This is a genomic window from Bradyrhizobium sp. S3.2.6 (genome assembly GCF_040546885.1).
Taxonomy (GTDB): Bacteria; Pseudomonadota; Alphaproteobacteria; order Rhizobiales; family Xanthobacteraceae; genus Bradyrhizobium; species Bradyrhizobium cytisi.
Genome location: NZ_JBEPOS010000019.1, coordinates 1 through 57,671 on the forward strand (window position 1 = coordinate 1; position 57,671 = coordinate 57,671).

Consider the following 57,671-nt stretch of genomic DNA (forward strand, 5'->3'; position numbering starts at 1 on the left):
CTCCCGCCAAGGCATCGGCTGATCCTCCCAGCCGACAGAGAACTGTCACCCATCCATCCGGTCTACTGTGTTACCTCTCTATCCGGTCTGGACAGCCTCTTCCCTTCTCCCCTTGTGGGAGAAGGTGGCGCGAAGCGCCGGATGAGGGGTTCTCTCTGCTCGCAAGACTGTTCGTGAGGATAGATACCCCTCACCCGGCTTCGCTGTCGCGAAGCCACCCTCTCCCACAAGGGGCCCACAAGGGGAGAGGGTGCACCGTTAGCGCAGCCGCTTGCGCGCCTCAATGCATCCCCAGCACCCGCGGCAGCCACAGCGTTAGATCGGGCCAGTAGGTCACGATGACGAGGAAGCCGAGCATGGTGAGAAGCCACGGCATCACCGCTCCCGCCAGATCGGTGATGCGCATTCGCGCGATCATCGATGCGACGTAGAGGTTCAAGCCGACCGGCGGATGGCAGAGGCCGACCTCCATGTTGACGTCCATGACGATGCCGAAATGGACGAGGTCGATGCCGAGCTTCTTGGCCGCCGGCGCCAGGATCGGCGCCATGATCAGGATGATCGAGTTCGGCTCCATGAAGTTGCCGGCGAGCAGCAGCAGCACGTTGACGACCAGCAGGAAGCCGACCCAGCCGAGGTTCTGCGCCGCGATCCAATCGGCCAAGGTCGCCGGCAGGTTCTCGTTGGAGAGCACGAAGGAGAACAGCACCGCGTTGGTGACGATGTAGAGCAGCATCGCGCTGGTGTTGGCGGCGCGCAACAGCACCCGCGGCACGTCCACTATCTTGATGGCCTTGTAGACGAACACGGCGATGATGAAGGAATAGACCGCGGCCATCGCGGCGGCTTCGGTGGCGGTGAACAGGCCGCTATAGATGCCGCCGATGATGATGACGACCAGCATCAGGCCCCAGATGCTCTCGCGAAAGGCGTGGAGCGTCTCGCCCCAGGTCGCCTTCTGCATCCGGGGATAGTCGCGTTTGCGCGCGAGCCACCAAGTGACGATGCAGAGCATCGTCGTCAGCAGCATGCCTGGCAGCAGACCGGCAACGAACAGCGCGCCGATCGAGGTGTTGGTCGAGACCGCATAGACGATCTTCGGGATCGACGGCAGCATCAATATGCCGAGCGAGCCGGCGACCGTGATGATGCCGGCGCCGAAGCGCATGGGATAGCCGTGGCGGACCATCTCGGGCAGCACGATGGCGCCGATCGCGGCGACCGTCGCCACGCTCGAGCCGCACACCAATGCGAACATCGCGCAGGCGACGATGCCGGCGAGCCCCAGGCCGCCATGCCAGTGCCCGATCAGCGAGGTCGCGAAATTGATCATGCGGCGCGCGACGCCGCCATGGGTCAGGAAATTTCCGGCGAGGATGAAGAACGGGATCGCCATGATCTCGAAGCCCTCGATGCCCGTGAAGAGCTTCATCGAGACGGCTTCGATCGGCACTGTCGTCAGCGTGAACAGGAACGTCATCACGGTGAGGCCGAGCGCGATCGAGACCGGAATGCCGGTCAGCATCAGCGCGATCAGCAGCGCGAACACCGTGAAGGCGCGCAGCCAATGCGGCAGCACGATGAAGCCGGTCTTCTCGCCAAGGCAGAGCGCGAAGATCAGGATCGGCGCCATGATCAGGATCACGCCGAGCGGCGAGACTTTGCGGGAAGCCGCCTTCGTAGCAGTGCCGGCGGGCTGCGGATGCAGCGCCGGCGAAACAGCGGCCTCCACGCCTTCGACATGGGTCTCGTCATGATGCGGCAGATCGCCGGTCCAGTAATAGAACCAGGAGACCTGAAGAAAGCGGAAGCACATCAACCCGGAGCCGAGCGGGATCGCCAGATAGACGAACCACATCGGCGCTTCCAGGTCGTTGGACTGCTGCCCGGTGTGGAACATCTCGCGCACGAAGGAGGCGCCGAAAGCGGCGATCATGCCGGTGAACAGCGCGCCGCACAGCAGCGAGAACAGGATCACATGCTTGCGCGAATGCTCGGGCAGGCGGTTGACGAGCAGATCGACGCCGACATGGATGCCGGTGCGCACGCCATAGGCCGCGCCGAACTTCGCCATCCAGATGAACATGTAGATGCAGAGTTCCTGCGCCCAGGACAGATCGAGCTCGGACAGGAAGGTGAATACCGCCATCGACAGCGACGCGAGCCAGGTCATCCCGTGCGCGGCCGCCCATCGCGAGAACACGATCGATTCGCCGGCACCATACCGGTGCACCACCGCGATGAAGATCAGGCCGGTTGCAGCCGCAATGAGCGTCGCGATCAACCATTCTTCGAGATGATTGAGCCCCTGGTTCAGCACGCGAAGCAAATCAAAGTCCCCCTATCGATACGAAACGGTCGGGAGTGCATACACTCCCGACCGTTGGTATTGTTCTCCCGGAAAACGCGTCAGTTCATCTTGACGTCGAGCTCCTTGGCGACGAGATCGAGCACTTCCTGCCCGACCCGGCCTTTAGCCCATTTGTAGGTCGGCTGCATCGCCTCCTGCCACGCCTTGCGATCGGCGTCGGTGAGATAATGCAGCGTGGTCTTGCCCGTCTTCTTGATCTCGGCCAGCGCGTCCTCGTTCTCCTGGTGCGCGATCTGGTTGGTATATTCGGTCGCGTCCGCCATCGCCTTCTCGAGCTGGGCGCGAATGTCAGGCGGCAGGCCGGACCAGAATTTCGAGTTGACGATCACGGCGTATTGCAGATGTGCGTGATAGGACACGGTGATGTCCTTCTGCACTTCGTAGAACTTCTGCGTCAGATAGTTGGACGCCGTGTTCTCGCAGCCGTCGACCACGCCGGTCTGCAGCGCCTGGTAGACCTCCGAGAACGCCATGATCTGCGGGATCGAGCCCATCAGGCGAAAATACTGGTCGGCGATCTTCGATCCGGAGATGCGGAATTTCAGGCCCTTGAAATCTTCCGGCTTCGTCAGCGGACGGCTCGACGACACCATGTGGAAGCCGTTGTCCCAATAGGCGAGACCGGTGATGCCCTTGGCTTCCAGCTTCTGGAACAGCCATTTGCCGAGGGTGCCCTTCATCGCATTGGAATAGGTCGCGTCGTCCTTGAACAGCCAGGGCAGGTCGAGCGCCTCGAATTCCTTGATGCCGAGCGGCGCGAATTTCGCGGTCGATGGTGCGAGCATCTGCACCGAGCCGAGCTGGAGCGCCTCGATCTCCTCCTTGTCCTTGTAGAGCGAGGAGTTCGGATAGATTTCGATCTTGACCTTGCCGTCGGTGTACTTCTCGGCGAGCTCCTTGAACTTCAGCGCGCCCTTGCCCTTCGGGGTATCGTTGGCGACGACGTGGCTGAACTTGATGATGATCGGGCTCTGCGCCTGCGCAACAGCAGGGGCCAGAGCGAACGCGGCTGCGGCGACCGCAAAGAGCAGTTTGCGCATGAAGGACCTCCCCAACAACCTCGGAAACCGGGTGCTTTTTGTTTTACGGTTCCAGTAGTGGCAGCAATCCGGACCCCGAACAACTAGACCTAAGCCCAATTTGCCGCAGCGAAGCTATGCCGCAGCGAAGCTATCTTGATGGCGGCCGCATGCGCAACCCGACGCCCGCTCCGGCCGCTCCCAGCGAGCGCTTATGTCGCATCGCCGAAGGACATTAACCCTTGCGCTGGGCAACCATGAACAGCCGACGGAACGGGAATAGTGTCTGCCCCGCGGCGTTCTTCGGATAGGCCTTCGCCACTCGCATCCCGTAGGCCGCTTCGAACGCGGCCTTCTCGTCGCCCTCGAGCACGTCGAGATAGCGCGTCAGCCAGGTGCCCTTGGTCCATTCCTTCACGGGATTGTCGCCTTCGAGAACCTGAAGATATTCGGTCTCCCAGATGTCGATGTTCTGCGCCAGCGGCGCGAGCAAATCGTGATAGAAGGCCGGCCCCTCGACCGGCGGCGGCGTCACGAGGTGCTCGACCTTGGACCGCCAGGGCCCGCTCAGGGCGGTCTCGCCGATCAGCACGTGCGATGGCGCCAGGAAGTTGCGCGGCATTTGCACCGCAAGCATGCCGCCGGGCGCGACCTTCTCCATCACCGACGGAAAGAGTGCCGTATGATCGGGCAGCCAGTGCAGTGCGGCATTGGAATAGACGACGTCATATTGCTTAGCGGGGCGCCAATGGCCGAGATCCTCATGTGACCATTCCACATCAGGCGCGGCTTTGCGCCCCGCAGCAACCATCTCGGCCGAGCCCTCGACGCCGGTCACCGCGGCGGACGGCCAGCGCTCCATAATCAGCTTGGTGACATTGCCGGCGCCGGCACCGAGGTCGGCGACCTCGCGAGGACCGAGATCGGGAATCCGCATCAGCAGGTCCAGCGCGGGCCGGAGCCGGTGGCCGGAAAATTTCAGATATTGCTGCGGATCCCACACCATAACCTGCGCCTTTTCTTTTTCGTATTTCCTTCGTCGTCACCCTTGGTTACCACTGCTCGTCCCGCTCGGGCAAATCGCCGCACCCGGGACAGGGCAGGAAACCAACGGCCAACGAACGAAAAAAGCAAACAAGAGAGCTGTGACCATGGACCTCGGGCTGAAATCGAAAACCGCTGTCGTCACCGGCGCGAGCATCGGCATCGGCCGCGCCATCGCCAAGGGCCTCGCGGCCGAAGGCGTGCGCGTCGTCGGCGTGGCGCGGCGAACCGACCTGCTTGCCGAACTTGTGAAGGAGGTCGGCGGCGGGCTGATCACGCCATGCGCGCAGGACGTGATGGCCAAGGACGCGGCGGAGAAGATTTCAGCCTTCGCGCTGAGGGAATTCGGGCATGTCGACATCCTCATCAACAATGCCGGTGGCAGCCGCCCCCTGCCGGTCGATGCGCCCGACAGCCAATGGGACGAGGCAATCGCGCTGAACTTCACCAGCTACCGCCGCATCGCGCATGCGCTGCTGCCGCAGATGATCGAACGCAAATGGGGCCGCATCGTCAACATCACCGGCAAGTCCGAGCCGGAGGGCCTCAACGCGGCCTTCGCGGCGAAGGCCGCCGTGCACGCCTGGGCCAAGGGCCTGTCGCGCGAGATCGGCGAGCACGGCATCACCATCAACTGCATCCCGCCCGGCCGCATCATGAGCGAGCAGATCCGCCGCAACTATCCGCCGGACTATCGCGAGCGCTTTGCCGAGGAAGAGATTCCGGTCGGCTATTGGGGCGAGCCGGAAGACCTCGCGGCGCTCGCGGTGTTTCTGGCTTCACCGGTGGCGCGCTACATCACGGGAACGGTGATCCCGGTGGATGGGGGCTTGAGACGGTATCAATTCTGAGTTTCGCCTTCGCCACGCCTATGGTGCGCCCCTAGCCTCGCAGCATCCGCATCGTCATTGCGAGCGCAGCGAAGCAATCCAGAATCCCGCCGCAGTGACAGTCTGGATTGCTTCGCTGCGCTCGCAATGACGGAGTGCATCCGACGCAGATCATGCGTCGCGGCTTGCCGTTCCCAGCGCATCGCGCCGCCATGCACCCGGGCTGACCCCTGTCGTCGCCGAGAAGACTCGTGTGAAGTGGCTCTGGTTGGCAAAGCCGGCCGAAATCGCAACCTCGGACAGCGACAGGCCGCGCACGCTCATCAAGCGCTTGGCGGTTCGCACGCGCTGATGCAGAAGCCAGCGATGCGGCGGCAGCCCTGTCGAGGCGCGAAACGCGCGCGAGAAATGACTGACCGAGAGGCCGAGTTCGGCCGCGATGGCCTGCAACGGCAGTTTGCCATTGAGGTCCGACTCGAGCTTGTCGCAGGCCCGCGCCAGCTGCCATGGGGCAAGTGCGCCCCGGCCGGTCTCGGCCTTGTGCCTGTAGCCTCCATAAGCCTGAGCGACGTGCGCGGTCAGCGCCAGCATCATGTGATCGATGAAGAGCTGGTTGGCCTCATCAGGCCGGCGCAGCCCCGCGCGCAGGGACGCGCCGATATGTCGGATGATTGCGTCATCGTGCCCGACAAGCCCGCAATCCAGCGCATCGATGCGTCGGGCCCCCGATTGATCGGCGAGACCGTCGAGGGCCGAACGCGGCACGTAGAAATGGAGAGAATGAAGCGGTTTGTCGATCACGTAACGCGGGTCGGCCTTGAGATCGTAGAGATAGGTCGTCCCGGCGTGAACATCCGCTTTCTTGATGTGACGGCCCTGCTCCCAGAGCTCGCAGTCCGGATAGTCGCGCAGCTTGAGGCTGACGAGATAGGCATCTTCAGCAGCGAACGAGCCGGAAAGACCCGGCACAGGATTGTCGTTGCGTGTTTCGGTGACCGCAATCTCGGTGCTGCGCAGCGAGCGGGTCACCAGCGAGGGCGGCGCTTCCGCGAGGCGAAGGAAGTCTCCGAGCCGTTCGCCGTAAGCGCCTGTCCTGGTCATCGGATGTCTCTTCTGTGAAGGTCCAAAGAAAGGACCAAGAGCAGGCCACAGCGTCCTGCCATTTCGAGAACAGTATATCGGCTATCCACCCATTGCTGTCCACGACCGACGACGTCGCACCCGGCAAGGCCTGCGCGCTCGCCCCAGCGCGACCGGTATCAAAATTTTCCAATCATTTCATAACGATCCGGTTCGCGCCTTGACGACCTGAGGGTGTCGTCGACCGAAACGCGGCGATCACGACTTTTCACAAACGCACGCAAGCTGCACGCGTGAGGCATCCTGGGAGCAGGATCAGGCAACGCAGGGCAGCATCAGGAAAGACGCGGGCCTTCGTGCCGCCTAGAACCCGCAAATCAACGGTGCCTGAGCTGCAACGGATCGCCTTCGGCCCCCCGCCCATTCGTTGAGCAGGGATCGCCAGACCGGCCCGTTCGGCTCCGCCATGCGGCGGCCGACGCCATGATCGCGACGTCGCGCACCCAGCGACGCGCCCCCAATACGAGCAAAGTCCATGAGCAAGATTGTGTTGCGTGAATCTTCGAATGAAATTCCCGCCGTGTCTCAGGTACGGCGCGACGCCCCGTCGGCCGGCGACCGGCCCCCTGCCGAAGTCGAGATGGCCCGCGTGCTCGGAACGGTGCCTTTTCGCATGGCATTGGATTCGTCCGGCGCCGGGATTGCGCACTGGAAGCACGAGCCGTTGCACGACGTCGTCGCGCCCATGGGCCACCACGTCATCATGGCTTACAACTGCTCGGTCCAGCGGATGGAGCGGCGGTCCGGACGATCCGTCGCGATCGGGACGTTTCGCCCCGGCGTGGTGACCATCATTCCCGAAGGATCGAGCTCGCGGTGGGACATTCCAAAGCCCGTCGACGTCGTCCAGCTCTATCTTCCACAGGCAACGCTGACGCGTGTTGCGGACGAAGCCAAAGCCGGAGCGCCGGCCGATCTTCTGGAGCGGACCGCCCATCCCGATCCCGTGACGTCCCGATTGCTCCTGAGTGCGGCGGATGTGCTGGAAGGCAACGAGGCGCTGGATACGCTGTTCAGGCAGCAACTGATGGATTTGCTGGCGACGCGCCTTCTCGCTGCGCACAGCGGCTCGCCGAACATGGTCGCGCCGGTCAGGGGTGGGCTGGCGCCGAAGACGCTGCTTCGCGCGATCGAGCGCCTGCGCTCGGACAGCGATGACGACGTCTCGCTCGGGGCGCTTGCTGCGGAGGCCGGCCTGTCGCGCTTTCACTTCTGCCGCGCATTCAAGGACAGCACCGGGCTTTCGCCTCATGCCTGGCTGCGCCAGCACCGGCTTGAGCAGGCCATGAACATGCTGCGCGACACCGAATTGTCCGTCGTCTCGGTCGCGGCGACGCTCGGCTACGCCTCGCAGACCGCCTTTGCCGCCGCGTTTCGAAAGTTGACCGGGGAATCGCCGAGCGATTGGCGGCGGCGGGCGCGTTAGCAGCAATCGCGCTGCAATCGCGTCAATCGCGCTGGGGCATCGGCCATGCGGTTCGCTAGGAATCATGGTGTCCACAAACTCCAGAAATGGAAACTGAAAATGGCCTTGATCAATTCCGTCAGCCGGCTCGCGAGCACCTCGCGGCGGAAAATCCTCGCGACAACGCTCATGTACGCGGCATCGATGACTGTCCGCTCCACCTCGGCAGCGGGCAGCGAAACGAAAACAGCGACCCTCTCGACCGGAACGAACGACGTTGCGACCTCGATTACCACCAACGACGGCGTGAAGCTCTTCTACAAGGACTGGGGACCGAAGTCCGCGCAGCCGATCGTGTTTCATCATGGCTGGCCGCTCAGCGCCGACGACTGGGATGCCCAGATGCTCTTTTTTGTCGGCAAGGGCTTTCGCGTGATCGCGCATGATCGCCGCGGTCATGGCCGCTCGAGCCAGGTCAGCGACGGCCACGACATGGATCATTATGCGGCCGACGTTGCAACCCTCGTCGAGCATCTCGATCTTCGCAACGCCATTCACGTCGGCCACTCCACAGGCGGCGGCGAGGCCACGCGCTACGTCGCACGTCATGGCCGCGATCGTGTCGCCAGGATGGTGCTGATCGGCGCCGTGCCGCCCCTGATGCTGAAGACCGAGTCCAATCCCGGCGGATTGCCGCTTGAGGTGTTCGACGGCTTGCGCCGGCAGCTCGCCGCCAACAGGTCGCAATTCTATCTCGAATTCGCGGGCGGACCTTTCTATGGCTACAACCGTCCGGGCGCCGAGCCGTCGCAGGCCGCGATCTGGAACTGGTGGCGTCAAGGCATGATGGGCAGCAGCAAGGCCCACTACGACGGCATCAAGGCCTTCTCCGAGACCGACTTCACCGAAGATCTGAAAGCCATCGCCGTGCCGACGCTGGTCCTGCACGGCGGCGATGACCAGATCGTCCCCGTTGCCGACTCGGCAGCGCTGTCGGCCCGCCTTTTGAAGCACAGCACCCTGAAGATCTACGACCTGCTGCCGCACGGCCTGTGCACGACACATCCCGACATCGTCAACGCCGACCTGCTCAAATTCGTGACGGCGTAACCACGCGCTTCCATCGCAATACCTCAACCAAGGAACAACCAACATGCGCATCGTCATCATTGGCGCCGGCTTCGCCGGCATGTACGCCGCTCTTTCTGCTGCCCGGCTACGCGACATCCAGGGTGTCTCGCCGGAAAAGCTCGAGATCGCGCTGGTTTCGCCCGAGCCGACACTGGTGGTTCGCCCGCGGCTCTACGAACCGAAACCCGAAACCCTGACGGCCCCGTTGCAGCACGTGCTGAACGCGATCGACGTTGTCTATGTCCAGGGCCGTGCCGAGGCGATCGATACCGGGGCGAAGCTCGTCGAGATCGTTGCCGCACAAGGCACCAGGAAGAAGCTGTCGTATGACCGGCTGATCGTCGCCACCGGCAGCCGCTTGTTCCGCCCGAACGTTCCGGGCCTTGCCGAGCACGGCTTCAGCGTCGACCAGCTCGATGACGCCATCGCGCTCGATCGCCATTTGCACCAACTCTCCAGCCGCCCGGCCTCGAAGGCGCGCAATACCGTCGTCGTGGCTGGCGGCGGCTTCACCGGGATCGAGGCCGCAACCGAGGTGCCATCGCGCCTGCGCGCAATTCTCGGCAAGGATGCGGAATTGCGCGTGGTCATTGTCGATCGCAACGAGGCGATCGCCCCGGACATGGGCGCGGGCCCCCGCCCCATCATCCAGGAGGCGCTACGCAAGCTCGGCGTCGAAACCAGGCTCGGTGTCGGCGTCGGCTCGCTCGATAAATCCGGCGTCACGCTCTCCAGCGGCGAGCACATCGAATGCGAAACCGTGATCTGGGCCGCCGGCATGCGCGCTGCTCCGTTGACGGCGCAGATTCCCGCCGAGCGCGACCAATTCGGCCGGCTGCTGGTCGACCGTGATCTTCGCGTACCATCCGTGAACGGTGTCTTTGCGACCGGCGATGCCGCACGGGCCGCGTGTGACGACAACGGCAATTACGCGCTGATGTCGTGTCAGCACGCGACCCGGATGGGCGCCTTCGCCGGCAACAACGCCGCCGCCGAGCTGCTCGGCGTTTCGACCAGGCCTTATCACCAGAAAGCCTACGTCACCTGCCTCGACCTCGGCGAAGCCGGCGCGCTGTTCACCCGCGGCTGGGAACGCGCGGTCGAGATGGTCGGCGACGTCGCCAAGAAGACCAAGCAGGAAATCAACACGGTCTGGATCTATCCGCCCAAAGCCGAGCGCGCCGCAGCGCTGGCCTCGGCCGATCCGGAGCGCGTCACCTCTCTCTAGACATTCCACGATCCACAACGCTCAACAGGAGACTAAAATGAATCTGCACAACACATCCTCCCCCGCGACATCGAAACCCGAAGAGCTCGTCCCGTCGCGCTATGCGGTGCGGATCGGTGAGATCGACGTGCTGGTCGTCAGCGACGGCGTGCTGCCGCTGCCGACCACCATGCTGGCGCACAACGCCGACCCCGCCGTCCGGGCAGCCTGGCTGGATGGCATGTTCCTGCCGCCGGACGCTTTCGACTGGGCACTGAATGCGGTGATGGTGCGAAGCGGCGACAAGACCATCCTGATCGACGCCGGACTGGGCTCCGATCCGGACCTGCACCTGCCCAGGGCTGGGCAGTTGATCAAGCGACTGGAGGCCGCTGGGATCGATCTTGCGTCCGTGACCGACCTGGTGCTGACCCACATGCACATGGACCATGTCGGCGGGCTGCTCGTCGACGGCGTGAAGCAGCGGCTGCGCAAGGATCTGCGCATCCACGTGGCGGCGGCCGAGCTCAAGTTCTGGGAGGCGCCCGATTTCACCCACACCAACATGCCGCAGGGATTCCCGGATGCGCTTCGCGCCGCCGCCAAGCGGTTCGCGAAGGAGTACGGCAGCCAAATCCGGCCGTTCGTCGACGAGCACGAGGTCGCACCGGGCGTCGTCGTCCGTCGCACCGGCGGTCACACCCCCGGACACAGCGTGGTTCGCGTGGCGTCCGGCGGCGACGCCCTGACATTCGCCGGCGACGCCGTGTTTGCTGTCGGGTTTGAGCAGCCCGAGTGGCACAACGGCTTCGAGCACGATCCCGAAGAGGCGGCGCGCGTTCGTATCCGCCTCCTGCGCGAGATTGCCAAGACCGGCGAGCTGCTGGTGGCCACGCATATGCCGTTCCCATCCGTCGGCCATGTCGCAGTCGCCGGCGATGCCTTCCGTTGGATGCCGGTGTTCTGGGACTACTGATTGCAACTCAGCGAGACCGAGCCGGGGCACGTGCTCATGAGTGGGTGCGCGCTCCGGTTCAAGACCCTCACAACTGCCGGTCACCGAGAACCGTAACGGAGCGCGGTGACCGACAAGCTCGCCTTCAATCCAACCAGGCGGTGCGGCCGCTGCACCGGAGAGTGGAACATGCAAGATCAAAAAGTCGTCGTCGTGACAGGCGGCAGTTCAGGTATCGGTCGGGCAGCGGCGTTGCGCTTCGCGAAACAGGGCTACCACGTGCTCGTCACCGGCCGCCGCGCGAGCCTGATCCAGGAGACGATGCTGCAACACGCGAATATCGCGGGGATGGCGGCCGACGCGGCTTCCGCCGAAGATGCCAAGCGTACGATTGCCAAGGCGGTCGACACATGGGGGCGCCTCGATGCGCTGGTCAACAATGCCGGCGCAGGCGCCATTCTGTCGCTGGCCAACGTGACCGCCGATCGCATCGCGGATATTTTCTCCGTCAACGTGGTCGGTCCAAGCCTGCTCGCATCGGCCGCGCTTCCTCATCTCAAGGCCACAGGCGGCACGATCGTCAACGTCTCCAGCACCTTTGGGCACAAGGCGGCGGCCGGACTGTCTCACTACGCAGCCAGCAAGGCCGCCGTGGAGCATTTGACGCGGTGCTGGGCACTGGAGCTGGCGCCATTCGGCATCAGGGTGAACGCCGTCGCGCCAGGGCCAACTGAGACGGGTGCGCTGACCGGCATGATGGGATTGTCGGCCCAACAAGCCGCGGCGGTCGAAGAACAGGAGCGCGCCAGCATACCGCTCGGCCGCCGCGGGGTACCCGACGATATCGCCGAGTGGATCGTCCAGCTCGCCGGGCCTGCCTCGGGTTGGATAACCGGCCAGGTGATCAGCATCGATGGCGGACTGGGGTTGGCCTGATCCGGCGGACCCAATAACGTTGCCTACCTGACGCTTCATGCGGGCACCACCGGCAGCTTGCGCGGCTCGTGGATGACATGAGTGTGCTCTTATCCGGCAAACGGCCGGGCATCTGCCGCAATGAGCTTGATCAAGTCCGCCTGACGGCGCACGCCGGTCTTTCCAAAGATATTCTGGAGATGAGTTTTCACGGTGGCCTCGCTGATGCCAAGCGTCTCCGCTATCTTAGGTACTCCGCTGACCTTGAGCACCGCATCAAGTACCCGCACTTCGCTCGGCGTGAGTCGGAATTGTCGCACCGCCACTTCGATCGGATAGGGCGCCGCCATTGTTACCTTTCGGACGAAGACGGCAGCGACCGCAGAGTGTCGGCCCCCGATTTGACGCCGCGCGCCCGACGTCAGCGGCAGTATATCGGCGACCCAATTCTGGCCAAGCTTACTAGACAGCGGAATGGCAACACCATCCACGCCGACAGCGCCATCGCCACCGCTCGCGGCGGCGAGAACATTGCGCAATAGCTGCGCCGCATGTGGGTCCACAGCACTCAAATTATTGTTGACGGTTCGCAAGATCGTCGCATCGTCGAGCAGCGCCTGCGCGGCTATGTTGGAGAATGCGATATGACCGTGCTTGTCCAACAGAAAAACGCCGGCATCGAGCCCGTTGAGCGCATCTGACAGACTTCCGGCCTTTTCCTTTTGAAGGTCGATGACATTGCCGATCGACACCGCGCGGCGCATGTGGGGAACCAATAGATGCATGCGCTGCCGCATATCGTCGTCGGCAAGCCCTTGGCGCTCGTTTCGGAAGACTCCGAACTGAGCGAAGCTCGTTGCGGACTTGTCGAGCGTGGCAGCCAAATGATCGGTCCACCCATTCGGCTTGACCCACTCCTTGTAGAAGGTCGTCTCGACGAACTCATCATAAGGCAAAACGTTGGTCGTGTTGTAGATCTCCCCAACTTTGAAAAAGAATTGGGCCGTCAAACTCGGATCGAAGCGGATATATTTCTTGAAGTACGCGTCCACGCTGGACGGTTCAACATTGTATACGTAGTGAAGTTCACCCTGAACGGTGATGTCCTTCCAGTAGATTCCAGCCGCAGTTCCGCCGATGAATTGCGTCGCCTGCTCGAGAACGCCTACCCATAAGCTGGAGTCGAGTGCTGCGTCGTAGATATCGCCGATCAACTGCGACAAAAATTCCGGATCGACCATTCCCGACACCGCTCGTTGGACTGACTGCGATATTGATGCGGGCAATCGCATCAACCGACCTGTGGGACACCCATATGCTCTGAGACCTGATGGCTTTGAGCGTGTGTATGGCGCGAGTCGATTGCCTCCCGCCTTGGTTGAGCTTTGTACAGGCGTGGAATATCGCAGGCCAGCCCAGATTTGGTGCGCCAGTATCGTGGCAACTTGCCAGACGGCACAGCGAACAGGCACTTTGTCGAGTGGAACGGCAGTGGCGGCGATCAAGGCTGGCTTGGTGACAGGAGTGCGCCTCGCCCGCCTGGATCCTAACGCAGGAAACGTCACACTGCACACCTTGAGGCACACGGCGGCGACGCGACTCCTGGCCTGGCGCTTGAACGCTTGGCAGTCGCCGACATCGGAAGACTATCGCTTGCGGCGTGGGCAGCCCTATAAGTCGCTTCCGCGGGGCGGCGGCAGCCTTGGTTGCTCGGTTGCGGCTAGTGCCGTCGCTTCGTTGCGGTCTGGAGCCGTGTTCACGTCGATCTCCTGGGGCACGCGCATGGCGGGCGGTCCGGCAACGCGCAGGCGATCATTCGCTGCAGGCGAGCCCACGTAACTTCAATCGTCAAGATTTTGGCCAGTCATCGCGTCGATGCGCCCGATGGCAGCATCATGGGTGGTTTTAAGATGCGCGACGATGCAACAGCTCTGCTGAGTTTTCCCGACGTGGCAAAACATTTTTCCGGAGTGCCGAGCTCAGAACCAGATCATGCAGGAAAAACTGCTGCATGCCCGAAAGCGAGCCTTCAATATCGCCCGCGAAGATTCGACAGCCGGTGTCTCCGCTGACGCGCCAGCGGCGAAGTTCGCGACGTGCTGAACTCGATCGGTGATACCTCTTCGGAATGCCCTCCTGATTAGAAGGACGGCGCCGGACCTCGAGGCCGACCCGGCTCTCCGATCAGCTGCCCAGTCGTTTCTAAACGCGCTTGCGCGCGTTTGTTTTGTTCAGCGAAACTGGCGTCGCGGCCGAAGATGCAATTCGGCAACACTTAATCCAGAAAGCGGTAGCTAAAGACCGGTATTGCATCGGCTTCAACCGAACGGCTGATGCGCGGGTACGCGATCCCGCGCCACGTTCGCTTCGCGGATGCACGCGCATGGGTTCTGTTTCGCGCGGGTCTAGCCGGTTACCAAATCTGATCAGATCTCGCCCACGTGCTGATCGGATACCGATCAGGGCAGCTCAAGTAACCATGATAGCGCTCCCCCTGGCAGTATTTAGGCTGATCAGTACTGCGTCGGCGGCGAGCCCAGCCGGCAGGCGCCGGCGTCAGGCCGCCGCGGCGCTGCTTGCCGGGATGTGTCTCGCTGCGAGCAACGCGCGAGCACAGGACGCCACCTGGCTGTCCAATCCGGGCTCGGGCAGCTTCAATACCGCGGCGAACTGGACCCCGGCCGCCGTGCCAACGGGCACGGCTTTCTTCGGGGCTACGAGTACCCCCTCAATATCTTTCGTGGGCGACAACACGGTAGGTGGCTTCACCTTCAATGGGGGCGCCTCGAACTACAACTTCAGTGGCGGCGGTCTGCTGACATTCAATGGCGCCGGCATCGTTATCAACGGGGGCAGCGCTACATTCGCAAATGCCATCGACTTCATTGGTGCGGGCACCACGGCCGGTAGCGCCACGCTGAACGGTGGTATTACGGGTATTACGGTGACAGTGCATTCAATTCGATAAGAGTTAAGAGTTAAGTGCAGTCCAGCACTGTCACCGTAATACCAGGATTGAATGCTCCACCAAGAGGGCGGCAATGCCGAGGCAGCCGGGACATCGTCAGAGAGCGATTGTTTCCTCGACTACATGTTTCAGCGGCGTCCCCTCAGCGGACAAGGTCATTCGCAGTTTGAGCTTGCCATCTTTCACCGTCCCGCTACGCACCAGGTTCTCAATTTCACGCTGCGATGTAACTCCGACATGCTTCAGAAATTTACGGATAGCCATATTGAAGCGGTCTTCATCGAACTCGGCGGTCATGGCTGTTCTCCCTGGTCGGGCAGGCGAAGTCTAACACGAGGCGAGCAAAAACCAAACATCGAGGCCCAACTCGCGTCGCCGCCGACTTCCTCCTCAACCTGATTGCCTACAACGTCGGCCCAGAGCTGAAGACTACACCTGAGGCTGCGAGGTCGGCCGTTTGACGTAGACCGGACACGGCTGGCGCTGTCCCCGACCGCCGCTTGTGACCCATTGCCGTAGTCCGGGTTCGATAACTTTGAGCTAAGGCATTAACTCCGCTAGAGAGGCTTTTCTGCCATCAAGTCGGTCCTTTGACTGTCGAAGGCTCCATGATGAAGGTTGCCCTGATACTCGCAATTGCCGCCGCGGCTGCATCTCTCTTGTTTGACGTGAATGCTTTTGCTGCGACTCCCTGCTCTCTTTCTGATCATCCGTCGCAGGACGGCCGTTGTATCGGTGACCATGGCATCGGCGACACTGATCGGTCGGAGAAAGCCTGTCTGGAACAGGTTGGTGAGCTGGCCCGGCGCGTCGGCCCTGGTTTGCAATTGAACTTAAGGAACGGGAAGACGAGAATTTATCTCAACGAGGAAGCAAAGTGTCAGAGCAAGGAGGCCGAGGGCTGCGTCAAATATCAGCTGACGGGGTATTTTCCCGAGCACGACCTTGTCTTGATCGAGGTCGATTATTGGGAAGGTGCGAGCTGGCTCCTCGTGAGAGCCAACACGGGTGACGCCACGGAAATCGTTGCGCACCCGCACTACTCGCCGGACAGGCGCTGGCTCGCTTCGGTCGCCTCGTCGATCGGGCCCGCTGGCCCTCCCGACGGAATGGATGTCATTCCAAGCACGCCCGATCCATCTCTCAAGGAATGGCACTATCGCACCCCGGACGATGGGGATTGGCCCTATGAGTTTACCGGCTGGGACGGAAACACGCGCGTCAAACTTCTTGCATCGTCTCTCAGAGCCCCCCAACGAAGTGTATCGACTTCTATCGAGCACCGGAATGGTGGCTGGCATCTGAGAGAGCCACGATAGCTACGGGGCAACTTCCGCTAATGTGCCGTCGCGACATTTGCTGCCACTGCACAAAACGGTCGGTATCGGGGCGAACCGGACATCGAATGCGCGCTATGCTCTGCACTCCCCTTCAATCCAATCAGACGATGCGCTCTCGCCGCAGTGACAGACTATCTCAGAGGTAATATCAGGTCAGGAAGCAGCCGGCGCGGCCAGAACCTTCAACCACGACAGGCGCCTGATTTTCAGTATCTGGCTTTGCGTCAGGCCGGTCTCGAGCTTGATTGAGTGCTCTCCTCCGGAAACTATCACCATATTACGGTGCATTCAATTCGACAATAATTAAGTGCACTGTCACCGTAATACCTGTCACCGTAATACCCAGATGCAGCTGGTAGCGCCGCACGTCCTCGAAGGTTGCCGTATCCGGTGATCGCCCGAGAAACGCCGCGAAGTTCTTGACCCTCTGCACGTAGTCATGGTGGGTCTTCGGCGCGAACTTGCGGATCGTCATGTCTTCGATCATGCGCCGCCGCAATGGGCTCATGGCCTCGTCGGTCATGGGGATGCTCCTGTCTTGAGTGAGGTTGTCGAAACCCCTCGATCTCAAGACAGGACGCCCTGTTGCGCTATCCTTTTGGCTGTGCCGCCGGCCCCGGTGTCCTACCGCGCGAGCGGTTTAGTCCAATGACCCAAACCGGTCATTCCGGCGCCCCTAGACAGACAGTATCGCCGGGGGGAATATGTTGCGATATGCGAACCAGGGGCGCTGTCATGGACGTCGGAGGTTGGCTGCGGAGGCTTGGCCTCGAACGATATGAGGCTGCATTCCGAGAGAATAAGATCGACGACACGGTCCTGCCGAGCTTGACGGCGGAGGATTTGAAGGACCTTGGTGTCGCATCTGTCGGGCACCGCCGCAAGCTCCTCGACGCCATCAATGGCTTGCGCGCTGAAGCGTGCGCGCCAACGGCGCTATCCGGCGCTCCTCCGAGGATCGACCAAGTCCCGACCGACACCGCTGAGCGCCGCCACGTGACCGTGATGTTCGCCGATCTTGTCGGTTCGACCGCCCTCTCAGCACGTATGGACCCTGAGGACTTGCGCGAGGTCATTACGACCTATCAGACGTGCGTGGCCAATACTGTGTGCCGCTTCGGGGGCTATGTCGCCAGATATATGGGCGATGGCGTTCTCATCTATTTCGGCTATCCGGCGGCCCACGAGGATGACGCCGAGCGTGCAGTTCAGGCCGGCGTCGCGCTGATCGATGCGGTCGATACCCTTTCGGCGCCTGAGCCGCTGCAGGTGCGGGTTGGGGTTGCCACAGGACTGGTTGTCGTCGGCGATTTGATCGGGTCCGGCGAAGCGCAGCAGCGCGGCATTGTCGGCGAGACCCCAAATCTCGCGGCACGCCTGCAGTCCCTTGCCGAGCCAAACACGGTGGTCATTGCCGAGGACACGCGCAGGCTGCTCGGCAATCTCTTTGAGCTACGGGACCTCGGGCCAAAGGACCTTAAGGGGATTGCAAGGCCGGTGAGAGCTTTCGCGGCGCTGCAGTCAAGTTATGTCGCGAGCCGGTTTGAGGCAATGCATCCCGGCGGGCTAACAGCACTGGTCGGACGAGAAGAAGAGCTTGAGCTGATTTTGCAACGCTGGAGCAGAGCAAGAGCCGGAGATGGCCAGGTGGTGTTAGTATCGGGCGAAGCCGGCATCGGCAAATCGCGACTCGCTGCGGCGCTGCTGGAACGCATCGCCGCCGAGCCGCACACGCGCATGCGCTACTTCTGTTCTGCGCAGCATGCCGACAGCGCGCTCTATCCGATCATCCAACAGATGGAGCATGCTGCCGGACTGGCGCGCGATGACAAACCCGCAAGTCGGCTCGACAAGCTCGATGCGGTGCTCGCGCAGACCGCAACGTTGATCGAGGATGCTGCGCTCTTTGCCGCGATGCTGTCGCTACCAAACGATGGTCGCTATCCCGCGCTCGAACTGACCCCGCAGCAGCGTCGTGAGAGAACTCTGGAGGCTCTCGTTTCACACGTTGAGGCGCTGACACGTCAAAATCCGGTGTTGATGATCTTCGAGGATGCTCACTGGGCCGACCCGACGAGCTTGGAAGTGCTCGGTCGGGTCATAGACCAAATTCGCACCCTTCGCGTTATGCTGCTTGTGACGTTCCGGCCGGAATTCGAGCCGTCGTGGTTCGCTCAGCCGTACGTAACGGCTCTCATCATTAATCGACTGGCAGAGTGCGATGCCAGCGCGATGATCGACCACATCGCCGCCAGCAAACTGCTGCCGGAAAGCATTCGGCAGGACATCATCGAGCGCACCGACGGCGTTCCTCTGTTCGTGGAGGAGATGACCAAGGCGGTGCTGGACGCCGGAGGCGAGGACGCAGAGCAGCGGACGGTCGTCGCAGCTCCGTTGCCGGACCTCGCGGTGCCAGCGAGCTTGCATGCGTCCTTGATGGCGCGGCTTGACCGGCTCGGTGCCGCCAAGGAGGCTGCCCAGATCGGAGCGGTTATCGGGCGGGAGTTCTCATATGAGCTTCTAGCCGCTGTTTCAGGAGACGCTGTTTCAGGAGACAGAGACGATGAACTCCAAGTGGCCCTGGAACGGCTGCTCCATTCTGGGCTGATACTCCGTCGTGGAACAACTTCGCGACCAACTTTCCTGTTCAAGCATGCTCTGGTTCAAGACGCGGCGTACAGTAGCTTGCTACGCAGCAAGCGCTCAATATTGCACGGCCAAGTTGCTCACGTTTTGGAGAATCGATTTCCTGAACGTGCACAAGCAGAGCCGGAGCTTGTAGCCTATCACTTCACGGAAGCCGGACAACTAGAGCCCGGCATTTCGTACTGGTTGAAAGCTGGCCGACATGCCGCGGAACGCTCCGCGAACGCTGAGGCATTGCGACACCTCAACCGTGGTTTGGCTTTGCTGCTAAAACTGCCCGACTCGATCGGGCGGTATCAGAGCGAGCTCGAATTCCAGGTCGCTTTAGGAACGCCTTTGGTAGCCGCACACGGCTGGGCCAGCCCAGAGGTGGCTACTGCCCGTGCGAGGGCGGCTGAGTTATGTGAGAAATTGGGCGACCCAGAGCACCTTCTACCGGTTCTATTTGGACAGGCCATCTATTGCATCAACCGCGGGAAGACCTTGGATGGACTGGGCATGGCCAATCGCTGTTGGTCGGTGGCCAAAAACAGGGGTGACCGGACTGCGCTGCTAGTAGCGCACCGCGCAATGGGCAGTGCACTCCTTCAGCTCGGAAGATTTGCGGAGGCCAAAGCCCATCTTGAGCCGATCCTTCCGCTACATGATCCAGAGCGGGATCGCGCCCTAGCTTCCCAGTACATAGTCGATCCGGGTGTTTCGGGCGGCTCGTTTCTTGCGTTGGCGCTTTGGATTTTGGGATACCCAGAGCAAGCATTGGCAGTTCGCGACAAAATATTCAGTTTAGCGCCAAGACTGAACCACGCGAACAGCAGTGCATTTGCTTGTTTCTTTGCGGGAGCCCAATTGAGCGAGTTAATTGGTGACCTTGAGAGCCTCAACAATTTCGTCGAAACGGCCATCGAGCTCTCGCAAAGGCATCAACTACCAACTTGGAACGCGCATGCAACCGTTTTGGCAGGCTGGGGGCTGGCTCAGAGTGGTCAACTTGAACGGGGAATTATGCTGTGCGGCGAGGGAATAGCCAAGCTGCGGAAGATCGGGACCGAATATCATCTCTCGCATTATTTTTGCCTACTCGCGACAATGTACGCAAGGATGGGCAACAATGAAGCAAGCTTGCAGGCCCTGCGCGAGTCAAAGGATCATGTGACAGCGACTGGAGAATATTTCTGGGGAGCGGAGCTACATCGAAGGGAGGGAGAAATAGGCCTGTTGCGAGGTGAGCCTATCAACATGTGCGAGGAGTGTTTCTTGCAGGCAATGGACTTGGCCCGTAAGCAACAGGCAAAATCCTTTGAACTCCGGGCTGCCATCAGTCTTGCTCGGCTCTGGAAAAAACGGAATCGGATTCAGGATGCCCGCGATCTTCTCGCCCCGCTCTACGGCTGGTTCACGGAAGGCTTCGACACGTGCGACCTGAAGGAAGCTAGGGCGCTGCTCGATGAGCTCCCGCGATGAAGCAATCGAAATAACCAGTGAGTTCCGCTATTGGTCCATCGCGACATTTGCTCCGATTGCACAAAGGTGGTCGGTATCGGGCGAACCGGACATCGACGAAGGTTTATGAGTGCGCGCTCCAAATGCTCTGCGCTCATCTTCAATCCAATCAAACGATGCGCTCTCGCCGCAGCGACAGACTATCTCACAGATCAGATCAGGAGGCAGCCGGCGCGGCCAGAACCTTCAACCACGACAGGCGCCTGATTTTCTGAATTTGGCTAAGCGTCAGGCCAGTCTCGAGCCTGATTGAGTGTTCGCCTCCGGCAACGATAACCGTCAATTCCCCGAGCAGATTGGTTTTGACGGTCGCCTTCCGGTATTTGACGTCGACGTCCTCGTCCACAGCGCCGAGATCTATCCCACTACACTCGATCTTTTTCACGCGCATCGTATGGGGCGTTTTCCACCATTTGCCGGGCTCGGTTGCGGCGCTGGAGAGCGAATAGTCGTAGTTGCAGAAGATCCCGTCGGTAAGGCCGATCGTTCGGGCATAGTCCCGATCCTGCGCCGGAGCTGAAGCGATCGGCATTGCAGCCAGAGCACATCCGAGCTGTGCGATCCGTGAAAGCATCATCCAGTCCTCCCCGTTTGCCCGGGCAATGATGTTCTGGAAGGACCTCACATCAAGCATCTATGCCGCGAAGCAGAAAGCCACCGAGTCGTATCAGTTCGCACGTGGCCTGATCGTCAACCCGATCGCCGCCATGATGACATCGTGCCGGTGTTTTGCCCGACGTGTCAACGTAGCCGACTCGCCGAAGGTCGGTCCGGAGCCGAACGAAAAACCCGTTGTCCGTCAAGGGACCTTCTACTGTGCATGGGGTTGTTTTCGAGCTGTTCGGTTCGAGCCCGAAAGAAAAAGCAGAAAACGCGTGCTCATCCAGCCGCATATTGAGCTGGAGGCGCTCAGACGCCGCGCGCAGCACAGCGCGCAGGCTCATCGCCTGACCTTCGCGCATACAATGCATGCAAGCATATGCCTGTGGCAGCAGCCTCGGGCGTAGTACATGCCGGAAAGACCATTCGAGCCCCGCTGTCGGAGAACGCGCAAGGCAATGACAATCACGTTACCTGCCGCTGCGCGCGCGCCCGATCATCCCGTTGCCGATGGCCTGCCGGCCGCGCAGCGCCGCTGGGCGATTGCCGCGATCTTCACCGCGCTGGCGATGGCCTCGCTCGACACCGCGATCGCCAACATCGCGCTGCCCGCCATTGCCGCGGATCTGCATGTCAGCCCGGAGCAGTCGGTCTGGGTGGTCAACGTCTACCAGATCGCGCTGGTGGCGACGCTGCTGCCGCTCGGTGCGCTCGGCGAGATCGTCGGGCACCAGCGCATCTATCTCGGCGGCCTCGTGCTGTTCACCATCGCCTCGCTGTTCTGCGCCGTCGCCTGGTCGCTGGACAGCTTGCTGGTCGCGCGCACCCTGCAGGGCCTGGGTGCGAGCGGCATCATGAGCGTCAACACCGCGCTGGTGCGCTTCGTCTATCCCGGCCGGATGCAGGGGCGCGGCTTCGGCCACAACGCGCTGGTGGTCGCCACCGCCTTCACCTTCGGGCCCTCGATCGCCTCCGCCATCCTCGCGGTCGGTCCATGGCCGTGGCTGTTCGCCGTCAACATCCCGTTCGGCCTCGTCGCAACCGGCATCGGCTTTGCGATGCTGCCGAAGACGCCGCGCGCCGATCACGGTTTTGATTTCCTCGGCGCACTTCTCGCCGCCATCTGCCTCGGCCTGTTCATCACGGGCATCGGCAGCGCCGCGCATAATCTGTCGCCTGCTATCGTCGCAGTCGAGCTGGTCACGGCGCTCGCGCTCGGCTTCATCCTGACGCGCCGCCATGCCGGCCATCCCGCGCCGATGCTGCCGATCGACCTGTTCAGCCGGCCGATGTTCGCGCTGTCGGCGGCGACCGCCGTCTGCTCCTTCGCGGTGCAGGGACTCGCCTTCGTCTCGCTGCCGTTCTATTTCGAGGACGTGCTCGGACGCTCGCAGGTCGAGACCGGTTTCTTCATGACGCCGTGGCCGCTGGTGGTCGGCATCATGGCGCCGATCGCGGGACGCCTCTCCGATCGCCATCCGGTCGGCCTGTTGGGCGGCATCGGCCTCGTCCTGCTCGGTCTCGGCATGGCGCTGCTCGCGCTGCTTCCGGCGAACCCGGGCATTCCCGATATCGTCTGGCGGATCATGATCTGCGGCATGGGGTTCGGCTTCTTCCAGGCGCCGAACATGAAGGCGATCATGTCAAGCGCGCCGCCACACCGCGGCGGCAGCGCTTCGGGCATCGTCGCCACCGCGCGCCTGACGGGGCAGACGACCGGCGCAGCGCTTGCCGCAGCGTGCTTTGCGCTCGCCGGCCACAACGGCGCGACCGTGGCCCTGGCGTTAGGCGCGGGCTTTGCCGCACTCGGCAGCGTGATGAGCTTTTTACGGCTGGCGGTGAAGTAGGCCGGCTCTCACGGCGCCCTCTGCGCGATCGGCCGGCTCACGATCGCTGCCGCGTCGAGCGGCTCGCATGTGATCGTCCGCCGCAGCTTTGGTGGATTGTCCCAGCCCGCGGTGTCGCTCAGGGGCTTATACGAGCCGCCCTGCGGCGTCAGAACGACCGGCTCCGATTTCAGGCAGGCATCGGGAAACGCGATGCCGTGTCCGCCGCCTTGCGAGAAATGCCCGACCAGCATCTGCGACGCCTGCATCCGCGCCGCCGGCGAGGCCCGCATCGAACGATCGGGATCGAACGCGCGATAGCATGGCCAGTCGGTATGACCGGGTGCGAACTCATAGGTGATCCTGCAAGCCGCGCCGGCCGATTTCACGAACGGCGCATCCGAAGGCGCCGCCGCGTCGCGCTCGAACACCAGGGTCTGCAATGTCAGTGCTTCCGTCGTCGCATCCGGCGAGACCGGCCTGCCGGGATCGATCGCGATTTCACCGCGTGAAAACACCAGCCTGGTCCTGGGTTGAACGTCCCTGGTCTCCAGCACCATCACGGGTCTTGCGGCCCAGGAGCGATCCAGCTCCACGTCGCCGCTGCCCATCGTCAATCGCACGTTGCCGAGAGCCGGGTTGTCCCTGGCGAAATCGATCATGCGGAGGCGCACGGTCTCCTTCGATGCCTCCAGGCTGAGGAAGCGCAGATCGTCGACCTTGCGCGTGATCGGCATCATCGGGTCGAAGCGATCGTCGATATTGAACCGGACGATCTTCTTCAGCTTGGCCGCGGCGGGGCCCTTGGGCGTGGCCGGCGGCGCGACGTCGATCACGAGCAGCGCGCCACCCGGTGAAAAGGTATCGCCGAAGGCGCGCTGCCAGATCGCCGTCAGCGGCGAGCTCGTCCGCTGGTCGACGTCCCGCGCGAAGACGATCTGCTGTCCGGCACGAATGACCGGAAAATTCTGGAATGCGCCGAGCGCCGCGCCCGTGTTGACAGCTTCTCCGGTGAAGTGGATGCATCTGGACCGGTCGTCATTGCCGGATTGTTCGACCGGCCTGGATGCCGAACGCGAGCAGAAGCTGAGATCGTTGTCGACCGTCTTCTGCGGACTGATGGCCGTCGCGTAGATGGGCTCCGGCGCGCCTGGAATTTCCATCAGCAGCGGAGAGGTCGCGAACATGTCGACCTCCACCATGGTCAGCAACGACTCGGCGTCCTTTGAGCACAGATCCCGCCGCGGCAGCGTATTGGTGAGAAGCCGCGCGGCGTCGGCGCCGACGATGCAGGACATGGTGTCCTGCGGATTGTTCCGGCTCATCCAGATCAGATGATCCTTGCCCCTGCTGTCGACCAGCAAATGCGGTGCCGCATGATGGCGGCGCGGCGGCAGCCAGATCGGGACGGTTTCCGACAGCATCGGCTCGCGCTTGAGCAGCGCCTCCGGAAGCTTGGTCACGCCCACCAAACGCAGCTCGGCGTCGACCTCGTTCGGATCCTGCGTGTACTCGAACACAGGCAGCTTTCCGCAGGTCATGCAGGTGACGGCGATGTCTGATCGCACGTTCTCGAAGGACAGGATGACCTGATCCGGCTCGTTGCGATATTTGGCGGGATCGACAGCCTTGAACGGATGATCCACGACACGGCTGGCCTGGAAGCCGTCAGAGCGGAACGGATCGGATTCGAATTCGAAATAGGTCGATCGATCCCAGCCGCGAAAGGCGTTGTATCCGCCCATGCTGACGCCTGCCAGGACCATCTTCGAATCGGTCTGGCAGCGCGTCGCGCTTCCGGTCCCGCTGCCATTGCGGATATAGGTGCAGAGCCGGAACGCCGCATTTTGCAGGATGCGATCGCAATCGTTCTGGTTATAGCCGTAGGTGGCGAGGCCGTGGCGATAGCAGAGATCGTGGAAGACGCAGGCCTGCCGGAAGCGCTGCAGGACGAGGTGGCGCCTGCCCTTGTCGTCCCTGCTTCCGTCGAAGAAGATGTTGGTCACCGCGGGAAGGCTGCAGTTCAGTCCCTCGCCGCTGCCGCCGATCGTACTGACGACCTCCGGTCCCGATTCGAACGAGGTGACGGTGGCGGGCATCTCCCCATCGGTGATATCGTCGACATTCTTGTAGAGGGAGTCGGCGACGAACGAGGGCAGATAGTTCAAGAGCAGAAAGATCGCGACGATCGCCGCGATCGACCAGCCGATCACCTTCCTGGACATGCCGCACTCCGCTAAAGCTATTCTCGTCGCAATATGGCTGACAGGCTCGGAAATTAGCGCGCGTCGCCGCAATCGATGGCGGCCCGGTGTTATCCTGACGACGATCGCCTCCAGGTTGTCGCGCCGTCAAGCGAGAGGCTCACAATCGCAGCGCTGAATTTGGGAGGGATGTCAGGCCAGATTTCGCGCCACGGTCTCGCCGTCAGCGACGACCGGAACCGGCATTTGCTCATCCAGCGCGGCGAGGCGCGCGTCGATGGCATCGATGACCTTGCGCGAGAACGGCCCGAGATGCGCATAGGCCGCGATCATCTGCACCGCGATCCGCGCCGACGAGGTGTCGCGCTTGGCGCAATTCATGAAGGTCTGCCACAGCGGCCCGCGTGCCTCGGGAAGGGCGGTGACTACCTTGTGCACCGTCTCCATCGCCCCGATCCTGGAGCGAATGTCACCCACGGCAAGCTCGGAGCGCTGCCTTGAACGGTCGAGCAGCGTCATCAGGCGATCAATACGGCTTGCATAGGCGGCCGGGCTGTAGATGTGCTCCAACACCTTCTTGTAGTCCATCAGGATGTCGCGCAACGGCCGCACTGGATCGAAGTTGATCCCGGCCGTGCACTGATCGGCGCCGATGGTCGGCGCCACGTCGTGGCCCGGATGCAGCCGGCCTTCGCGCTCGAGCCGGCGTGTGAGCTGCGTGTTCGGCAACGCATAGAGCAGGCCGACCATGCTGACGGGAATCGCGGCCTCCTCGATGAACTCGATCATGGCCTCCGCCATCGAGACCTGCTCGTTGTCGAAGCCGACGATGAATCCCGCGGTGACGAGCATGCCGGCCGCGTAGATCTTGTGGATGCTCTCGGCGATGTTGCGCCGCGTGTTCTGCTTCTTGCGCATCGCAACCAGGGTGGCGGGATCCGGACTCTCGATGCCGACGAAGATGCCGAAGAAATTGGCCGCCCCCATCAGATCGAGCAGCTCCTGATCGTCGGCCAGGTTGACCGAGGCTTCCGTGGAGAGTTCGAACGGGTAGCCATGGGCGCGCTGCCATTCGGCCAGTTGGGGCAAGAACAGCCGCAGCGACTTCTTGTTGCCGATGAAATTGTCATCGACGAAGTCGAGATGTCCCCGGTAGCCCATCCGGTAGAGCGTCTCGAGCTCGGCCAGGATCTGCTCGTTCGTCTTGGTCCGCGGCACGCGGCCGTAGAGCTCGATGATGTCGCAGAACTCGCAGGTGAACGGACAGCCGCGCGAATACTGCACACCGAGATAGAGATAGTCCTCGAACTTAAGCAGGTCGAAGCGCGGCACCGGCGTCTTGGTGACGTCGGCCTGGAATTTCGGCGCGGTGAAAGTGCCGGAACGCGCCCCACCCTCCCAAGCCGCGATGAACTCATCGATGACGCTTTCGGCCTCGCCGAGCACCCGGATGTCGGCCCTCTCATAGATGTGGGGGCTCGAGGTGGGATCGGGGCCGCCGACCACCACCGGCTTGCCCGCCGCGCGGCAGAGCTCGATCAAACGCAGCGTGTCGGCCTGCTGCGGCAGCATTCCACCGGTGAAGACGACGTCGGCCCAGGCGAGATCCTCGTCGCCGAAGGGCGCCGTATTGCAATCGATCAGCCGGACCGTCCAGCTTTCGGGCAACATTGCCGCGACGGTGATCAGGCCCAGAGGGGCGGCTGGGCGCTTGACGCCCAGCACCTTGCAGGATTCGCCAAAGCTCCAGAAGGACTCTGCCGAGAACAGCGGATAGAGCATCAGCACGTTGCAGGGACTCGGCACGTTCATGGAACTCCTTCTGTTTCGGGTGCAGTGTAGCAAAGCATTGCCGTCTTGCACCCGATAAAAGGGACAAACTGTCGCTCGTCCCTCAAGCCCCGGCGTCGCCCCAAACCATGTCCGCTGGCGCAGGGAGGCAACACCGCCCGATCCATAATCTTCCCGCGACAGCCAGAATCTTCGGCAGCCACCCCTCAGACTGTTGATTTGAACAGTTCCAGCTTGCCGGACACATTGCGTCCCTGAGTCCATCGGTGGATGGGCCAATCAGGGGACTTGCGATGGCAAACCTAACAATCAACGGAAAAACCCTCACGCTTGACGTCGAGCCGGACACCCCGCTGCTCTGGGCGATCCGCGAAAATGCCGGGTTGACCGGCACCAAATATGGCTGTGGCATTGCACAATGCGGCGCCTGCACCGTGCACATGGACGGTGTCGCCATCCGCTCTTGCGGGATCTCGGTCGCCGAGGCCGAGGGCAAGGCAATCACCACGATCGAGGGGCTCGCCTCGGGCGGCACGCTGCACAAGGTGCAGCAGGCCTGGATCGCCAAGGACGTTCCGCAGTGCGGCTATTGCCAGAGCGGCATGGTCATGGCTGTGGCAGCGCTCCTGAACGAGAAGCCGAAGCCGACCGACGCCGACATCGACGAGGCCATCACCAATATCTGCCGCTGCGGCACCTTCCAGCAGGTGCGCGAAGCGATCCACACGATCGCAAGCGCCTGAGGAGCCAGCACATGAACAAGCATGTTTCTCCCAAGATGAACCGCCGCTCCTTCGTCATCGGCACCGCCGCTGTCGGCACGGGCCTCGCCATCGGTCTTGATATCCCGTTCGGCGGTCCCGCCGTGGTCCGCGCAGCCGACGGCTCGCCCGAGGTCAACGCCTGGGTCGTGGTCAGGCCCGACGACACCGTGGTGATCCGCATCGCCCGCTCCGAGATGGGCCAGGGTTCGCTCACCGGCCTCGCCCAGCTGGTCGCCGAGGAGCTCGAATGCGACTGGTCGAAGGTCACGACCGAATATCCGACGCCCGGCCAGAGCGTCGCCCGCAAGCGCGTCTGGGGCGATTTCTCGACCGGCGGCAGCCGCGGCATCCGGAGCTCGCAGGACTATGTCCGCAAGGGCGGCGCCACCGCGCGTGTGATGCTGATCCAGGCCGCCGCCGACGAGTGGAAGGTGCCGGCCGCCGAATGCACCGTCGCCAAGGGCGTCATCACGCACAAGGCATCGGGCAAGACGACGACCTACGGCAAGGTCGCCGAAGCCGCGGCGAAGCTGACGCCGCCGGCCGACGTCAAGCTGAAGGATCCCAAGGACTGGACCATCGTAGGCAAGGGCCTGCTGCGGCTCGACACCGCAGACAAGACCACCGGCACGATGGTCTACGGCATCGACATCAAGCTGCCGGGCATGCTGAACGCCGCGATCAAGGATTGCCCCGTGTTCGGCGGCAAGGTGAAGAGCTTCGACGAGGCCAAGGTCGCCGGCATGAAAGGCGTCAAGAAGGTCGTCAAGGTCGGCGATTCCGCGGTCGCGGTCGTTGCCGACACCTGGTGGCACGCCAAGACCGCGCTGGAAGCGCTGCCGATCGTCTGGGACGAGGGCGACAACGCAAAGGTCTCGAGCGAGACGATTGCGAAGTGGCTGGCCGAGGGCCTCGACGACGCACAGCCGGCCTATGTCGGCAACAAGAACGGTGACGTGAAGGCGGCAATTGCCGGCGCCGCGAAGAAGGTCGAGGCCGTCTACAACTATCCCTACCAGAACCACGCCACGATGGAGCCGATGAACGCCACCGCGCTCTACACCGCGGACAAATGCGATGTCTGGTGCGGCACGCAGAATGGCGAGGCGGCCTTCGCCGCAGTGCTGGAGGCCTCGGGCCTGCCGGCGGAGAAGTGCGACGTGCACAAGGTGATGCTCGGCGGCGGCTTCGGCCGGCGCGGCATGACGGACTATGTCCGCCAGGCCGTCGCGATCGCCAAGCATATGCCGGGCACGCCGATCAAGCTGTTATGGTCGCGCGAAGAGGACATGACGCACGGAAGGTATCATCCGATCACCCAGTGCAAGATGACCGGCGCGTTCGATGCCGACAACAATCTGGTCGCGCTGCACTACCGCCTGTCCGGGCAGTCGATCCTGTTCTCGTTGCGCCCCGAAGCGTTGCAGAACGGCATGGATCCGGCCGCCTTCCAGGGCGTCGCCCAATCCGGCGAGGCCGCGTTCGGCTATTCGGTGCCGAACCTGCTGATCGAGCATGCGATGCGCAACCCGCATGTTCCGCCCGGCTTCTGGCGCGGCGTGAACGTCAATCACAACGCGATCTACATGGAATGCTTCATGGACGAGCTGGCCCATGCCGCAGGCCAGGACCCGCTCGAATTCCGCCGCAAGCTGATGGGCAAGAATCCCAAGCATCTGGCGGTGCTCAATGCCGTGGCCGAGAAGATCGGCTGGGCAACGCCGGCACCGCAGGGCGTCTATCGCGGCATCGCGCAGGTGATGGGCTATGGCAGCTATGTCGCCGGCGCCGCCGAAATCTCGGTGACCGACGGCAGCAAGATCAAGGTGCACCGCATCGTCGCCTCCACCGATCCCGGCTACGTCGTCAATCCGGCGCAGGTGGAGCGGCAGATCGCGGGCTCCTTCGTTTATGGCCTCTCGGCGCTGTTCTACGGCGGCTGCACCGTCAAGGACGGCCGCATCGAGCAAACCAACTTCGACACCTTCAACTCGATGCGGATCAACGAGATGCCGAAGGTGGAATCGGTGATGGTGCCGAGCGGCGGATTCTGGGGCGGTGTCGGCGAGCCGACCATCGGTGTTGCGGCGCCTGCGGTGCTCAACGCCTACTTCGCGGCGACCGGCAAGCGTATCCGCTCGGTGCCGCTGCGCGACCAGAACATCAGTTTCGCGTAAGAGAAGCCGCGGCGGCCGTTATGGCCGCCGCGGCACTTGCCGGGATGATCCACATGACCACGCGACCGATGACACGGCGCACTGCCGTGCTCGGCATCACCGCCGCAACCGCGACATTGGCGCGGCCATCGGTCTTGCGCGCGCAATCGACAGGCCGCGTCGTCGTGGTCGGGGGCGGCTTCGGTGGAGCAGCCTGCGCCCGCGCGCTCAAGCGCGCGCGAGGAGACTTGCAAGGAGACTTGCAAGTCATCCTGATCGAACCCAATGCGGTCTTCACCTCCTGCCCCTTCAGCAACGAGGTCATCGCGGGCCTGCGCGACATCGAAGCGCAGCAGTTTGACTACGACAGGCTAGCTGCCGAAGGCGTCACCGTGATCGGTCAGGCCGTGACCACCATCGAGCCACAGCTGCGCAGCGTCCTGACGGCCGATGGCGTCGCGCTGCCCTATGACCGCCTCGTGCTATCGCCGGGCATCGACTTTCACTTCGATGCCCTGCCCGGCTATGACGCGGCCGCAGCCGCATCTGAAAAGATGCCGCACGCCTGGAAGGCCGGCGCGCAGACGCTGCTGCTGCGCAGGCAGCTGGAGGCGATGGACGACGGTGGCACGGTCGCCATCGCGATCCCCGCCAATCCCTCGCGCTGCCCGCCCGCGCCCTACGAGCGCGCCAGCTTGATCGCGCATTATTTGAAGACGCGGAAGCCGCGCTCGAAAGTGCTGATCCTCGATGCCAAGGACGATTTCCCGCAGCAGCGGCTGTTCGAGAAGGCATGGAAGGAGCTTTACGGCGAGATGATCGAGCGCATCGGCCTGTCGCAAGGCGGCCGCGTCACCTCGGTCGATCCCGCGACCAAAACCATCGTCACGGAGTTCGGCAACTACACGCCTGACGTCGCCAACGTCATCCCGCCGCAGCGCGCCGGGCACATTGCCGAGATCGCGGGCGCAACTGACGCCACCGGCTGGTGCCCGATCGATCCTGTGACCTTCGAGTCAAAGCTCGTCAAAAACGTCCATGTCATCGGCGACGCCTGCCTCGGCGGCGGCATTCCCAAATCGGCATCGGCCGCAAACGCACAAGGCAAGGCCTGCGCTGCAGCCATCGTCAACCTGCTCGCCGGCCGTACGCCGGAGGCGCCACGGCTGACCGGCGTCTGCTACAACACCGTCGCACCCGGCTACGGCTTCTCGCTCGCCGGCAACTACCAGCCGAGAGGCGACATCTTTGCCGAGGTCGAAGGCGGCGCGACGAGTCCGGTCGATGCGCCGCGTGAACTGCGCGCCCGCGAGGCGGCCGGGGCGGAACGCTGGTTTCAAACCATCACGGCGGACACTTTTGGCTAGATCGACGGTCCACATCGTTGCCCTGATCGCCAGCCTCGCGCTCGTCTCCAACACGAGCGCCGAGGGACTCGCGCCCTACAAGATTGTCGGCGACGGCATCGCGGAATCGCTCACAGGCTCGCCTGGCGATCCCGCGCGCGGACGCGCGCTAGTGCTGGCACGCACGACGACCTGTATCCTCTGTCATTCCGGCCCGTTCCCGGAAACGCGGTTTCAGGGCGACCTCGCGCCTGATCTCACCGGCGCGGGGAACCGCTGGACGGTGAGCCAGTTGCGGCTTCGGATGGTGGACGCCTCGCGCTTCAACCCGGACACCATCATGCCGTCCTATTACCGCAACGACGGCCTCGTCCGCGTCGGACGCAATTTCACCGGCAAACCGATACTGTCGGCCGCGGAGATCGAGGACATCGTGGCTTATCTTGCAACACTTCGGAACTAGGACTGGTCATGCCAACGACGCGACGACAATTTCTAACCCTGGCTGGCAGTGTCACGGTCATTCCAATCGTTACACCACGGCCGGTCGAAGCAACGCCCGCGATGCTCAACACGGCCATCCGCAACATCGTCGGCGAGGCGCCAATTCGCACCGGCAAGGTCAAGCTCGACATTCCGCCTCTGGTCGAGAACGGCAACACGGTGCCGATGACGGTCAGCGTCGCGAGCCCGATGACGGCGGACGACTACGTCAAGAGCATCCACGTCTTCAACGAGAAGAACCCGCAGCCGAACATAGGTCATTTCTATCTGAGCCCTTCTTCCGGCCGCGCCCAGATCTCGACGCGGATCCGGCTCGCCGACACCCAGAAGGTGGTCGCGATCGCCCGCCTCTCCGACGGCAGCTTCTGGCAGGTCGCAGCGGATATTGTCGTGACGCTGGCCGCCTGCACCGAGGAGGTGAACTGATGGCCGCCCTCATCAACGTCCCCGCAAAGGCCAATCGCGGCGACATCATCGAGATTCGCACGCTGACCTCGCACATCATGGAAACCGGCTTTCGCCACACCGTGGACGGTGCGCTGGTGCCGCGCGACATCATCACGAGCTTCACCTGCCGCTACAACGGCACCGAGATCTTCCGCGCCGATCTGTTTCCGGCCATCGCCGCCAATCCCTATTTGTCCTTCTTCACGGTCGCCAGGGAGAGCGGCAAGTTCGAGTTCGAATGGATCGGCGACAACGGCTATTCGTCCACCGCATCGGCATCGATCACGGTCGAATGAATTTTTGGCGCGCGATAGTGCTGGCGGCGCTGGCCGCCACGGCTCCTGCCCTGCTCGCCGGCGAAATCCCGCCCGACGCGCGCCGCTCCGGCTATTCCTTCATGGGCCCCGATACCCGCGCCATGCAGGATGACGACAGCTCCAATCCGGGCATGCTGTTCGTGCTCGACGGCGAGGCGCTGTGGACGAAGAAGGCGGGCAGCGCGCACAAGGCGTGCGCGGACTGCCATGGCGATGCGCGAAGCAGCATGAAGGGCATCGCGGCCCGCTATCCCGCCTTCGACAAGGCGCTCGGGCGCCCCGTCACGCTCGACCAGCGCATCAACCTCTGCCGCGCCAATCATCAGCAGGCAGCACCGCTGCCCTACGAGAGCCGCGACGTCCTGGCGCTGTCTGCCTTCGTTGCCCACCAATCGCGCGGCGTCGCAATCACCGCAGGCGACGATCCACAACTCAAGCCTTTCGTCGAACAAGGCCGTAATCTCTTCATGCAGCGCGAGGGTCAGCTCAACCTGGCCTGCACCAATTGCCACGACGACAACTTTGAGAAGCGCCTCGCGGGCTCGCCGATCACGCAAGCGCAGCCGACCGGCTATCCGCTCTATCGGCTGGAATGGCAGACGCTGGGATCGCTGGAGCGGCGCCTGCGCAGCTGCATGACCGGTGTCCGCGCCCAGGCCTATGACTACGGCGCGCCCGAACTGGTGGCGCTCGAGCTCTATCTGATGTCGCGGGCGCACGGAATGCCGATGGAAACGCCAGCGGTGCGACCGTAACGCCCAAATTAGGGCTAGGCAGGCGTGGAACGGTCGCTAGTATCCCCCCAAATTGAGTCACAGGGAGGAACTAAAGTGGCTGACCACAAAATCTCGCGCCGTACGCTTTTGACCGGCACTGCCGCAGCTGGCGCGCTCAGCCTGACGGGATTGCCGGCGCGCGCCGAGGTGAACTGGAAGAAATATGCCGGGACCAAGCTGGAGGTGATCCTCGCCAAGGGACCGCGCGGCGATAATCTGCAAAAATATGTCAAGGAATTCACCGAGCTCACCGGTATCCAGGTCGAAGCCGAGCAGATTCCCGAGCAGCAGCAGCGCCAGAAGGTCGTGATCGAGCTGACCTCGGGACGGCCGAGCTTCGACGTGGTCCATATCAGCTATCATGTGCAGAAGCGGCAATTCGAGAAGGCTGGCTGGCTCGCCGACATAACGCCCTATTTGAAGGATCCGACGCTGACCGCGCCCGACCTCGTCGAGAGCGATTTCTCGGCTGCCGGCTTGCAATACGCCAGGAACGACAAGGGCCAGATGCTGTCGCTGCCCTGGTCGGTCGACTATTTCATCCTCTATTACAACAAGGAGCTCTTCCAGAAGAAGGGCGTTGCGGTGCCCAAGACGCTGGACGAGATGGCCGCAGCCGCCGAGAAGCTCACCGACACTAAGGAAGGCACCTACGGGTTCGTCGGGCGCGGCTTGCGCAACGCCAACATGGCATTGTGGGGCAACTTCTTCCTCGACTATGGCGGTGAATTCCTCGACGCCAAGGGCAACATCCTGACTGATGGCCCCGAAGCCGTTGCCGCGACCAAGCTGTACCAGACGCTGCTGACGAAGTCGGCACCTCCCGGCGTCGCCGGCTTCAACTGGATGGAATCGATGGCCTCCTTCACACAAGGAAGGTCTGCGATGTGGATCGATGGCGTCGGCTGGGCACCGCCGCTCGAAGATCCGGCCGCCTCGCGCGTCGTCGGCAAGGTCGGCTACACCGTGGTCCCGGCCGGACCGAAGGGGCAGTATTCGGCCACCTACGGCGACGGCGTCGGTATTGCCGCGGCGAGCAAGAACAAGGAGGCGGCCTATCAGCTCTGCCAATGGATCGTCTCGAAGCAGCAGGGCGCCCGGCTGCTCCAGGCCGGCGGTGGTGTCCCGTTCCGCAACTCGATCCTTGGCGATGCCGAGGTCCAGAAGGGCGTGAAGATGCCCAAGGAATGGCTACAGTCGGTGGTCGATTCCGCCAAGATCAGCAAGCTCGGTCTTCCCGTCGTGATCCCGGTCGCCGAATTCCGCGACATCGTCGGCGCGGCGGTCACTGCGACGCTGTCTGGCGCCGATCCCGCGACTGAGCTGAAGAAGGCCAACGATCAGTACCGGCCGATCCTGGAGCGTAGCGAAAAGGCGTGAGTGCGTTGACACAATCGACTCCGGGCGCGGCACAGTCTGCTGCCGCGCCGGGGAAGGAACTGCGGCCGCCGTCCTATTGGCCGTTCGTGGTGCCGGCGCTCGTCGTCGTGCTCGCCATCATCATCTTCCCGTGGGTCTTCACCATCTGGATGAGCCTGAACGAGTGGAAGGTCGGCTCGTCGACCACCTTCGTCGGATTCTCCAACTATCTGCGGCTGACCAGCGATCCTCGCTTCATCGAGGCGATCGGACATACGCTGGTCTACACCGTGCTGTCTGTGGTGTTGCCGCTCGTGTTCGGCACATTCGCGGCCGTGGTGTTTCACCAGAAATTCGCGGGACGCGGCTTCCTGCGCGGTGTCTTCATCATGCCGATGATGGCAACGCCCGTGGCGATCGCACTGGTCTGGACCATGATGTTCCACCCGCAGCTCGGCGTGCTGAACTATCTGCTGTCGCTGATCGGCATCCCTCCGCAGCTCTGGGTGTTTCACCCGGCAACGGTGATCCCCTCGCTGGTGCTGGTCGAGACCTGGCAATGGACGCCGCTGGTGATGCTGATCGTGCTCGGCGGCCTCGCCGCGATCCCGACCGAGCCTTACGAGAGCGCGCAGATCGACGGCGCGAACCTGTGGCAGGTGTTCCGCTTCATCACCCTGCCGCTGATCATGCCATTCCTGTTCATCGCCGGCATGATCCGCATGATCGACGCCGTGAAGAGCTTTGACATCATCTTCGCGATCACGCAGGGCGGACCGGGCTCGGCCTCGGAGACGATCAACATCTATCTCTACAGCGTCGCCTTCTCTTATTACGACCTCGGCTACGGCTCGGCGATCGCGGTCGTGTTCTTCCTGCTGATTGTCCTGCTTGCGGCGGTGATGCTCTACGCGCGCCAGCGCATGCTGTGGACCGAGATCGCGAGCGACGCATGACTCCAAGTCAATTCAACATGCGTCGAATCAACATGCGTCAAATCATCGGCAAGATCAGCCTGTGGTTCGCGGTACTGGTCATCGTGTCGCCGGCAATCCTGTTCTTCCTCTGGATGGTGTCGCTCTCGCTGAAATTCGAGGTCGACAACGCCGCCTACCCGCCGGTCTTCATCCCCGAGCATTTCGCCTGGAAGAACTATGCCGACGTGGTCGCCTCCAATCGATTCGTGACCTATTTCTTCAACAGCTTGATCGTGACCGGGAGCGCGACGGCGCTCGCGCTGATCGTCGGCGTCCCCGCCGGTTACGGCATCGCGCGCATGGCCGCGCATAAATCCGCGATCGTGATCCTGATCGCCCGCATCACGCCCGGCCTGTCCTACCTCATCCCGCTGTTCCTGCTGTTCCAGTGGCTGGGACTGCTCGGCACGCTGGTGCCGCAGATCATCATTCATCTCGTGGTGACGGTACCGATCGTGATCTGGATCATGATCGGCTATTTCGAGACGACTCCGCTGGAGCTGGAGGAAGCCGCGCTGATCGACGGCGCCACGCGCTGGCAGGTGTTCCGCCACGTCGCGCTGCCGATTGCAAAGCCCGGCATCGCGGTCGCCTTCATCCTCGCGGTGATCTTCTCCTGGAACAATTTTGTGTTCGGCATCGTGCTGGCCGGACGCGAGACCCGCACCCTGCCCGTCGCCGTCTACAACATGATCTCGTTCGACCAGCTGAGCTGGGGACCGCTCGCCGCCGCTGCGCTGATCGTCACTCTCCCGGTGCTGCTGCTCACGGTATTCGCCCAGCGGCAGATCGTGGCCGGGCTCACGGCAGGTGCGGTCAAGGGCGGGTGACCGCTCCTCACCCAGCGATACGATGCTGACGCTTGTTCCGGCCGCATGCCGTCAAAAGGCTCGCGCCGCGCGGGGAGGCTGCGATGCGGCTACCACATCGAGCCGCAGATCCTTTCGAATCCCGGCGTCCACCAGACCGGCCGGCGCGAACCTGCGAAGGAGCCGCAGGCGGTTCGCGAGCTTGCCGGCCGCATACCGGAGTTTCGGCCGCGCCGCGCTCGCCGCTTTCAGAACGGTGTCGGCCACCACGTCAGGGGACTCGGCCGTTGTCATCACCTCGTTCACCCGTTTGGTGACGCCCGCGCGAGACTCGCGATACTCATCGAGCTTGGCATCCGGCTCCATGAAGTTCGCATCGAATGGCGTCTTCGTGTACGCTGGCTCGATGACCGAGACGCGGATGCCGCGCGTGCGCAGCTCATGGTCGAGCGATTCCGAATAGCCTTCCACCGCGTGCTTGGTCGCAGCATAGAGCGCGCCATAAGGCATCGGTAGAAAGCCAAGCACGGAGCCGATGTTGATGATGCGACCATTCCCTTGGCGTCGCATGTGAGGCACGACGGCGCGCGTCATCCGGATCAGTCCGAAGAAATTCGTGTCGAAAATCGATCGAGCCTGATCCATCGAGCTCTCTTCCGCTCCGGCAGGGGCAACACCGAAGCCGGCGTTGTTCACGAGCAGATCGATGCGGCCCTCGCGCTGCATCACTTCGCCGACGGCGGCTTCAACGGATTCATCGCTGGTCACATCGAGGGCCAGCATCTCGAACGACCGCCCGCCGGCCTGTGCGCCTCGTCTGCTGGTGCCGTAGACCTTGTAGCCGGCTTTCGCGAGCCGCTCCGCCGTGGCTTCGCCGATGCCTGATGAGGCGCCGGTAACAAGCGCGATCCTTGTGTTGGTCGTATTCACGAGCTTCTCCTGTGAGGGTGCCAGCCCCGAACCATTTTGATTACGGTCGTAACTATTGATGTAAATGACGATCGTCATTATGATTGTCAAGACCCGGGACCAAGGATCTGTGACATGCGCGTTTCAAAGGAACAGGCGGCCAAGAATCGCGAGCGCATTCTCGATGCCGCCTCCCGCCTCATGCGAGAGCGAGGCATCTCCGGCATGGGTGTCGACGCGCTGGCCGACGCTGCCGGGATGACCCATGGCAGCATGTACAGTCAGTTCGGCTCCAAGGAACGGCTTGTCGAAGAAGCGGTGGCTCACGCCGTTGTCGGCAAAGAGCGAGAAATACCCGACGGATTTGCGCTCGGGGACTATTTTTCCGAGTACCTCTCGGCGGGACATCGCGACAAACCGGGAAGCGGTTGCCCTTTCGCAGCCCTGTGTTGTGAGATGCCGCGCCAAAGCGGCGGCGTGAGAGAACGTTTCACAGCCGGAGTGCGGCGCATGATCGGGCTGCTGAGTGCTCGAATGGCCTCAACGCTAAAGCCGCGGCAGCGCGAAGAGAAGGCGCTCGCGACGGCCGCCTCCCTGATCGGGGCACTCGTGCTCGCCCGCGCCGTGAACGATCCCAAGCTGTCCGACGACATTCTTCGCGCGACCAGAAACCGGTTGGGCGATTGACCTCTCGATTGCAGTCGGGCAGCCGGTTGGACGAGGACAAGTAGGCGGCCGGGCAACGTGGCGTCACCCGGCCGCGATCAATGCCGGCTAAAGCTACTCCGCCGGCGCGGCGTGCATCTCCGGATGAGAGGCATAATGCTCGGTGGTGCCGAGCTTGCTGGCCGCGAACAGGCCGGCCGCCATCACGGCATAGGCGAACGCCACCGCAGGCGTCACGCCGAAGCCGCCGCCGATGCCGACGGCTTCGCCGTGCATGAAGCCGAAATAGGTCAGTACCGCGCCAACGAGCGCGAAGGCTGACGCCTTTTCGAAATCGCGCTCGATGATAAAGACGCCGATCGCACCGAGGATGAGGCCACCAAGGATGGAGCCGCCGCCCATCACTTCCAGCCCGTGATAGAACACGCCCTGCTGCGGCAATGCGGCGATCGCTGCGGTCTTGACCGCGTCGGCCTTGTCGGCGGCCATCCCGCCAACCGTTGCTGCGGCCGTCATGGTCGAGCCCAGCATGGTGTCGATCTGGAGCTTGGCCCAGGCGGCGAGATGCGGGGTCAGCGCCAGCACGATCGCCGGCGCGTGCTTGACCGGCGTGGTCTGAAACGCCTGCGCACCGATCAGCATGCCGATATAGAGCAGGATCGGCGAGATCGCGACCACCGGCACCAGCGCCAGCAGCACCGAGATGATGCCGAACCAGGCCAGCACCACCACCATGATGCCGGTCGCAGCCGAATAGCCGATGCGGCCGCCCATCGCCTTCCAGCCGGGATGGCCGATATAGACGGCGTTGATGAAGGGATTGCCCATCAGGCAGCCGATCAGGCTGACGATGCCGTCGGCGGTCAGCACGCGCGTGGTCGGATATTCGTCACCGGCCGCTTCAGCGCTCTCCACATTGTCCATCGCCTCGACCAGGTCATAGATTCCGAACGGAATGGCGGTAACGAGGATGACGCCGAGATATTCGAAGCCGGAGAAGACATAGCCTACCGCCGGGATCGGCACCGAGAAGCCGAAATTGGAGAAGGCAGCCCCCACGCCCGCGATGCTCAATCCGCCGAGGCCGAGCCCGAACAGATTGGAGCCCCAGGCGATGATCATGCCGGCCGCAATGGCGACGAGACCCGCAGGAATGCCTTTCGGATACTTCACACCACCAAACCAGCTCACCAGGATGATGGCAAAGCAGACCAGGCCGATCTGCGGCGTCATGTACATCTCGAGCGCAGGCCGCATCGAGATGAAGGTGACGGAGACGCCGGCAAGCGTGCCGAGCAGCGCTGCGCGCGGCGTGATCTTGCGAATGAACGGCGCGACGAAGCCGCCGATCATGAGGATGAAGCTCTGGAAGAACACCCAGACCAGGCCGGCCGACCAGCCCTTGAGCGGATCGCCGGTCTTGAGCGTGATCGGCAGCATGATCACGAAGGTGACGATGAACATGTGCGGCACGCTGACACCCGAGGGCAGCGCGCAGACGTCGCTGCGGCCGGTCTTCTGCGCCAGGCGATAGGCAAGGAAGGCGTAATAGAAAGTCGACAGGCACATCATCAGCCCGAGCGCGGGCAGGATGCGGCCGAATACGAGACTGTCCGGCATCTTCAATACGAAACGCAGCAGGCCCGTGAGCACCAGCATGTTGACGAGGATATTGGTGCCGAAGCCGAAAAACGCGTTACAGTCGCCCGATGTCCATAACGCCGGCTTGAACTCGGGCTTGTTCAAATCGGACTTGCCGGCCGTCCCCGTCAATGTGCTCATCATATTACCCCTGTGTGGTCGAAGTCTTCATCGCCTCCAGTACTGCAGCTGAGTCAGCTACCCAGCCGAAGATGCCGCCCTGGGCCTTGATCATCTTCAGGCCCATCTCGTGAAACTCGGGGAAGTAGGATGCGCAACCGTCCGAGATGACGACGCAGCGATAGCCGCGGTCATTGGCCTCGCGCACGGTGGTGTTGACGCACACTTCGGTGGTGACGCCGCACACCAGAAGATTCTCGATGCCATATTGCTCCAGCACATCGGTGAGCTCGGTGGCGTAGAACGCGCCCTTGCCGGGCTTGTCGATGATGACCTCGCTGTCGAGCGGATAAAGCTCCGGGATGATGTCGTGACCGGCTTCGCCACGAATAAGAATGCGGCCCATCGGACCGGGATCGCCGATCCGCAAGGACGGCGCGCCGCGCTCGACTTTCGCCGGCGGCGCATCGGAGAGATCGGGCAGATGGCCCTCTCGGGTGTGAACCACCAGCATGCCAGTGTCGCGCGCCGCCTTCAGCACCGCCCCGATCGGCTTCACGGCGCGCGCGAGCTGACTGACGTCGTTGCCGAGCGTTTCACCGAAGCCACCGGGCTCCATGAAGTCGCGCTGCATGTCGATGATCACGAGCGCGGTGCTCGCCCAGTCGAGCTGGATCGGCTCGGGTTCGGCGTTGATGACGCCCAGTGTCGGCTTGGTTGAGCTCAACATGACTCAAGGCCCCCGCGAGAACTCTCTTTGCCAGGAGTTCTGCAAGCGCCGTGCCATTGTGTACAATTGCGATTGAACGCGCAGCGTAGTGAAATTCGCTGCGCTATCAGAATGTTATCGGATGAGATCGTCTCTGCTTATTCGCTGTGCGACGGCTTTGCGACGTGCATTTGCTCAAAGGATGAGCGCTCTCCGTCGTCATTCCGGGGCGACGCATAAGCGTCGAGCCGGAATCCATCGGGCCGCAATATATGAGGCGAAATGGATTCCAGGCTCACCACTTCGTCGCGCCCCGAATGACGAGCGGAGAGTGTGGCGCTGCCACCCCACCCCAAACAGCTACCGATGTTTTTCCTCATACGCCTACGAATCCTTCAGCGTCGCCGTATTGCGCAACATCGTCGCGACAAACGTCCTTGCCTTTGTCGAACGCGCGTCTTCACCCCCGGGGCTTCTGTACGGCGCCTGCCACAAGCCATGACGAGCGGGAGCGCCACGGATGCGGCCAGCGATATTGACTTCACCGGTCCATGCTCTTGACTGCGACCAGCTGCTTCGCAACCGAAATTCCCTCCCGCAGCGCACACCCTCGCCGGACCAAGAAAAGCAAGGACTTTCGAAATGACGCTGATGCAGGTCGAGCTGGACGACAAGTACCGGCTCGAATCGAAGCGGATCTTCCTGTCCGGCACCCAGGCCTTGGTCCGCCTGCCCATGCTGCAGCGCGAACGCGACCGACTCCAGGGGCTCAACACCGGCGGCTTCATCTCCGGCTATCGCGGTTCCCCGCTCGGCATGTACGATCATGCGCTGTGGCGCGCGAAGTCGCACCTCCAGCAGCACGACATCGCCTTCGTCCCCGGCCTGAACGAGGATCTGGCGGCGACCGCCGTCTGGGGCAGTCAACAGGTCGGCCTGTTTCCCGGCGCCAAGGTCGATGGCGTATTCGGCATCTGGTACGGCAAGGGCCCCGGCGTCGACCGATCGGTCGACGCGCTCAAGCACGCCAATGCGGCCGGTACCTCGCTCAATGGCGGCGTGCTCGCACTCGCCGGCGACGACCACGGCTGCCAGTCCTCGACGCTGGCGCATCAGAGCGAGCAGGTGTTCGCAGCAGCCCTGATCCCCGTGATCAATCCGGCAACGCTGCAGGATTATCTCGATCTCGGCCTCTATGGCTTCGCGCTGTCGCGCTTCTCCGGCTGCTGGGTCGGCTTCAAGGCGATCAGCGAGACCGTGGAAAGCTCGGCCTCGATTGACAGCGATCCCGCGCGCATCCAGATCAGGCTCCCCGATGATTTCGAGATGCCGCCCGGCGGCCTCAACATCCGCTGGCCCGATCCGCCGCTGGACGCCGAGCGGCGGTTGTTCGGCCCCAAGATGGCCGCGGTGCAAGCCTTTGCCCGTGCCAACCAGCTCGACCGCATCGTGCTCGATTCAAAGCCCGCGCGGCTCGGCATCGTCGCGACCGGCAAGGCCTATCTCGATCTGCGCCAGGCGCTGGCCGACTTGGGGATCACCGACAAGGACGCGCAGGATCTCGGCCTTCGCATCTACAAGGTCGCACTGACCTGGCCGCTGGAGGAAAGCGGCGCCAGGCGTTTCGCCGAAGGCCTTCAGGACGTGCTGGTGGTCGAGGAAAAGCGCGGCTTCATCGAAGACCAGCTGATGCGCATCCTCTACAACATCGATGCGTCCCGGCGTCCGACCGTCACGGGAAAACGCGACGAAAGCGGCGCGCCGCTGCTGCCGAGCGAAGGCGAGCTGACGCCGACCATCGTTGCGGGCGCGCTGGTGGCGCGGCTGCGCAAGCTCGGTCATCACAGCCCGGTGCTGGAGCAGCGTCTCGCCCGGCTGGAGGCCTTCGACAATCCCGTCACCGCCACCACGCAGATCAAGCTCGCGCGCACGCCGTTCTTCTGCTCGGGCTGCCCGCACAACACGTCGACGCGTGTGCCCGAGGGCAGCCGCGCCATGGCCGGCATCGGCTGCCACGGCATGGCCCTGAGCATGCCGACCCGCCGCACCGACCTGATCTCGCACATGGGCGCCGAGGGCGTGAACTGGATCGGCCAGTCGCCCTTCACCACCGAGAAGCACATTTTTCAGAACCTCGGCGACGGCACCTATACGCATTCCGGGCTCCTCGCCCTTCGCGCGGCATCGGCCGCCGGCATCAACATCACCTACAAGATCCTCTACAACGACGCCGTCGCGATGACGGGCGGCCAGCCGGCCGAGGGCGCCTTTAACGTCGCACAGATCGCGCACCAGGTCTGGGCCGAGGGCGTCAAGCGCCTTGCGATCGTCTCGGACGATCCGACGAAATATCCTGACGGCAATTACTTCCCGCAAGGCGCGACCATCCATCACCGCCGCGAGCTCGATGCCGTGCAGCGCGAGCTGCGCGACATCACGGGCCTCACGGTCGTGATCTACGATCAGACCTGCGCCGCGGAAAAGCGCCGCCGCCGCAAGCGCGGTCTCTATCCCGATCCCGCCAAGCGCGCCTTCATCAACGAGCTCGTCTGCGAAGGCTGCGGCGATTGCTCACAAGCGTCCAACTGCGTCTCGGTGCAGCCGCTGGAAACCGAGTTCGGCCGCAAGCGCCAGATCGACCAGTCGAACTGCAACAAGGACTTTTCCTGCGTCGAGGGCTTTTGCCCGAGTTTTGTCACCGTGCATGGCGGTTCACTGAAGCGCGTGAAGACGTCGGCGGTGGATTCAGGCCAGATGTTCGCCGATTTGCCGCTGCCGCCCGCGCGTGAACTCGAAGGCCCCTACAACATCCTCGTCACCGGCATCGGCGGCACCGGCGTCATCACCATCGGCGCCCTGCTCGGCATGGCCGCTCATGTCGACGGCCGCGGCTGCTCGGCGCTGGATTTCACCGGCCTGTCGCAGAAGAACGGCGCCGTGATGAGTCATGTCCATATCGCACAGAGGCCGGAGGACATTTCCGCGGTCCGTATCACCACCGGCGGCGCGGACGTCATCCTCGGCTGCGACATGATCGTCTCGGCCGGCCCCACCGCGCTGAGCCGCGCCGAGCGCGGGGTGACCAAGGCCTATATCAACGCCGACCTGCAGCCGACCGCCAGCTTCGTGCAAAACCCCGATCTCGATTTCGAGATGGGCACGATGCAGACCGTGCTGCGCGACGCCATCGGCGACAAGAACCTCGACATCATCGACGCGACGGGCATCGCCGCGGCGCTGATGGGCGACAGCATCGCGACCAATCCCTTCATGCTCGGCTTCGCCTTCCAGAAGGGCGCGATCCCGCTGTCGCTGGAGGCCCTGCTCCGCGCCATCGAGATCAACGGCGCCGCGATCGAGATGAACAAGCTCGCCTTCACCTGGGGACGGCTGGCCACCCACGACATGTCGCGCGTGCGCAGCGTGCTCGAGTTCAAGAGCCGGGCGAGCGCGCCGACGAAGTCGCTCGACGACATCATCGCGACCCGCGCCGAATTCCTGACGGGATATCAGGACAAGGCCTACGCGGATCGCTATCTCGCGGCCGTCGCCAAGATGCGCAAGGCGGAAACGGCTACCTCGCCCGCGTCCACGGAGCTGACCGAAGCGGTCGCAAAAAACCTGTTCAAGCTGATGTCCTACAAGGACGAGTACGAGGTCGCGCGGCTCTACACCGACGGCAGTTTTGCCAGGAAGGTGTCGGAGAAATTCGACGGTGACTTCACGCTGAAGTTCCATCTGGCGCCGCCGATCTTCGCGCAGCGTGACAAGACGACCGGGCATCTGCAGAAGAAGGAGTTTGGCGGCTGGATGATCCACGCCTTCCGCGTGCTGGCGAAGCTCAAGTTTTTGCGAGGCGGCGCGTTCGATCCGTTCGGCCGCACCGAGGAGCGGCGGGCGGAGCGCAAGCTGATCGAGGAATATCTGTCGATGATTGATTAGCGGACAGCCGGCCTGCAGGCGGAGGAAATTCCGCTGCTGGCGAGGCTTGCCCGCGTGCCGGAGACGATCCGCGGCTTCGGCCATGTCAAGGAGGCGAACGTCAAGCTGGCTGCGGCCGAGAAGGCGCGGCTCGAGGCCGAGCTGGAGAACAGCCGTTTCGCTGCGGCGGCGGAGTAACGACGAGAGGGGCAAGCCCTCTGCTCGTCATTGCGAGGAGCCCTTGCGACGAAGCAATCAAGACTGCCACCGTGGAATGATTCCTGGATTGCTTCGCTGCGCTCGCAATGACGGAGATTGTGGATACAGCGGAGATAACGATCAGAGGGATAGCTTGGCAGCACGCGTCGCCGTCACCACACTCCCCTCCGCCAGATGTCGTCCCGCGATATACCCGAACGTCAGCGCCGGCCCGAGCGTGATGCCCGGCCCGGGATAATTCCCATTCATGATCGAGCCCATGTCGTTGCCGCAGGCGTAAAGGCCCGCGATCGGCGTGCCGTCCGCGCGCAGCACGCGCGCCTGCGCGTCCACCTTCATGCCGATGGCGGTGCCGAGATCGGCCGGGTAGATGCGCATCGCGAAGAATGGCGCATGGTGGATCGACGCGACGCAAGGGTTTGGCTTATGGCTGATATCGCCGAGGTGCCGCTGGTAGATGGTGCTGCCACGGCCGAACTCGGGATCGCGGCCCTCCTTCGCGCCGGAATTGTAGCTCGCGATCGTCGCACTCAGCACAGACGGCTTGATGCCGATCTTCGCCGCGAGCTGCGCGATATCAGGCGCCTCGATCAACTCACCGCTCGCGATATAGCGCCTGGTACCACGCGCAAATGGCTTGATGCGGCCGAGGCCATAGCTCCACAGAAACTGACGGTCGCAGATCAGATAGAACGGCCGATCCGGCTCGCCATTGCCATCGCGCAGCATGGCGAGCACGAACTCATGGTAGGACAGCGCCTCGTTGACGAAGCGTCGCCCCGCCGCGTTGACGGCGATCACGCCGGGCTTGGCGCGGTCCGTCACGGTATGCGGGAAGACGCCGCGGCTGCCGTCGTCACGGCGGAACAGCGAAGCAGGTACCCAATAGGCCGGGCTGGTCGCCTCCGTGTTGAGCGCAGCACTGGCCGTCATCGCGAGCCGAAGCCCGTCGCCTGTACCTGCTGTGCTGGTCGCCGAGACGAAGCCGGCCGCAGGCGGGAAAAAGCGCTTGCGCAACGCGGCGTCGTGCGAAAAGCCGCCGGTCGCCAGCACGACACCTCGCCTCGCTGCGATGGAGCGATCGCGTGAGCCATGGCGAATGACCACGCCGCTGACTCGATCGCCCTGCACCGACAAATCCTCGACATCGGCGCTGAAGAGGATCTCGACCTGCCGCGCCAGCAGCGACGCATAGAGCCGCGCCGCAAGCGCATTGCCGAGATGCAATGTCGTGCCGCGGGGCCAGCGCAGCCGCTGCAGCGCATACTCCGAGACCAGCCGCGCCGCACGCAAGGTCGAGCGCAGCGATTTTCCGATCCGGCGCAGATGCCGGATGTCGAGGCGATTGACCATCATCCCGCCGAACAGCGTGAACTCCGGCAATGGCGCACGCAGCCGCGCGAAATGCGCGCCCAGCCGGGTGCCGTCGAACGCAACTGGCTCCAGCACGCGTCCGCCCGGCGTCGCACCGAGCCGCTCCGGATAAAAGTCCGGATAGGCTTTCACCGGCTGCAGGCGAACTTCCGTGTTGGCTTCGAGATAGGCAACCGCCTCTGGCCCACGCGCAAGGAAGGCAGCGCGCAGGCCCGCATTGGCGGGCTCCGGCACCGTGCTCGACAGATACCGAACGGCATCCGTGATGCTGTCGGCGAGCCCCGCCTCCTTCATCCTGGCATTGGCAGGGATCCACACCATGCCGCCGGACCACGCGGTCGTGCCACCGACAAAGGCGGTCTTCTCGATCACCAGCACGTGCAACCCTTCGGCGGCGGCAACCGCCGCAGCGGTCATGCCGCCGGCACCGGCGCCGATGACAATGACGTCGTAGGTCTCATGCGCCGGCATCATGCGGCGAGGGTCCAGAGGCGAGGCATGACACCGTCATACCCTGCCCGTGGCCTCGCAGCTAGCTAGCGCTGCGGCTTCCGCTCGATCGGATCAATGTCGATCGCCCGCAGGCGCCCGAGCCGCAGCACGTCCATGGTGAGCCGCCGGCCGATCCGGTCGCGGTCGAGCACCCGGATCAGATCGTCGACGCCGTTGATGTCGACACCGTCCAGCCTGATCACGACGTCGCCTGGCAACAGGCCCGCCTTCGCCGCCGGGCCGTCCTGCTCGATCTGCATCAGGAGCGCGCCCATCTTGTTCTCGACGCCGGCCAGCACCGCGTGCCGCCGCGGGACCGGTGCGGTCTGTCCGGCAACGCCGATGAAGGCGCGGCGGACGTAACCATGACGGATGATCTCCGAGAGCACGAACTGCGCGGTATTGCTGGCAACCGCAAAGCAGATGCCTTGCGCGCCATTGATGATCGCGGTGTTGATGCCGATCACCTCTGCATTCGACGACACCAGCGGTCCGCCGGAATTGCCAGGATTGAGCGCGGCATCGGTCTGGATCACGTCCTCGATGGTGCGGCCGCTGACGGAGCGGATCGAGCGCCCGAGCGCCGAGACGACGCCGGCGGTGACGGTCGATTCAAAGCCGAGCGGATTGCCGATCGCGATCACAAGCTGGCCGCGCCGCAACGTCTTCGAGTTGCCAAGCGCGGCATAGGGCAAGTCGCGCACGCCATTGGCGCGCAACAGCGCCAGATCTGTATCAGGGTCGACGCCGAGCACCCGGGCGTCGCCGACGTTGCCCTCGACGTCCCGCAGCCGGATCTCCTTGGAGGTCCCAACCACATGGCTGTTGGTGAGGACGAGCCCATCCGGCGAGATCACGATGCCCGAGCCGAGCCCGCCCCGTTCGCGGCCGTTCGGCACTTTTGGCCCGGTCTCGACGCGGACGACGGCTGGACCGACGCGGTCGGTGACGTCGATCACGGCATTGGAATAGGCGTCCAGCAGGGCCCGGTCATTGTCCGCGACAGCCGCCGCCGTTCGCGATGACACGGCGTCATCGACGATATCTGAAGTGAAATCCAGCATGGCAAAAGTCCTTGAGGCTCACACAGATGGTGGCCTGTTCCGTCAGGCGCAAGTGGCCCGTCTGGCGCGCAAGGCTGGACCGCCTAGGTGGCTAGGGTGCCCGCCGCAACGTACCGGACCTGGCCTTGACCGGGTCGAGCAGCGACCAGTCGCCGTCCGGGAGCACATAGCCCTTGGGGAACGGCGCGCGCAGCTCGAGCCCGAGCGAGCGCAGCACGCGATCGTCGCGGTAGTAGCATTGCAGCACGACGCGAACGAGTGTCGCGGCCGCCGCGCCGCCCTGCTTGCGAAGCTCCTGCGCCACTGCATCGCGCCTCGCGGCATCAAGCTCCGCGAGCGGCTGGCCGGCAAGCCGCGCCAGATGGTCCAGCGCCGCCGTCACCAATTTGGCGTCGCGGCCGAGCGTAGCAAGAATGTCGGCCTGGATCGCGGGATCATCGGCGCCGGGCACCTTGTGCTCGTCGCTGGCGGGAACGATCATCGCTGCGATAGTGCGGAGGTCGTCGCGCTGGGCGCGCGTGAGTTGATTGTCTGCGGACATAGCGGCCTCAGTCGAACAAATTGGCAAGGCGCTGCTTCATCTGGTCGGCGATGTAGAGCGCGAGGGCCTGGATGGTGGACGTCGGATTCACGCCGCCCGAGGTGACGAAGATGCTGCCGTCGACGATGAACAGGTTCTTCACGTCATGCGTGCGGCCCCATTCGTTGACGACGGAGCGTTTTGGGTCGGTGCCCATCCGCGCGGTGCCGAGCAGATGCCAGCCGCCCCACGGGATCGGCGAATTGATGCAGATGTCGGTCGCCCCTGCCATTTCCAGGACCTCGCGGCCGCGGGCGAGCGCATGGTCCATCATCTTCCGGCTGTTCTCGCTGATCGTGTAGTTGATCTTCGGCGCGGGGATTCCGTGGCTGTCCTTCAGCACCGGATCGAGCGTGACCTGGTTGTGCTCCTCCGGCAGGTCCTCGCAGATCGCGGAGAACCCGAGCCGATGGCCGTTGAGCTTGCGGAAGACGCGGTGATGATCTGCGCCCCAGGGCAGAATGCCCTTGTGCTCGCTGGCGACAGCCTCGAACACCGGCCCGGCCCCGCGCACGAACTGGACGCCATACCCGCGCACGAAGCCGCGCGACAGGTCCGTGTCATACCACTGCTTGCTCCACAGGCAGGTCGGCGGCGCGCGGTTGCTGTCGGTCGGCTCCTTCACGTAACCATAGATCTGCGCATAGGGGTGGAACATCAAATTCCTGCCGACGAGGCCTGACGAGTTGGCAAGACCGTCCGGGAAGCGGTCAGATTTCGAGTTCAGCAGCAGCCGCGGCGTGCCGACGCCGTTGCAGGCGATGATGACGACGTGCGCCGGCTGGAACTGCTCGACCCCGTCCTTGTCGTAATAGACCACGCCCGCGGCCATGCCGTTCTCGTCGGTCGTGATCTCGCGTACCCGGCAATGGGTGCGCAGCTCGACGCCGGCGCGGACGGCATGCGGCCAATAGGTGATGTCGGTCGAGGATTTTGCACCTTGCGCGCAGGCCGGCGTACAATGGCCGAGATTGATGCAGCGTGCGCGGCCATCATAATCCATGGTCGCAACCGTCGTGTCCGACGGCCACCAGTGCCAGCCGAGCTTGTTCATGGCCTTGCCGATGATGGCCCCGGACAATCCAAGCGGCTGTTGCGGCATCGGCGGATGCGTCAGCGGCGACAGCGGATCGCCCGATAGACCTGATGTGCCCATCATCCGGTCGTTCTCTTCGAAGAACGGGGTCAGGGCGTCGTAATCGATCGGCCAGTCGTCGGCGACGCCGTCCAGCGTCTTCACCTTGAAATCAGAGGGATGCAGTCGCGGCCAATGCGCGGTGTACATCACCGTCGAGCCACCGACCGCATTATAGTTGACGACCTTGATCGGCGAATTGTCGTCGTTGATCGGATAATCTTCGGGTCGGCCGCGGACATTCGGGCTCGACGACCACTCGCCGTAGAATTTGGCCTCCCAGTCGCGGCCCGTGCTGGGATATTCCGCCGGATTCATCCAGCCGCCCTGCTCCAGGCAGAGAATGTGCATCTTGGTCTCGGCCAGCGACCACGCCACTGCGGCGCCCGAAGCGCCGGCGCCGATGATCAGGACGTCCACGGGGTCTTTCATCAAAAAATCTTCCTCCCGCCCTCGCCGCTTCGCGGGCGATTCGGCCGTCACGGCTCACAAGGCCGGCAAACGATAGGGGCAGACCGGCCGGCGAGTAAAGGCTGGCGCGCGAATGTCGCACTTCGCACAGCGCAGACCATTGGTATCGTCCCAGCCGGATGCTAGGAACGGAGGCCAAGAGCAATCGATAGCGAGAAATTATGTCCGTCGAGAATTCATTTGCCGCAGCCCGCGCCTTCGCGCTCGTTTTATTTCTCGCTCTGTCCGGATCTCTGGGGATCTCCAGCCCCGCCACCGCGCTGACCGCCGCCGCGACCGTCCGGGATGCCAACTCCATCCAGCTCGGCGACGTCACCTACCGGCTCGACGGCGTCGACGCGCCCGAGCTGGACCAGGTCTGCATCGACGATCACGCCGATCCCTGGACCTGCGGCATCGAGGCCCGCGACCAGCTCACCAAGCTGGTCGGCGGAAAGCCCGTGCGTTGCGACGATGTCGGCCCCGAGAAGAAATTTGGCAAGCGCCATCGGGCGATCTGCACGGTCGAGGGCGACAAGGTCTCGTTGAACGAGCAGCTGCTCAAACTGGGCTTTGCCATCGCGCGCGAGCCCACCAAGGCCAACGTCAAGCCGGCGGCTGCCGAAGCCAAGACGGCATCTGCCGGCATCTGGAAGGGCTGCTTTGTTGCACCGCAAGAATTCCGCACCGGCAAGAAAGATGGCGCCCTGCTCGGCGCCGCCTGCCGCGCCGACCGCGACAAGGAGATTCGCACAGTGCTGTTTCCGGAAGAACTGACGGCGCCGCCGAGCTGCGCCATCAAGGGCAAGCTCGCGGTGCGCGCGCGCGTCACCGGCAATATCGGCATCTATCATCTGCGGGGCTGCCCGAGCTACGCCGCAACCACCCAGCCGGACCGCTGGTTCTGCTCGGAGGACGACGCGCAGGCCTCGGGCTTCCGAAGGGCCTACAATTGCCGCCGGCCAAAGTGAGCAAGTGGTTCACGCAGCCGTGAGTGGTAGACCGAGACAGTATTGATCCGGAATTGAACTCCGTCGCGAATTGGTACACTCATAAACGTGCGCACGCGCCTTGCGCGAGTGCATCCTTGGCAGGCGATCCTCATCGGATTGTCTTTGCTCGGGCGTTTCCTCCCTAGACTTGGGCCGCTTGTCACAACAAGCGGCTCTTCTTTTCTGCACGGCGCTAGCTGTGCATCCGAATGAACTGATCCATCGGCGGCATGTTCTGATTGAGATGCGCCATGATCCAGACGGTTCCGCCCACCACCAGGAACACGACCAGCAGCCCGAAGGCCAGCGCCAGCACGTTGTTGGTGTTGTCAGGCCCCGTGGTGATGTGCAGGAAGAACACCAGATGCACGCCCATCTGCGCGATCGCAAGCACGATCAGCGCGACGGGAATGGAAGGCTGCCAGACCAGATCGGTGCCGGCGATGAAGAATGACGTTGCCGTCAGGAGCAGCGCCAGGCCGAGACCAACAACGTAGCCAACGATCCGCTCACCTACGCTGTGCTGCTCTTCTTCGCCCGGAGCGAGATCATGTTCAGTCCGCGCGTGCGTCTGATCGCTCATACGCCACTCCCTAGCAGATAGACGACGGAAAAGACGCCGACCCAGATGATGTCGAGCGCGTGCCAGAACAGCGCGAAGCACATCATCCGGCGCAGGACGTCGGCGCGAAAGCCCTTGGCGAAGACCTGGGCCATCATGGTGAGCAGCCAGAGCACTCCGGCCGACACATGCAGGCCGTGACACCCGACCAGCGAGAAGAACGCAGTCAGGAAGGCACTGCGCGACGGGCCATAGCCGCGGGAGACGAGATCGGCGAATTCGCGGAACTCGATCAAGAGGAAGATGAGGCCGAGCACGCAGGTCACGGCCATGCCGAGATAGAACCAGAACCGGTTGCGGACGTCGGCCGCAATGCTCGCCATGCCACAAGTGAAGCTCGACAGCAGCAGGCAAACCGTCTCGATCGCAACGTTCCGCTGCTCGAAGATCTCCGAGCCTTTCGGGCCGTCGGCGGTCTGGCTGACCAGCACCGCATAGGCCGCGAAGAAGCAGGAGAACATCACGATGTCGGAGAGCAGGAAGACCCAGAAGCCGTAAGCCGTCACGATGCGCTTCGATGCGGGGCCGGGATGCTCGACGACGAGCCCGATGTGATGGGGATCGGCATGGGCGCGGCCGACGGTCGCTGTCATCGACATCAGATCGCTCCCGCCATGCTGACGAGGCTGCGCCGTTCCTCGAGATTGATACGGTCGATGCGCGCGACTTCGTCCGCCGGAATGACATATTCGTCATGGTCGCGCCAGGCGAACACGACGAAGGTCGCGAACGCGCCAATGCCGCCCAAGATCACCATCCACCAGATGTGCCAGATCAGCGCAAAGCCCATGATGGTGGCGAAGAACGCGCAGACGAAACCCGTCGGAGAGTTCCTGGGCATCTCGATGTCGTGGTATTCGGGCGCAGTGTGCTCGAGCGATTGCTGCTGGGCGTGAATCTTTATGTCCCAATAGGCGTCTTCGCCGCGCACGTCGGGATGGAAGGCGAAATTGAACACCGGCGGCGGCGACGAGGTCGCCCATTCCAAGGAGCGGCCGTCCCAGGGATCGCCGGTGCGGTCGCGCAAAGCCTCGCGGTTGCGGATGCTGACAACGAGCTGCATGATCTGGCAGATCACGCCGATCGACAACACGGCCATGCCGATCGCAGCCACGATCATCCAGGGTCGCCACTCCGCGACGTCATAGTGCTGCATGCGCCGCGTCATGCCGAGCATGCCGGCGACATAGAGCGGAACGAAGGTGACATAGAAGCCTGAGAAGGTAAACCAGAACGCGAGCTTGCCCCAGCGCTCGTCGAGGCGGAAGCCGAACGCCTTGGGAAACCAGTATTCGAAGCCGGCGAAGGCGCCGAACAGCACGCCGCCGATGATGACGTTGTGGAAATGCGCCACCAGGAACATGCTGTTGTGAAGCATGAAATCCGCCGGCGGCACCGCAACCAGTACGCCGGTCAAGCCGCCGATGATGAAGGTGACCATGAAGCCGACCGCCCACAGCATCGGCGTCGCAAAGCGGATCCGGCCACCATACATCGTGAACAGCCAGTTGTAGATCTTCACCCCCGTCGGCACCGCGATGATCATGCTGGCGATGCCGAAGATGGCGTTGACATCGGGACCCGCGCCCATCGTGAAAAAATGGTGCAGCCAGACCATGAAGGAGATGATGCAGATCGCCATGGTGGCGAGCACCATCGAACGGTAACCGAACAGCGCCTTGCCGGAAAAGGTCGACACCACCTCGGAGAAGATGCCGAAGGCCGGCAGCACGAGGATGTAGACCTCCGGATGGCCCCAGGCCCAGATCAAATTCATGAACATCATGACGTTGCCACCGGCCTCGTTGGTGAAGAAGTGGAAGCCAAGATAACGGTCGAGCAGCAGCATCGCGAGCGTCGCGGTGAGGATCGGGAACGCCGCAACGATCAGGAGGTTCGAAGCCAGCGTGGTCCAGCAAAACATCGGCATGCGCAGATAGTTCATGCCCTTGGTGCGCAGCTTCAGCACTGTCGTGACGAGATTGATGCCTGCGACCAGCGTGCCGACGCCGGAGATTTGCAGCGACCAGGCGTAATAATCGACGCCGACGCCCGGCGAATAAGACAGTTCCGATAGCGGCGGAAAGGCGAGCCAGCCGGTGCGCGCGAACTCGCCGATCACGAGCGACAGGTTGACCAGCAGCGCGCCTGTCGCGGTCAGCCAGAAGCCGACTGAATTCAGCGTCGGAAAAGCGACGTCGCGCACGCCGAGCTGAAGCGGCACGACGAGGTTCATCAAGCCGATCACGAACGGCATCGCCACGAAGAAGATCATGATGGTGCCGTGGGCCGAAAAGATCTGGTTGTAGTGTTCCGGCGGAAGATAGCCCTGCGACTGGTACGCGATCGCCTGCTGAATCCGCATCATGATGGCATCGCTGCCGCCCCGCAGCAGCATCACTGAAGCCAGCAGGATGTACATCACGCCGATGCGCTTGTGATCGACGCTGGTGATCCATTCCTGCCAGAGATAAGGCAGATGTCCCTTCGCCACGACCCAGATCAGCACTGCCAGTATCCCCACCAGCACCACGGCGCCCGCGATCAGCGGAATCGGCTGGCCGAACGGGATCACCGACCAATCGAGCTTACCGAGCATCATGGCCTCCACTGTGCGGTCGGCCGGCATCGGATAGCAGTTCCGGTCCGGGCCCGGGCGGGATGTGCTGGGTCGAGATCAGGTTGAACAGGCGCGGGTCGTCGAGGCGATAGGTCGGCCTGCCCGTCTCAATGCCCTGCTGCATCAGCTTCTTATAGCTGTCCTCATTCAGCACAGCGTCGGTTTTCGCGGTGGTCGCAACCCAATCCGGAAATGAGAGCGGCGAGATTACGTTGACGTCGAACATCATGTCCGGAAAGCCGTCGCCGGAAAAATGCGCCGACAGCCCCTTGAGCTTACCTTCGTTGTCGGCACGCAGGTTAAGCCTCGTCACCATGCCGTTCATGGTATAGATCATGCTGCCGAGCTGCGGGATGAAGAACGTGTTCATCACGCTCGACGACGTCAGCTGGAAATTCAGCTCGGCACCAGCCGGCACCGTCAGCGCGTTGACCGTGGCGATGCGCTGGTCGGGATAGATGAACAGCCATTTCCAGTCGAGTGAGACGGCCTGGATCCGCACAGGGCTCCCGGTCCCCGGCACCGGTGCTGCGGGATCGAGCTTATGCGAGCCGATCCAGGCAACGCCGCCGAGCAGGATCACGGTCAGTGCGGGGATCGCCCACACCACCATCTCGACGCGACCGGAATAAACGAAGTCGGGTTGGAAGCGCGCCTTCGGATTGGATGCGCGAAACCATAACGCAAAAGCCAGAATCGCGAAAATAGTCGGCACCACGATCGCGAGCATGATGAAAACGGAATCGACCAAAATGGTGCTGTTGGCCGCAGCTACGGGCCCTTGTGGATCAAGCAGATTCATCGGCAAGCCACTGGCGATTGGGAAACCCCGAGGGAAGCGTAGCGCGAAAAGCCCCCAGCAACAAACGCAGTTGCGTGCAGACGGTTCCACAACACGCCTGCTCGAGCCCGAGCCGTCCCGCGCCGCGGCATGCAATTCCATGCGATGTCAATGACATCGGCGCGTGTTGGCAGGCCTTCTCACCTCAGCGCTCCGTTGCTAATTTGCACGAAAATATCGGGATGTAACGATATGCAGGGCCCTGAGGACGATGCCGGCCTCGCCGGCCGGGAGTGAACTGAGATGCGCCTGAAGGACAAGATTGCGATCGTCGTCGGCGCCGGCCAGAGCCCGGGCGAAGGCATGGGCAACGGCCGCGCCACCGCGCTGACCTTCGCGCGTGAGGGCGCGAAGGTGCTGTGCGTCGATCATCATCTGGAATCGGCGCAGGAAACTGTCGATCTGATCGCCGCAAAGCAAGGCATCGCCGCGGCCTTCAAGGCCGACGTGACCAAGTCTGCCGACATCAAGGCGATGGTCGCCGACGCCAAATCGCGCTGGGGCCGCATCGACGTGCTACACAACAATGTCGGCGTCAGCCTGTCCGGCGGCGATGCCGAGCTGCTTCAGCTGACCGAAGAGGCGTTCGACCGCGTCGTCGCCATCAATCTGAAGAGCTGCATTCTGGCGGCGAAGGAAGTGATCCCGATCATGCGCGCGCAAAAGAGCGGCGCCATCATCAACATCTCCTCGATGGCCGCGATCACCACCTATCCTTACGTTGCGTACAAGGCGACGAAATCGGCGATGATCGCTTTCACGGAACAGCTCGCCTACCAGAACGCCGAATACGGCATCCGCGCCAACGTCATCCTGCCCGGCCTGATGAACACGCCGATGGCGGTGGACACCCGCGCCCGCGAATGGTCCAAGACCCGCGCCGAAGTCGAAGCCGAACGCGACAGCAAGGTGCCGCTGCGCAAGAAGATGGGCACCGGATGGGACGTCGCCAATGCCGCGCTGTTCCTGGCGTCGGACGAGGCGAATTTCATCACGGGCGTGACACTGCCGGTGGACGGCGGAGCGAGCGTGAGGCGGGGATGAGGTCTCTCCCTGCACGCGCGAGAGGCGAGAGCCACATCAGTGCGTCACCCGCCAGATCGTGCCGCCCGTATCTTCCGAGACCAGCAGCGCGCCATCCTTCGCCACCGCGATGCCGACCGGCCGTCCCCACACTTGTGCGTCGTTCACGACAAAGCCGGTGACGAAATCCTCGTACTCTCCGGTCGGCTTGCCGTCTTTCATCTTGATACGGATCACCTTGTAGCCGGTGCGCTTCGACCTGTTCCAGGAGCCGTGCTCGGCGGCGAAGGCGTCGCCCTGGTACTCGGACGGAAACTGCGTGCCCTGGTAGAAGGTCATGCCGAGCGAGGCCGAATGCGCCTGCACCAGCACATCAGGGATCGTCACCTTGTCCTTGAGGTCCGGCCGCGCGCCGGCGTGACGCGGGTCTTCATGGTTGCCGATGTAGAACCATGGCCAGCCGTAGAACGCGCCTTCCTTCACGCTGGTCACGTAGTCGGGCACGAGATCGTCACCGAGGCCGTCGCGCTCGTTGGTCGAGCACCAGGGCAGCCCGGTCTGCGGCTGGATCGCGAGACCGACACAGTTGCGGATGCCGGTGGCGTAGAGCTTGCGGTCCTTGCCTTCGGGGTCGAAGGAGAGTACTGCCGCACGCTCGGCCTCATAGCCCCAGGACGCGCCGACGGCTTGCGTCCGCGAACAGGCCTCGAGCCCGCCGGGCGGGCTCCCCATGCCTTCGGCGACATTGCTGGCAGAGCCAACCGACACCAGCATGCGCTTGCCATCGGGCGTGAACACGATGTCGCGGGTGGAATGCCCCGACCCGTGCGCCAGGTTCGCCACCACGATTTCGGGCTTGCCCGACGCCTTCAGGTCACCGGCGTGATAGGGAAAGCGCACGACGTTGCCGGCATTGGCGACATAGACCCATTGCGGATTGTCGCCGTTCGGGAAGAAGGCGATGCCGAAAGGACGGTTAAGCCCGCTGGCAAAGAGCTCGTTGGTCGCAACCTTGGCGCCGCCCTCCCCAAGGCGGAGCACCCGAATGCGCCCGGGCCCGGTCTCCGCAACGAAAATGTCGCCATTAGGCGCGACCCGCAGCACGCGCGGATCGGAGAGACCGTCAGCCAACAGATCGATCCTGAATCCCCGGGGCACCAACGGCGTGGCGCTGCCACGCGACGTCACGCGCGTGGCATTGGAGACCGACGGCGATGCGCCGGGCTTTGGCAGGTCGTCGGGGCGGATCAGCCTGACGGTGCCGGGCTTGTCGGCCTGCCAGCTGCCATAGGCATCCTTGCCTTGCAGCACGGGCTCGGCTCGTGCACCGGCGCAGGCCACCAACAGCCAAGCGGGCACCATCACGTGCGAAACACGAATTGTCACGTCGCCTTCCTCTCGGACTTTTCTGCCAAATCCCACGTCAGCTCATGCCCGCACGATGTGCATTTGGTATGACCCATCGTACTGGAAAACAACGCGGATCGGTGCGACAGATTGTAAGGGCACGGCCGCCGGTTGCGGTCATCAAAGCTGCGGCATCGACGTCGCGATTGATGGGGTGATCATGTGGGGATCGATCTTATCGGAATGGGCGAGCCTGCTGCTGCGCTGGCTGCATGTGGTGGCGGCGATCGCCTGGATCGGCAGCTCGTTCTATTTCATCGCCCTCGACCTCAGCCTCAGGCCGAGCGACGACCTGCCGGATGGCGTCCAAGGCGAGGCCTGGCAGGTCCATGGCGGCGGCTTCTACCGGATCATGAAATATCTGGTGGCGCCGACCCAGATGCCGGACGAGCTCACCTGGTTCAAATGGGAGGCCTACACCACTTGGCTGTCCGGCTTCGCGCTGATGGTGGTGGTGTACTACCTCGACGCCGATCTGTTCCTGGTCGACAAGTCGATTCTCGACCTGACGCCGATCCAGGCCGGGCTGTTCAGCTTCT

Annotated in this window: 47 protein-coding genes and 2 pseudogenes (1 of these 49 running past the window's edge); 26 read left to right on the plus strand and 23 right to left on the minus strand. The window is 63.2% G+C overall.

The window, feature by feature from the left end; genetic code table 11:
• Positions 1-280: 280 nt before the first annotated feature.
• From ABID58_RS27190 to ABID58_RS27205, 4 genes and pseudogenes are all read right to left on the minus strand, one after another.
• Positions 281-1,564, minus strand: coding sequence for a TRAP transporter large permease (locus ABID58_RS27190; RefSeq protein ID WP_347340232.1), 1,284 nt, complete (start codon positions 1,562-1,564; stop codon positions 281-283).
• Between the two features lie 243 nt (positions 1,565-1,807).
• Positions 1,808-2,173, minus strand: a pseudogene (locus ABID58_RS27195) (TRAP transporter small permease); the annotation flags it as partial.
• A 236-nt stretch (positions 2,174-2,409) separates the two neighbouring features.
• Positions 2,410-3,411: a DctP family TRAP transporter solute-binding subunit gene (locus ABID58_RS27200; protein WP_148752379.1), complete on the minus strand. Its 1,002-nt coding sequence runs from the start codon at positions 3,409-3,411 to the stop codon at positions 2,410-2,412.
• Positions 3,412-3,625: 214 nt separating this feature from the next.
• Positions 3,626-4,396: a methyltransferase domain-containing protein gene (locus ABID58_RS27205; protein WP_354035855.1), complete on the minus strand. Its 771-nt coding sequence runs from the start codon at positions 4,394-4,396 to the stop codon at positions 3,626-3,628.
• Positions 4,397-4,541: 145 nt separating this feature from the next.
• Between ABID58_RS27205 and ABID58_RS27210 the strand changes: the two genes are divergently transcribed.
• A complete protein-coding gene (locus tag ABID58_RS27210; RefSeq protein ID WP_354035857.1) occupies positions 4,542-5,285 on the plus strand; it encodes an SDR family NAD(P)-dependent oxidoreductase in 744 nt (247 codons plus the stop codon).
• A 150-nt stretch (positions 5,286-5,435) separates the two neighbouring features.
• Here the strand turns inward: ABID58_RS27210 and ABID58_RS27215 are convergent, their stop codons facing one another.
• Positions 5,436-6,365 carry a helix-turn-helix domain-containing protein gene (locus ABID58_RS27215; RefSeq protein ID WP_354035858.1) on the minus strand — a complete coding sequence of 310 codons (930 nt, stop codon included), beginning with the start codon at positions 6,363-6,365 and terminating at the stop codon, positions 5,436-5,438.
• A 514-nt stretch (positions 6,366-6,879) separates the two neighbouring features.
• On the opposite strand from ABID58_RS27215, the gene ABID58_RS27220 reads away from it, so the two are divergent.
• From ABID58_RS27220 to ABID58_RS27240, 5 genes are all read left to right on the plus strand, one after another.
• Positions 6,880-7,830, plus strand: coding sequence for a helix-turn-helix transcriptional regulator (locus tag ABID58_RS27220; RefSeq protein WP_354035859.1), 951 nt, complete (start codon positions 6,880-6,882; stop codon positions 7,828-7,830).
• A 99-nt stretch (positions 7,831-7,929) separates the two neighbouring features.
• Complete coding sequence (locus ABID58_RS27225) at positions 7,930-8,919, plus strand: alpha/beta fold hydrolase (protein ID WP_354035860.1); 990 nt, start codon at positions 7,930-7,932, stop codon at positions 8,917-8,919.
• Positions 8,920-8,962: 43 nt separating this feature from the next.
• Positions 8,963-10,168, plus strand: a complete 1,206-nt coding sequence (locus tag ABID58_RS27230; protein ID WP_354035862.1) for an NAD(P)/FAD-dependent oxidoreductase — start codon at positions 8,963-8,965, stop codon at positions 10,166-10,168.
• A 37-nt stretch (positions 10,169-10,205) separates the two neighbouring features.
• Complete coding sequence (locus ABID58_RS27235) at positions 10,206-11,123, plus strand: MBL fold metallo-hydrolase (RefSeq protein WP_354035864.1); 918 nt, start codon at positions 10,206-10,208, stop codon at positions 11,121-11,123.
• A 105-nt stretch (positions 11,124-11,228) separates the two neighbouring features.
• Complete coding sequence (locus tag ABID58_RS27240) at positions 11,229-12,038, plus strand: SDR family NAD(P)-dependent oxidoreductase (protein ID WP_354035865.1); 810 nt, start codon at positions 11,229-11,231, stop codon at positions 12,036-12,038.
• A gap of 89 nt (positions 12,039-12,127) precedes the next feature.
• Here the strand turns inward: ABID58_RS27240 and ABID58_RS27245 are convergent, their stop codons facing one another.
• A complete protein-coding gene (locus ABID58_RS27245) occupies positions 12,128-13,258 on the minus strand; it encodes a helix-turn-helix transcriptional regulator (RefSeq protein WP_354035867.1) in 1,131 nt (376 codons plus the stop codon).
• A 1,499-nt stretch (positions 13,259-14,757) separates the two neighbouring features.
• Between ABID58_RS27245 and ABID58_RS27250 the strand changes: the two genes are divergently transcribed.
• The gene (locus tag ABID58_RS27250) at positions 14,758-14,985 is read left to right on the plus strand and encodes a hypothetical protein (RefSeq protein WP_354035868.1); all 228 of its coding nucleotides are present in this window, start codon (positions 14,758-14,760) and stop codon (positions 14,983-14,985) included.
• A 96-nt stretch (positions 14,986-15,081) separates the two neighbouring features.
• On the opposite strand, the gene ABID58_RS27255 is transcribed toward ABID58_RS27250, so the two are convergent.
• A complete protein-coding gene (locus ABID58_RS27255) occupies positions 15,082-15,282 on the minus strand; it encodes a DUF6494 family protein (RefSeq protein WP_354035869.1) in 201 nt (66 codons plus the stop codon).
• A 311-nt stretch (positions 15,283-15,593) separates the two neighbouring features.
• On the opposite strand from ABID58_RS27255, the gene ABID58_RS27260 reads away from it, so the two are divergent.
• Positions 15,594-16,304 (plus strand): hypothetical protein, encoded by a 711-nt coding sequence (locus tag ABID58_RS27260; RefSeq protein WP_354035870.1) that lies wholly within the window; start codon positions 15,594-15,596, stop codon positions 16,302-16,304.
• Positions 16,305-16,602: 298 nt separating this feature from the next.
• Here ABID58_RS27260 and ABID58_RS27265 read toward each other — a convergent pair whose 3' ends face one another.
• Positions 16,603-16,848, minus strand: a complete 246-nt coding sequence (locus tag ABID58_RS27265) for a phage integrase N-terminal SAM-like domain-containing protein (protein WP_354035871.1) — start codon at positions 16,846-16,848, stop codon at positions 16,603-16,605.
• A gap of 212 nt (positions 16,849-17,060) precedes the next feature.
• Here ABID58_RS27265 and ABID58_RS27270 point away from each other — a divergent pair, with 212 nt between their 5' ends.
• Entirely contained in the window at positions 17,061-20,432 is a 3,372-nt protein-coding gene (locus tag ABID58_RS27270; protein WP_354035872.1) for an adenylate/guanylate cyclase domain-containing protein, read from the plus strand.
• 196 nt (positions 20,433-20,628) lie between these two features.
• Here ABID58_RS27270 and ABID58_RS27275 read toward each other — a convergent pair whose 3' ends face one another.
• Entirely contained in the window at positions 20,629-21,048 is a 420-nt protein-coding gene (locus ABID58_RS27275; RefSeq protein ID WP_354035873.1) for a hypothetical protein, read from the minus strand.
• Positions 21,049-21,073: 25 nt separating this feature from the next.
• Between ABID58_RS27275 and ABID58_RS27280 the strand changes: the two genes are divergently transcribed.
• Positions 21,074-21,478 carry a hypothetical protein gene (locus tag ABID58_RS27280; protein ID WP_354035874.1) on the plus strand — a complete coding sequence of 135 codons (405 nt, stop codon included), beginning with the start codon at positions 21,074-21,076 and terminating at the stop codon, positions 21,476-21,478.
• Between the two features lie 51 nt (positions 21,479-21,529).
• Positions 21,530-22,918 (plus strand): MFS transporter, encoded by a 1,389-nt coding sequence (locus ABID58_RS27285; RefSeq protein WP_354035875.1) that lies wholly within the window; start codon positions 21,530-21,532, stop codon positions 22,916-22,918.
• Between the two features lie 8 nt (positions 22,919-22,926).
• Here the strand turns inward: ABID58_RS27285 and ABID58_RS27290 are convergent, their stop codons facing one another.
• Positions 22,927-25,122 carry a hypothetical protein gene (locus ABID58_RS27290; protein WP_354035876.1) on the minus strand — a complete coding sequence of 732 codons (2,196 nt, stop codon included), beginning with the start codon at positions 25,120-25,122 and terminating at the stop codon, positions 22,927-22,929.
• Positions 25,123-25,293: 171 nt separating this feature from the next.
• Positions 25,294-26,913: a B12-binding domain-containing radical SAM protein gene (locus tag ABID58_RS27295; RefSeq protein ID WP_354035877.1), complete on the minus strand. Its 1,620-nt coding sequence runs from the start codon at positions 26,911-26,913 to the stop codon at positions 25,294-25,296.
• A gap of 272 nt (positions 26,914-27,185) precedes the next feature.
• Between ABID58_RS27295 and ABID58_RS27300 the strand changes: the two genes are divergently transcribed.
• The 10 genes from ABID58_RS27300 to ABID58_RS27345 all read left to right on the plus strand — a co-directional run bounded on the left by ABID58_RS27300 (position 27,186) and on the right by ABID58_RS27345 (position 36,368).
• A complete protein-coding gene (locus ABID58_RS27300) occupies positions 27,186-27,635 on the plus strand; it encodes a (2Fe-2S)-binding protein (protein ID WP_354035878.1) in 450 nt (149 codons plus the stop codon).
• Between the two features lie 11 nt (positions 27,636-27,646).
• Positions 27,647-29,833: a xanthine dehydrogenase family protein molybdopterin-binding subunit gene (locus ABID58_RS27305; RefSeq protein ID WP_354035879.1), complete on the plus strand. Its 2,187-nt coding sequence runs from the start codon at positions 27,647-27,649 to the stop codon at positions 29,831-29,833.
• Between the two features lie 44 nt (positions 29,834-29,877).
• Positions 29,878-31,179: an FCSD flavin-binding domain-containing protein gene (locus ABID58_RS27310; protein WP_354036012.1), complete on the plus strand. Its 1,302-nt coding sequence runs from the start codon at positions 29,878-29,880 to the stop codon at positions 31,177-31,179.
• The gene (gene soxX / locus ABID58_RS27315; protein ID WP_148752410.1) at positions 31,172-31,621 is read left to right on the plus strand and encodes a sulfur oxidation c-type cytochrome SoxX; all 450 of its coding nucleotides are present in this window, start codon (positions 31,172-31,174) and stop codon (positions 31,619-31,621) included. Before ABID58_RS27310 ends, soxX begins: the two co-directional genes overlap by 8 nt.
• Positions 31,622-31,629: 8 nt before the next feature.
• Complete coding sequence (locus ABID58_RS27320; protein ID WP_148752411.1) at positions 31,630-32,088, plus strand: SoxY-related AACIE arm protein; 459 nt, start codon at positions 31,630-31,632, stop codon at positions 32,086-32,088.
• Positions 32,088-32,405, plus strand: coding sequence for a thiosulfate oxidation carrier complex protein SoxZ (gene soxZ, locus ABID58_RS27325; protein WP_354035880.1), 318 nt, complete (start codon positions 32,088-32,090; stop codon positions 32,403-32,405). Before ABID58_RS27320 ends, soxZ begins: the two co-directional genes overlap by 1 nt.
• Positions 32,402-33,181 (plus strand): sulfur oxidation c-type cytochrome SoxA, encoded by a 780-nt coding sequence (gene soxA / locus ABID58_RS27330; RefSeq protein WP_354035881.1) that lies wholly within the window; start codon positions 32,402-32,404, stop codon positions 33,179-33,181. The genes soxZ and soxA overlap by 4 nt, the downstream gene beginning before the upstream one ends.
• A gap of 75 nt (positions 33,182-33,256) precedes the next feature.
• Positions 33,257-34,582, plus strand: coding sequence for an ABC transporter substrate-binding protein (locus tag ABID58_RS27335; RefSeq protein ID WP_354035882.1), 1,326 nt, complete (start codon positions 33,257-33,259; stop codon positions 34,580-34,582).
• The gene (locus tag ABID58_RS27340; RefSeq protein ID WP_354035883.1) at positions 34,579-35,517 is read left to right on the plus strand and encodes a carbohydrate ABC transporter permease; all 939 of its coding nucleotides are present in this window, start codon (positions 34,579-34,581) and stop codon (positions 35,515-35,517) included. Before ABID58_RS27335 ends, ABID58_RS27340 begins: the two co-directional genes overlap by 4 nt.
• A 32-nt stretch (positions 35,518-35,549) precedes the next feature.
• On the plus strand, positions 35,550-36,368 hold the full coding sequence (locus tag ABID58_RS27345) for a carbohydrate ABC transporter permease (RefSeq protein WP_430640179.1): 819 nt from the start codon (positions 35,550-35,552) through the stop codon (positions 36,366-36,368).
• A 51-nt stretch (positions 36,369-36,419) separates the two neighbouring features.
• On the opposite strand, the gene ABID58_RS27350 is transcribed toward ABID58_RS27345, so the two are convergent.
• Positions 36,420-37,355, minus strand: a complete 936-nt coding sequence (locus ABID58_RS27350; protein WP_430640180.1) for an oxidoreductase — start codon at positions 37,353-37,355, stop codon at positions 36,420-36,422.
• 36 nt (positions 37,356-37,391) lie between these two features.
• On the opposite strand from ABID58_RS27350, the gene ABID58_RS27355 reads away from it, so the two are divergent.
• Positions 37,392-37,943 carry a TetR/AcrR family transcriptional regulator gene (locus ABID58_RS27355; protein WP_354035884.1) on the plus strand — a complete coding sequence of 184 codons (552 nt, stop codon included), beginning with the start codon at positions 37,392-37,394 and terminating at the stop codon, positions 37,941-37,943.
• A gap of 93 nt (positions 37,944-38,036) precedes the next feature.
• Here the strand turns inward: ABID58_RS27355 and ABID58_RS27360 are convergent, their stop codons facing one another.
• On the minus strand, positions 38,037-39,704 hold the full coding sequence (locus ABID58_RS27360; RefSeq protein WP_354036014.1) for a regulator: 1,668 nt from the start codon (positions 39,702-39,704) through the stop codon (positions 38,037-38,039).
• Between the two features lie 4 nt (positions 39,705-39,708).
• Positions 39,709-40,413 carry a cysteine hydrolase family protein gene (locus ABID58_RS27365; RefSeq protein WP_354035885.1) on the minus strand — a complete coding sequence of 235 codons (705 nt, stop codon included), beginning with the start codon at positions 40,411-40,413 and terminating at the stop codon, positions 39,709-39,711.
• Positions 40,414-41,034: 621 nt separating this feature from the next.
• On the opposite strand from ABID58_RS27365, the pseudogene ABID58_RS27370 reads away from it, so the two are divergent.
• Positions 41,035-44,511, plus strand: a pseudogene (locus ABID58_RS27370) (indolepyruvate ferredoxin oxidoreductase family protein).
• Positions 44,512-44,652: 141 nt separating this feature from the next.
• Here ABID58_RS27370 and ABID58_RS27375 read toward each other — a convergent pair.
• The 4 genes from ABID58_RS27375 to ABID58_RS27390 form a co-directional block, all read right to left on the minus strand.
• Positions 44,653-46,380 (minus strand): FAD-dependent oxidoreductase, encoded by a 1,728-nt coding sequence (locus ABID58_RS27375; protein WP_148752427.1) that lies wholly within the window; start codon positions 46,378-46,380, stop codon positions 44,653-44,655.
• Positions 46,381-46,442: 62 nt separating this feature from the next.
• Positions 46,443-47,462: a S1C family serine protease gene (locus ABID58_RS27380; RefSeq protein ID WP_354035886.1), complete on the minus strand. Its 1,020-nt coding sequence runs from the start codon at positions 47,460-47,462 to the stop codon at positions 46,443-46,445.
• A gap of 91 nt (positions 47,463-47,553) precedes the next feature.
• A complete protein-coding gene (locus ABID58_RS27385; RefSeq protein WP_354035887.1) occupies positions 47,554-48,003 on the minus strand; it encodes a hypothetical protein in 450 nt (149 codons plus the stop codon).
• Between the two features lie 7 nt (positions 48,004-48,010).
• Positions 48,011-49,609, minus strand: coding sequence for a GMC family oxidoreductase (locus tag ABID58_RS27390; RefSeq protein WP_354035888.1), 1,599 nt, complete (start codon positions 49,607-49,609; stop codon positions 48,011-48,013).
• Positions 49,610-49,809: 200 nt separating this feature from the next.
• Here ABID58_RS27390 and ABID58_RS27395 point away from each other — a divergent pair, with 200 nt between their 5' ends.
• On the plus strand, positions 49,810-50,598 hold the full coding sequence (locus tag ABID58_RS27395) for a thermonuclease family protein (RefSeq protein WP_354035889.1): 789 nt from the start codon (positions 49,810-49,812) through the stop codon (positions 50,596-50,598).
• Between the two features lie 214 nt (positions 50,599-50,812).
• Here the strand turns inward: ABID58_RS27395 and cyoD are convergent, their stop codons facing one another.
• From cyoD to ABID58_RS27415, 4 genes are read right to left on the minus strand one after another with little or no spacing between them, the layout of a single operon-like run.
• On the minus strand, positions 50,813-51,202 hold the full coding sequence (gene cyoD, locus ABID58_RS27400; protein ID WP_148752432.1) for a cytochrome o ubiquinol oxidase subunit IV: 390 nt from the start codon (positions 51,200-51,202) through the stop codon (positions 50,813-50,815).
• Positions 51,199-51,840, minus strand: coding sequence for a cytochrome (ubi)quinol oxidase subunit III (locus tag ABID58_RS27405; protein WP_148752433.1), 642 nt, complete (start codon positions 51,838-51,840; stop codon positions 51,199-51,201). The genes cyoD and ABID58_RS27405 overlap by 4 nt, the downstream gene beginning before the upstream one ends.
• Positions 51,840-53,840: a cytochrome o ubiquinol oxidase subunit I gene (cyoB, locus tag ABID58_RS27410; protein ID WP_354036015.1), complete on the minus strand. Its 2,001-nt coding sequence runs from the start codon at positions 53,838-53,840 to the stop codon at positions 51,840-51,842. Before cyoB ends, ABID58_RS27405 begins: the two co-directional genes overlap by 1 nt.
• Positions 53,830-54,663: a cytochrome ubiquinol oxidase subunit II family protein gene (locus ABID58_RS27415; RefSeq protein ID WP_354035890.1), complete on the minus strand. Its 834-nt coding sequence runs from the start codon at positions 54,661-54,663 to the stop codon at positions 53,830-53,832. Before ABID58_RS27415 ends, cyoB begins: the two co-directional genes overlap by 11 nt.
• A gap of 282 nt (positions 54,664-54,945) precedes the next feature.
• On the opposite strand from ABID58_RS27415, the gene ABID58_RS27420 reads away from it, so the two are divergent.
• Positions 54,946-55,746, plus strand: a complete 801-nt coding sequence (locus ABID58_RS27420) for an SDR family NAD(P)-dependent oxidoreductase (protein ID WP_354035891.1) — start codon at positions 54,946-54,948, stop codon at positions 55,744-55,746.
• Between the two features lie 36 nt (positions 55,747-55,782).
• Here ABID58_RS27420 and ABID58_RS27425 read toward each other — a convergent pair whose 3' ends face one another.
• Positions 55,783-57,087 (minus strand): PQQ-dependent sugar dehydrogenase, encoded by a 1,305-nt coding sequence (locus ABID58_RS27425; RefSeq protein ID WP_354036016.1) that lies wholly within the window; start codon positions 57,085-57,087, stop codon positions 55,783-55,785.
• 205 nt (positions 57,088-57,292) lie between these two features.
• Between ABID58_RS27425 and ABID58_RS27430 the strand changes: the two genes are divergently transcribed.
• Positions 57,293-57,671: the 5' portion of a urate hydroxylase PuuD gene (locus ABID58_RS27430; protein ID WP_354035892.1), read on the plus strand. It continues 815 nt past the right edge of the window; only the first 379 of its 1,194 coding nucleotides appear in the window; its start codon is at positions 57,293-57,295; its stop codon lies beyond the right edge, outside the window.

What these genes read in the sequence shown, in the direction of transcription:
- ABID58_RS27200 (WP_148752379.1), bottom strand. Translation starts at nt 3,411, where the DNA reads ATGCGCAAACTGCTCTTTGCGGTCGCCGCAGCCGCGTTCGCTCTGGCC.
- ABID58_RS27205 (WP_354035855.1), bottom strand. Translation starts at nt 4,396, where the DNA reads ATGGTGTGGGATCCGCAGCAATATCTGAAATTTTCCGGCCACCGGCTC.
- ABID58_RS27210 (WP_354035857.1), top strand. Translation starts at nt 4,542, where the DNA reads ATGGACCTCGGGCTGAAATCGAAAACCGCTGTCGTCACCGGCGCGAGC.
- ABID58_RS27215 (WP_354035858.1), bottom strand. Translation starts at nt 6,365, where the DNA reads ATGACCAGGACAGGCGCTTACGGCGAACGGCTCGGAGACTTCCTTCGC.
- ABID58_RS27220 (WP_354035859.1), top strand. Translation starts at nt 6,880, where the DNA reads ATGAGCAAGATTGTGTTGCGTGAATCTTCGAATGAAATTCCCGCCGTG.
- ABID58_RS27225 (WP_354035860.1), top strand. Translation starts at nt 7,930, where the DNA reads ATGGCCTTGATCAATTCCGTCAGCCGGCTCGCGAGCACCTCGCGGCGG.
- ABID58_RS27230 (WP_354035862.1), top strand. Translation starts at nt 8,963, where the DNA reads ATGCGCATCGTCATCATTGGCGCCGGCTTCGCCGGCATGTACGCCGCT.
- ABID58_RS27235 (WP_354035864.1), top strand. Translation starts at nt 10,206, where the DNA reads ATGAATCTGCACAACACATCCTCCCCCGCGACATCGAAACCCGAAGAG.
- ABID58_RS27245 (WP_354035867.1), bottom strand. Translation starts at nt 13,258, where the DNA reads ATGGTCGATCCGGAATTTTTGTCGCAGTTGATCGGCGATATCTACGAC.
- ABID58_RS27255 (WP_354035869.1), bottom strand. Translation starts at nt 15,282, where the DNA reads ATGACCGCCGAGTTCGATGAAGACCGCTTCAATATGGCTATCCGTAAA.
- ABID58_RS27260 (WP_354035870.1), top strand. Translation starts at nt 15,594, where the DNA reads ATGATGAAGGTTGCCCTGATACTCGCAATTGCCGCCGCGGCTGCATCT.
- ABID58_RS27265 (WP_354035871.1), bottom strand. Translation starts at nt 16,848, where the DNA reads ATGACCGACGAGGCCATGAGCCCATTGCGGCGGCGCATGATCGAAGAC.
- ABID58_RS27270 (WP_354035872.1), top strand. Translation starts at nt 17,061, where the DNA reads ATGGACGTCGGAGGTTGGCTGCGGAGGCTTGGCCTCGAACGATATGAG.
- ABID58_RS27275 (WP_354035873.1), bottom strand. Translation starts at nt 21,048, where the DNA reads ATGATGCTTTCACGGATCGCACAGCTCGGATGTGCTCTGGCTGCAATG.
- ABID58_RS27280 (WP_354035874.1), top strand. Translation starts at nt 21,074, where the DNA reads ATGATGTTCTGGAAGGACCTCACATCAAGCATCTATGCCGCGAAGCAG.
- ABID58_RS27285 (WP_354035875.1), top strand. Translation starts at nt 21,530, where the DNA reads ATGACAATCACGTTACCTGCCGCTGCGCGCGCGCCCGATCATCCCGTT.
- ABID58_RS27290 (WP_354035876.1), bottom strand. Translation starts at nt 25,122, where the DNA reads ATGTCCAGGAAGGTGATCGGCTGGTCGATCGCGGCGATCGTCGCGATC.
- ABID58_RS27295 (WP_354035877.1), bottom strand. Translation starts at nt 26,913, where the DNA reads ATGAACGTGCCGAGTCCCTGCAACGTGCTGATGCTCTATCCGCTGTTC.
- ABID58_RS27300 (WP_354035878.1), top strand. Translation starts at nt 27,186, where the DNA reads ATGGCAAACCTAACAATCAACGGAAAAACCCTCACGCTTGACGTCGAG.
- ABID58_RS27305 (WP_354035879.1), top strand. Translation starts at nt 27,647, where the DNA reads ATGAACAAGCATGTTTCTCCCAAGATGAACCGCCGCTCCTTCGTCATC.
- ABID58_RS27310 (WP_354036012.1), top strand. Translation starts at nt 29,878, where the DNA reads ATGATCCACATGACCACGCGACCGATGACACGGCGCACTGCCGTGCTC.
- ABID58_RS27320 (WP_148752411.1), top strand. Translation starts at nt 31,630, where the DNA reads ATGCCAACGACGCGACGACAATTTCTAACCCTGGCTGGCAGTGTCACG.
- soxZ (WP_354035880.1), top strand. Translation starts at nt 32,088, where the DNA reads ATGGCCGCCCTCATCAACGTCCCCGCAAAGGCCAATCGCGGCGACATC.
- soxA (WP_354035881.1), top strand. Translation starts at nt 32,402, where the DNA reads ATGAATTTTTGGCGCGCGATAGTGCTGGCGGCGCTGGCCGCCACGGCT.
- ABID58_RS27345 (WP_430640179.1), top strand. Translation starts at nt 35,550, where the DNA reads ATGCGTCAAATCATCGGCAAGATCAGCCTGTGGTTCGCGGTACTGGTC.
- ABID58_RS27350 (WP_430640180.1), bottom strand. Translation starts at nt 37,355, where the DNA reads ATGACGATCGTCATTTACATCAATAGTTACGACCGTAATCAAAATGGT.
- ABID58_RS27355 (WP_354035884.1), top strand. Translation starts at nt 37,392, where the DNA reads ATGCGCGTTTCAAAGGAACAGGCGGCCAAGAATCGCGAGCGCATTCTC.
- ABID58_RS27360 (WP_354036014.1), bottom strand. Translation starts at nt 39,704, where the DNA reads ATGAGCACATTGACGGGGACGGCCGGCAAGTCCGATTTGAACAAGCCC.
- ABID58_RS27365 (WP_354035885.1), bottom strand. Translation starts at nt 40,413, where the DNA reads ATGTTGAGCTCAACCAAGCCGACACTGGGCGTCATCAACGCCGAACCC.
- ABID58_RS27375 (WP_148752427.1), bottom strand. Translation starts at nt 46,380, where the DNA reads ATGATGCCGGCGCATGAGACCTACGACGTCATTGTCATCGGCGCCGGT.
- ABID58_RS27380 (WP_354035886.1), bottom strand. Translation starts at nt 47,462, where the DNA reads ATGCTGGATTTCACTTCAGATATCGTCGATGACGCCGTGTCATCGCGA.
- ABID58_RS27385 (WP_354035887.1), bottom strand. Translation starts at nt 48,003, where the DNA reads ATGTCCGCAGACAATCAACTCACGCGCGCCCAGCGCGACGACCTCCGC.
- ABID58_RS27390 (WP_354035888.1), bottom strand. Translation starts at nt 49,609, where the DNA reads ATGAAAGACCCCGTGGACGTCCTGATCATCGGCGCCGGCGCTTCGGGC.
- ABID58_RS27395 (WP_354035889.1), top strand. Translation starts at nt 49,810, where the DNA reads ATGTCCGTCGAGAATTCATTTGCCGCAGCCCGCGCCTTCGCGCTCGTT.
- cyoD (WP_148752432.1), bottom strand. Translation starts at nt 51,202, where the DNA reads ATGAGCGATCAGACGCACGCGCGGACTGAACATGATCTCGCTCCGGGC.
- ABID58_RS27405 (WP_148752433.1), bottom strand. Translation starts at nt 51,840, where the DNA reads ATGTCGATGACAGCGACCGTCGGCCGCGCCCATGCCGATCCCCATCAC.
- cyoB (WP_354036015.1), bottom strand. Translation starts at nt 53,840, where the DNA reads ATGCTCGGTAAGCTCGATTGGTCGGTGATCCCGTTCGGCCAGCCGATT.
- ABID58_RS27415 (WP_354035890.1), bottom strand. Translation starts at nt 54,663, where the DNA reads ATGAATCTGCTTGATCCACAAGGGCCCGTAGCTGCGGCCAACAGCACC.
- ABID58_RS27420 (WP_354035891.1), top strand. Translation starts at nt 54,946, where the DNA reads ATGCGCCTGAAGGACAAGATTGCGATCGTCGTCGGCGCCGGCCAGAGC.
- ABID58_RS27425 (WP_354036016.1), bottom strand. Translation starts at nt 57,087, where the DNA reads ATGGTGCCCGCTTGGCTGTTGGTGGCCTGCGCCGGTGCACGAGCCGAG.